This is a genomic window from Rhizobium sp. Leaf341, from assembly GCF_001424325.1.
In the GTDB taxonomy this organism is placed as follows: domain Bacteria; phylum Pseudomonadota; class Alphaproteobacteria; order Rhizobiales; family Rhizobiaceae; genus Ferranicluibacter.
Window position 1 is genome coordinate 115,626 of sequence record NZ_LMPE01000011.1, and the last position, 56,570, is coordinate 172,195.

At 63.2% G+C, this 56,570-nt stretch carries 50 protein-coding genes (2 of these 50 cut by a window edge); 26 read left to right on the plus strand and 24 right to left on the minus strand.

Annotated features, from left to right (window positions below; all coding sequences use genetic code 11):
- Both ASG03_RS11735 and ASG03_RS11740 read right to left on the minus strand, forming a co-directional pair.
- Positions 1 to 615 carry the 5' portion of a fumarylacetoacetate hydrolase family protein gene (locus ASG03_RS11735; RefSeq protein WP_062693853.1) on the minus strand. 540 nt of this gene lie to the left of the window's left edge, so the window shows 615 of its 1,155 coding nt (coding positions 1-615); it begins with the start codon at positions 613 to 615; the stop codon falls past the left edge of the window.
- A 34-nt stretch (positions 616 to 649) separates the two neighbouring features.
- On the minus strand, positions 650 to 1,540 hold the full coding sequence (locus tag ASG03_RS11740) for a GntR family transcriptional regulator (RefSeq protein WP_062478417.1): 891 nt from the start codon (positions 1,538 to 1,540) through the stop codon (positions 650 to 652).
- 239 nt (positions 1,541 to 1,779) lie between these two features.
- On the opposite strand from ASG03_RS11740, the gene ASG03_RS11745 reads away from it, so the two are divergent.
- The 4 genes from ASG03_RS11745 to ASG03_RS11760 all read left to right on the plus strand — a co-directional run bounded on the left by ASG03_RS11745 (position 1,780) and on the right by ASG03_RS11760 (position 6,736).
- Entirely contained in the window at positions 1,780 to 2,799 is a 1,020-nt protein-coding gene (locus ASG03_RS11745; RefSeq protein ID WP_062693694.1) for an aldo/keto reductase, read from the plus strand.
- Positions 2,800 to 2,968: 169 nt separating this feature from the next.
- The gene (locus tag ASG03_RS11750; protein WP_062693854.1) at positions 2,969 to 3,973 is read left to right on the plus strand and encodes an ABC transporter substrate-binding protein; all 1,005 of its coding nucleotides are present in this window, start codon (positions 2,969 to 2,971) and stop codon (positions 3,971 to 3,973) included.
- A gap of 119 nt (positions 3,974 to 4,092) precedes the next feature.
- Positions 4,093 to 5,646, plus strand: a complete 1,554-nt coding sequence (locus ASG03_RS11755; RefSeq protein ID WP_062693695.1) for a sugar ABC transporter ATP-binding protein — start codon at positions 4,093 to 4,095, stop codon at positions 5,644 to 5,646.
- Positions 5,647 to 5,761: 115 nt separating this feature from the next.
- On the plus strand, positions 5,762 to 6,736 hold the full coding sequence (locus ASG03_RS11760) for an ABC transporter permease (protein WP_062478423.1): 975 nt from the start codon (positions 5,762 to 5,764) through the stop codon (positions 6,734 to 6,736).
- Positions 6,737 to 7,274: 538 nt separating this feature from the next.
- On the opposite strand, the gene ASG03_RS11765 is transcribed toward ASG03_RS11760, so the two are convergent.
- The 11 genes from ASG03_RS11765 to ASG03_RS11815 form a co-directional block, all read right to left on the minus strand.
- Positions 7,275 to 9,182 carry a hypothetical protein gene (locus ASG03_RS11765; protein WP_062693696.1) on the minus strand — a complete coding sequence of 636 codons (1,908 nt, stop codon included), beginning with the start codon at positions 9,180 to 9,182 and terminating at the stop codon, positions 7,275 to 7,277.
- Positions 9,161 to 10,285, minus strand: coding sequence for a glycosyl hydrolase family 8 (locus ASG03_RS11770; protein WP_162241384.1), 1,125 nt, complete (start codon positions 10,283 to 10,285; stop codon positions 9,161 to 9,163). The genes ASG03_RS11765 and ASG03_RS11770 overlap by 22 nt, the downstream gene beginning before the upstream one ends.
- Positions 10,278 to 12,710, minus strand: a complete 2,433-nt coding sequence (locus tag ASG03_RS11775) for a cellulose biosynthesis cyclic di-GMP-binding regulatory protein BcsB (RefSeq protein ID WP_062693698.1) — start codon at positions 12,708 to 12,710, stop codon at positions 10,278 to 10,280. Before ASG03_RS11775 ends, ASG03_RS11770 begins: the two co-directional genes overlap by 8 nt.
- A 23-nt stretch (positions 12,711 to 12,733) precedes the next feature.
- Positions 12,734 to 14,944, minus strand: coding sequence for a UDP-forming cellulose synthase catalytic subunit (bcsA, locus tag ASG03_RS11780; protein ID WP_082475713.1), 2,211 nt, complete (start codon positions 14,942 to 14,944; stop codon positions 12,734 to 12,736).
- Between the two features lie 733 nt (positions 14,945 to 15,677).
- Positions 15,678 to 17,105, minus strand: a complete 1,428-nt coding sequence (locus ASG03_RS11785) for a gamma-aminobutyraldehyde dehydrogenase (protein ID WP_062693699.1) — start codon at positions 17,103 to 17,105, stop codon at positions 15,678 to 15,680.
- Between the two features lie 25 nt (positions 17,106 to 17,130).
- Positions 17,131 to 17,946, minus strand: a complete 816-nt coding sequence (locus ASG03_RS11790; RefSeq protein ID WP_062693700.1) for an ABC transporter permease — start codon at positions 17,944 to 17,946, stop codon at positions 17,131 to 17,133.
- The gene (locus tag ASG03_RS11795; protein WP_156379880.1) at positions 17,936 to 18,862 is read right to left on the minus strand and encodes an ABC transporter permease; all 927 of its coding nucleotides are present in this window, start codon (positions 18,860 to 18,862) and stop codon (positions 17,936 to 17,938) included. The genes ASG03_RS11790 and ASG03_RS11795 overlap by 11 nt, the downstream gene beginning before the upstream one ends.
- A gap of 32 nt (positions 18,863 to 18,894) precedes the next feature.
- Entirely contained in the window at positions 18,895 to 19,893 is a 999-nt protein-coding gene (locus tag ASG03_RS11800; RefSeq protein ID WP_062693701.1) for an ABC transporter ATP-binding protein, read from the minus strand.
- Positions 19,894 to 20,058: 165 nt separating this feature from the next.
- The gene (locus tag ASG03_RS11805) at positions 20,059 to 21,219 is read right to left on the minus strand and encodes an ABC transporter substrate-binding protein (RefSeq protein WP_062693702.1); all 1,161 of its coding nucleotides are present in this window, start codon (positions 21,217 to 21,219) and stop codon (positions 20,059 to 20,061) included.
- Between the two features lie 118 nt (positions 21,220 to 21,337).
- A complete protein-coding gene (locus ASG03_RS11810; protein ID WP_062478451.1) occupies positions 21,338 to 22,249 on the minus strand; it encodes a LysR substrate-binding domain-containing protein in 912 nt (303 codons plus the stop codon).
- Between the two features lie 79 nt (positions 22,250 to 22,328).
- A complete protein-coding gene (locus ASG03_RS11815; RefSeq protein ID WP_062478454.1) occupies positions 22,329 to 22,826 on the minus strand; it encodes a metallophosphoesterase family protein in 498 nt (165 codons plus the stop codon).
- A 123-nt stretch (positions 22,827 to 22,949) separates the two neighbouring features.
- Between ASG03_RS11815 and ASG03_RS21035 the strand changes: the two genes are divergently transcribed.
- From ASG03_RS21035 to ASG03_RS11825, 3 genes are all read left to right on the plus strand, one after another.
- Positions 22,950 to 23,126, plus strand: coding sequence for a DUF2256 domain-containing protein (locus ASG03_RS21035; protein WP_082475715.1), 177 nt, complete (start codon positions 22,950 to 22,952; stop codon positions 23,124 to 23,126).
- Between the two features lie 203 nt (positions 23,127 to 23,329).
- Positions 23,330 to 24,955: a GGDEF domain-containing protein gene (locus ASG03_RS11820; protein WP_244475234.1), complete on the plus strand. Its 1,626-nt coding sequence runs from the start codon at positions 23,330 to 23,332 to the stop codon at positions 24,953 to 24,955.
- 148 nt (positions 24,956 to 25,103) lie between these two features.
- Complete coding sequence (locus ASG03_RS11825) at positions 25,104 to 26,411, plus strand: MFS transporter (RefSeq protein ID WP_062693855.1); 1,308 nt, start codon at positions 25,104 to 25,106, stop codon at positions 26,409 to 26,411.
- Between the two features lie 63 nt (positions 26,412 to 26,474).
- Here the strand turns inward: ASG03_RS11825 and gnd are convergent, their stop codons facing one another.
- From gnd to ASG03_RS11850, 5 genes are all read right to left on the minus strand, one after another.
- A complete protein-coding gene (gnd, locus tag ASG03_RS11830) occupies positions 26,475 to 27,485 on the minus strand; it encodes a phosphogluconate dehydrogenase (NAD(+)-dependent, decarboxylating) (protein WP_062693704.1) in 1,011 nt (336 codons plus the stop codon).
- 129 nt (positions 27,486 to 27,614) lie between these two features.
- Complete coding sequence (locus ASG03_RS11835) at positions 27,615 to 29,438, minus strand: glycoside hydrolase family 15 protein (protein ID WP_062693705.1); 1,824 nt, start codon at positions 29,436 to 29,438, stop codon at positions 27,615 to 27,617.
- Between the two features lie 143 nt (positions 29,439 to 29,581).
- Positions 29,582 to 29,941, minus strand: coding sequence for a hypothetical protein (locus ASG03_RS11840; protein WP_062693706.1), 360 nt, complete (start codon positions 29,939 to 29,941; stop codon positions 29,582 to 29,584).
- A gap of 115 nt (positions 29,942 to 30,056) precedes the next feature.
- Complete coding sequence (locus ASG03_RS11845) at positions 30,057 to 30,380, minus strand: hypothetical protein (RefSeq protein WP_062693707.1); 324 nt, start codon at positions 30,378 to 30,380, stop codon at positions 30,057 to 30,059.
- Positions 30,381 to 30,468: 88 nt separating this feature from the next.
- Positions 30,469 to 31,059, minus strand: a complete 591-nt coding sequence (locus ASG03_RS11850) for a 3'-5' exonuclease (RefSeq protein ID WP_062693708.1) — start codon at positions 31,057 to 31,059, stop codon at positions 30,469 to 30,471.
- A gap of 213 nt (positions 31,060 to 31,272) precedes the next feature.
- On the opposite strand from ASG03_RS11850, the gene ASG03_RS11855 reads away from it, so the two are divergent.
- From ASG03_RS11855 to ASG03_RS11870, 4 genes are all read left to right on the plus strand, one after another.
- Entirely contained in the window at positions 31,273 to 31,983 is a 711-nt protein-coding gene (locus tag ASG03_RS11855; RefSeq protein ID WP_062693709.1) for a dihydrofolate reductase family protein, read from the plus strand.
- 15 nt (positions 31,984 to 31,998) lie between these two features.
- Positions 31,999 to 32,892, plus strand: coding sequence for a hypothetical protein (locus tag ASG03_RS11860; RefSeq protein WP_062693710.1), 894 nt, complete (start codon positions 31,999 to 32,001; stop codon positions 32,890 to 32,892).
- Complete coding sequence (locus ASG03_RS11865; RefSeq protein WP_062693711.1) at positions 32,889 to 33,185, plus strand: hypothetical protein; 297 nt, start codon at positions 32,889 to 32,891, stop codon at positions 33,183 to 33,185. The genes ASG03_RS11860 and ASG03_RS11865 overlap by 4 nt, the downstream gene beginning before the upstream one ends.
- Positions 33,186 to 33,266: 81 nt before the next feature.
- Positions 33,267 to 33,563 (plus strand): PRC-barrel domain-containing protein, encoded by a 297-nt coding sequence (locus tag ASG03_RS11870; protein WP_062478484.1) that lies wholly within the window; start codon positions 33,267 to 33,269, stop codon positions 33,561 to 33,563.
- Positions 33,564 to 33,628: 65 nt separating this feature from the next.
- On the opposite strand, the gene ASG03_RS11875 is transcribed toward ASG03_RS11870, so the two are convergent.
- On the minus strand, positions 33,629 to 34,003 hold the full coding sequence (locus ASG03_RS11875) for a hypothetical protein (RefSeq protein ID WP_062478882.1): 375 nt from the start codon (positions 34,001 to 34,003) through the stop codon (positions 33,629 to 33,631).
- Between the two features lie 265 nt (positions 34,004 to 34,268).
- Between ASG03_RS11875 and ASG03_RS11880 the strand changes: the two genes are divergently transcribed.
- Together ASG03_RS11880 and recX are read left to right on the plus strand one after the other, a co-directional pair.
- Positions 34,269 to 34,454, plus strand: coding sequence for a DUF3008 family protein (locus ASG03_RS11880; protein WP_062478487.1), 186 nt, complete (start codon positions 34,269 to 34,271; stop codon positions 34,452 to 34,454).
- 202 nt (positions 34,455 to 34,656) lie between these two features.
- Entirely contained in the window at positions 34,657 to 35,211 is a 555-nt protein-coding gene (recX, locus tag ASG03_RS11885; protein ID WP_062693856.1) for a recombination regulator RecX, read from the plus strand.
- A 204-nt stretch (positions 35,212 to 35,415) separates the two neighbouring features.
- Here the strand turns inward: recX and ASG03_RS11890 are convergent, their stop codons facing one another.
- On the minus strand, positions 35,416 to 35,637 hold the full coding sequence (locus tag ASG03_RS11890; RefSeq protein ID WP_062693712.1) for a hypothetical protein: 222 nt from the start codon (positions 35,635 to 35,637) through the stop codon (positions 35,416 to 35,418).
- Positions 35,638 to 35,815: 178 nt separating this feature from the next.
- Between ASG03_RS11890 and ASG03_RS11895 the strand changes: the two genes are divergently transcribed.
- From ASG03_RS11895 to ASG03_RS11920, 6 genes are all read left to right on the plus strand, one after another.
- The gene (locus ASG03_RS11895) at positions 35,816 to 36,172 is read left to right on the plus strand and encodes a hypothetical protein (protein ID WP_062693713.1); all 357 of its coding nucleotides are present in this window, start codon (positions 35,816 to 35,818) and stop codon (positions 36,170 to 36,172) included.
- Positions 36,173 to 36,314: 142 nt separating this feature from the next.
- The gene (locus tag ASG03_RS11900; protein ID WP_062693714.1) at positions 36,315 to 37,235 is read left to right on the plus strand and encodes a hypothetical protein; all 921 of its coding nucleotides are present in this window, start codon (positions 36,315 to 36,317) and stop codon (positions 37,233 to 37,235) included.
- A 166-nt stretch (positions 37,236 to 37,401) separates the two neighbouring features.
- Positions 37,402 to 40,875, plus strand: coding sequence for a response regulator (locus tag ASG03_RS11905; RefSeq protein WP_062693715.1), 3,474 nt, complete (start codon positions 37,402 to 37,404; stop codon positions 40,873 to 40,875).
- Complete coding sequence (locus ASG03_RS11910) at positions 40,872 to 41,711, plus strand: CheR family methyltransferase (RefSeq protein WP_200934700.1); 840 nt, start codon at positions 40,872 to 40,874, stop codon at positions 41,709 to 41,711. Before ASG03_RS11905 ends, ASG03_RS11910 begins: the two co-directional genes overlap by 4 nt.
- Complete coding sequence (locus ASG03_RS11915; RefSeq protein ID WP_062693716.1) at positions 41,708 to 42,283, plus strand: chemotaxis protein CheB; 576 nt, start codon at positions 41,708 to 41,710, stop codon at positions 42,281 to 42,283. The genes ASG03_RS11910 and ASG03_RS11915 overlap by 4 nt, the downstream gene beginning before the upstream one ends.
- Entirely contained in the window at positions 42,280 to 43,854 is a 1,575-nt protein-coding gene (locus ASG03_RS11920; RefSeq protein ID WP_062693858.1) for a response regulator, read from the plus strand. The genes ASG03_RS11915 and ASG03_RS11920 overlap by 4 nt, the downstream gene beginning before the upstream one ends.
- 21 nt (positions 43,855 to 43,875) lie before the next feature.
- Here the strand turns inward: ASG03_RS11920 and uvsE are convergent, their stop codons facing one another.
- Together uvsE and ASG03_RS11930 are read right to left on the minus strand one after the other, a co-directional pair.
- Entirely contained in the window at positions 43,876 to 44,925 is a 1,050-nt protein-coding gene (gene uvsE / locus ASG03_RS11925) for a UV DNA damage repair endonuclease UvsE (protein ID WP_062693717.1), read from the minus strand.
- On the minus strand, positions 44,922 to 46,007 hold the full coding sequence (locus ASG03_RS11930; protein ID WP_062693718.1) for a DHH family phosphoesterase: 1,086 nt from the start codon (positions 46,005 to 46,007) through the stop codon (positions 44,922 to 44,924). Before ASG03_RS11930 ends, uvsE begins: the two co-directional genes overlap by 4 nt.
- 204 nt (positions 46,008 to 46,211) lie before the next feature.
- Here ASG03_RS11930 and ASG03_RS11935 point away from each other — a divergent pair, with 204 nt between their 5' ends.
- The 6 genes from ASG03_RS11935 (at position 46,212) to ASG03_RS11960 (ending at position 53,632) form a co-directional block, all read left to right on the plus strand.
- The gene (locus ASG03_RS11935; protein WP_062478509.1) at positions 46,212 to 47,258 is read left to right on the plus strand and encodes a LacI family DNA-binding transcriptional regulator; all 1,047 of its coding nucleotides are present in this window, start codon (positions 46,212 to 46,214) and stop codon (positions 47,256 to 47,258) included.
- A gap of 25 nt (positions 47,259 to 47,283) precedes the next feature.
- Positions 47,284 to 48,522, plus strand: a complete 1,239-nt coding sequence (locus ASG03_RS11940; protein WP_062693859.1) for an ABC transporter substrate-binding protein — start codon at positions 47,284 to 47,286, stop codon at positions 48,520 to 48,522.
- A 119-nt stretch (positions 48,523 to 48,641) separates the two neighbouring features.
- On the plus strand, positions 48,642 to 49,559 hold the full coding sequence (locus tag ASG03_RS11945) for a carbohydrate ABC transporter permease (RefSeq protein WP_062478512.1): 918 nt from the start codon (positions 48,642 to 48,644) through the stop codon (positions 49,557 to 49,559).
- 35 nt (positions 49,560 to 49,594) lie between these two features.
- A complete protein-coding gene (locus ASG03_RS11950) occupies positions 49,595 to 50,488 on the plus strand; it encodes a carbohydrate ABC transporter permease (protein ID WP_062478897.1) in 894 nt (297 codons plus the stop codon).
- 22 nt (positions 50,489 to 50,510) lie between these two features.
- Positions 50,511 to 52,472 carry a glycoside hydrolase family 127 protein gene (locus ASG03_RS11955; protein ID WP_062693719.1) on the plus strand — a complete coding sequence of 654 codons (1,962 nt, stop codon included), beginning with the start codon at positions 50,511 to 50,513 and terminating at the stop codon, positions 52,470 to 52,472.
- Positions 52,469 to 53,632, plus strand: a complete 1,164-nt coding sequence (locus ASG03_RS11960) for an ABC transporter ATP-binding protein (protein WP_082475718.1) — start codon at positions 52,469 to 52,471, stop codon at positions 53,630 to 53,632. Before ASG03_RS11955 ends, ASG03_RS11960 begins: the two co-directional genes overlap by 4 nt.
- 22 nt (positions 53,633 to 53,654) lie before the next feature.
- On the opposite strand, the gene ASG03_RS11965 is transcribed toward ASG03_RS11960, so the two are convergent.
- Both ASG03_RS11965 and ASG03_RS11970 read right to left on the minus strand, forming a co-directional pair.
- A complete protein-coding gene (locus ASG03_RS11965) occupies positions 53,655 to 53,924 on the minus strand; it encodes a hypothetical protein (protein WP_062478518.1) in 270 nt (89 codons plus the stop codon).
- Positions 53,925 to 54,058: 134 nt separating this feature from the next.
- A complete protein-coding gene (locus ASG03_RS11970) occupies positions 54,059 to 55,099 on the minus strand; it encodes a class I SAM-dependent methyltransferase (RefSeq protein WP_062478521.1) in 1,041 nt (346 codons plus the stop codon).
- A gap of 289 nt (positions 55,100 to 55,388) precedes the next feature.
- Between ASG03_RS11970 and ASG03_RS11975 the strand changes: the two genes are divergently transcribed.
- A protein-coding gene (locus tag ASG03_RS11975; RefSeq protein WP_062693720.1) for a putative bifunctional diguanylate cyclase/phosphodiesterase crosses the window boundary here: on the plus strand, positions 55,389 to 56,570 show its 5' portion. The gene runs 807 nt beyond the window's last position; only the first 1,182 of its 1,989 coding nucleotides appear in the window; it begins with the start codon at positions 55,389 to 55,391; its stop codon lies beyond the right edge, outside the window.

Here is a 56,570-nt window from a genome sequence, read left to right on the forward strand (position 1 = left end):
GGGCTCGGGGTTGTTCCATTTGGAAATGGGATGTAGCCCGACGGATGCGCCCCAGCCGACGGAGGAGAGAACCGGCGCCTTCGTGAAGACTTCGGCGTCGGGGCCGATGCCGACTTCCAGATATTGCGACCAGATGCCTTCCTCGACCAGGGCCGCCTTCACGGCGACCGCTGCAGGCGATCCGGCTTTGAGATCGCGCAGACTGTCGCCGATGATGGCCGTCACGCGGTCGCGCACCTTTGCGGCGAGCGACGGATTCCCGGCCGCCTTTTCTTCGATGACACGTTCGATCATCGAGCGTGCAAAGGTGACGCCGCAGGCCTTGATGACCTGCAGGTCGCAGGGTGCCAGAAGATGGAGGCACGCCGTGTCCCGGTCGTGATCGCGGGACGAGGCGGCAATCTCGTCCAGGCTGCCGAGAGGCTCGCCGTCCAACCCGTGGACACGCTCTGCCGGGTCGTCGCTCTCCAGCAGGTCCCGGACAGTCGGCACCTCGCGGCAGGTGATGTCGTAGAGCGCGCCATCGCGCACCGTGACGACCGCCGGGCCGATGCCCGGTCGCCAGACCCGGCCGATGAAGGTGCCCGAACGGGGGAGGGAGAGGGCTGCTGGCATGGTCGCGTCCTTGTCTGTCATGGCGTCTTGTGTTTCAGGCTTCAGGCTGCTGGATCGATTGCAGAAGCGTTTCGCGGGCCGAGCGCAGATGCCGTCGGCAGGCGCGGTCGACCTTGGCAAGGTCGCGGGTTTTCAGGGCCGCGATGTAATCCAGGTGTTCTTCCACGGCGCGCGCATTGCGCTCGCGGTCGTTCGCCTTGTTCCACTGGTAGTGATAGTGGAAGACGATGGTGATGATGTCGTAGAAGTCGATGATGAAGCGATTGCTCGAGGAGCGGTGCACCAGAAGGTGAAAGCGTTCGTCCAGCTCGGAGAAATCGCGATAGCGCGTGTCGATGTTTGCCAGCATGTCCCGATGCAGCGCGTCCATGTCGTCGAGATCCCGCCACGCCGGGTGATCTTCCGGAAGCGCGGCAAAGCCGGCGGCGGAGCGAAGCTCGAACATCTCGCGAATCTCCGTCAGCTCCAGTGCGAATTCGCGGGTGAAGCCTTTCAGAACCCAATGGCTGTTCGGCCGCTTTTCGATCAGGCCGAATCGGCTGAAGCGGATGAGGAACTCGCGGACGCTGGTCGTCCCCGTGCCGATATCGCGCGCCAGTTCCAGTTCGTTGATCTGCATGCCGGGTTCCGCGCCGCCGGCAAGGATCCGGCGCATGAAACTCCGTTCGATGATATCCGAGAGCGAGCTCGTCTCCTCGACGGGAAAGAAATCGTCCGGCTGCGGCGTCCGCAGCATTGCCTTGGAACGCTTGTCCCAGGCAATGATCTCCAGCGCTTTCAACCGCTCGAGAATGGCGCGCACCGTCGTGCGGCTGACGCCGAGCGTCGTTCCCAGCTCGAGCTCGGACGGAAGCTCCCCCTTCTCCGCGACGAGGGTCAGACACCGGTTGAAGGCGTCCTTGAAGACCGTATTCTGTTTCGCCATCCCTGTTCCCGATGCGACCGGACAGACATCCATCCTGCCCGGCTCGCCCCGCACCCTTCTTCTTTTGCATGTTGTGCGTCCCGTCCTGTCGTCTCGATCGACATGGTTTCACACGGGCATGGACGCGTCCTCCGGGCTGCATAATACAAGTTGACGGAAAACTGTCTATTGTAGATAAAATAACAACGAGCAATTCGGTGCGCCATTTCTCACCAGACGATGCAGACGGAATTTTTGCAATGAAAACACGCAAGATCGGCACCACGGACCTGTCCGTCACCGAATACAGCTTCGGCACCGCGCCGCTTGGCGGCATGTACCGAACCTGCCCGCGCGACACGGCGATGGAAACGCTGCAGGCGGCCTGGGATTCGGGCATGCGGTTTTTCGATACGGCCCCGTGGTACGGCTTTGGTCTCGCCGAGCGGCGTGTCGGCGATTTCCTGCGCGACAAGCCATCGGGGGACTATGTGGTGTCCACGAAGGTCGGGCGTCTCCTGCGTCCGGTCGCCGACGACCAGGTCCCCGACTTCGGCTTTGTCGACCCCCTGCCGTTCCAGACGGACTACGACTATTCCTATGACGGTATTATGCGATCGGTCGAATTCAGCTATGCCCGGACGGGGCTCAATCGGCTTGATATCCTGTTCGTGCACGACATCGGCGTCTACACGCACGGTGCCGAACGCAATGCCGTCTATCTCAGGCAGTTGTTCGACGGCGGCCTGAAGGCGCTCGCCGAACTGAAATCGAGCGGGGCGATTTCCGCCTACGGTCTGGGGGTCAACGAGGTTCCCGTCTGTCTCGACGTGTTGCGCGAAGCCGATCTCGACTGCATCCTGCTGGCCGGCCGCTACACGCTGCTCGACCGCACGGCCGTCGACGAACTCCTGCCGCTGTGCGCCGCGAAGAAGACCTCGCTCGTCGTCGGCGGCGTGTTCAACTCCGGCATTCTCGCCACGGGTGCCGTCGAGGGCGCGCATTTCGATTACGGGCCAGCCGCGCCGGACGTACTCGCCAAGGTCGACGCCATGGAGAAGATTGCGGCCTCGCAGGGCGTGCCTCTCGCCGCGCCCGCGATGCAGTATCCGCTGCAGAACCCGCTGGTCGCGTCTGTTCTTCTCGGCACGGCCAAGCCTTCGAGCCTGACACGCAACATGGCTCTGGAATCCCATCGGCTTCAGCCGCAGGACTTCGCACCCTATGACGCGCATACGCTCGTCGCGCCCCCGCTCGGCACGGAAGCCGTGCGGGTCTGAACGTCCTGCAAAGAAGGGTGTGCGACGACGGGAAAGCCAGTTGCAAGTTGGTAGCTCTTGCGCTAGCGTCCGATCATAAAATGTTTTTTATAGATAAAGACCGTATCGCCGCGTCTTCGGTACGGTTGGAGGAAAACGAAACAAGACGCTGTTGGAGGAGAACAACACCATGACACTGCTGAACCACATTCTGTCGCGTCGCGCCTTTGCGCGTCGTTCGCTTGCAAGCGTTGCCGGCGCTGCCGTCATCGCCGCCATGATGCCCATGGGTGCCTTTGCCCAGAACGTCACCATTCCGATCATCGTCAAGGACACGACGTCGTTCTACTGGCAGATCGTTCTTGCCGGCGCGCGCGCAGCCGGAAAGGATCTCGGCGTCAACGTTCCGGAACTCGGCGCACAGGCTGAAACCGACGTGAACGGCCAGATCAGCATCCTGGAGAACGCCGTCGCCGGCAGCCCCGCTGCGATCGTGATCTCGCCCACGGAGTTCAAGGCGCTCGGCAAGCCGGTCGATGAAGCTGCCAAGTCCGTTCCGATCATCGGTATCGACTCCGGCGCCGACTCCAAGGCCTTCAGCTCGTTCCTGACCACGGACAACGTCCAGGGTGGACGCATCGCGGCCGACGGCCTCGCGGCAGCCATCAAGGCGGCGACCGGCAAGGAAGAAGGCGAGATCGCCATCATCACCAACACGCCCGGCGCAGGCTCGCTCGAGCAGCGCAAGGAAGGCTTCCTCGACCAGATCAAGAGCAAGTATCCGGGCCTCAAGGTCGTGGCCGACAAGTATGCCGATGGTCAGGCCTCGACGGGCCTCAACATCATGACCGACCTCATCACCGCCAACCCGAACCTCGTCGGCGTCTTCGCGTCCAACCTGATCATGGCGCAGGGCGTCGGGCAGGCGATTGCCGAAAACAAACTGGGCGACAAGGTCAAGGTCATCGGTTTCGACAGCGATGAGAAGACGGTCGGCTTCCTGAAGGAAGGCGTTCTGGCCGGTCTCGTGGTGCAGGATCCGTACCGCATGGGCTATGACGGCATCAAGACCGCGCTTGCCGTCTCCAAGAAGGAGAAGGTCGAGGCGAACGTCGACACCGGCGCCAACCTCGTCACCAAGGCCAACATGTCCGATCCGAAGATCGACGCTCTTCTCAATCCGAAGATCAACTAAAACCGTCACGGCGGGGTGCTGCAGATGCGGAGCCCCGCCGTCCGTCGATTTTCTCGGTCGCGGCGCGCCTCTTTCGGGCGGCCTGCCGCGACCGTGCGCGACCTCGGAAGGAGTGCCGAATGACCGGATTGAACGATGTGAGCCACCGGCACGACGCGGAGGTGAAAGCCCATTCCGGCGGACCGGTGGCCAAGGGTGCGCCGATTCTCGAACTGCGCGGCCTGCAGAAACGCTACGGGACCGTCGAGGCGCTGCGGCCTGCCTCCATCACGTTCCTCTCGGGCGAAATTCACGCGATCGTCGGCGAAAACGGCGCGGGCAAATCCACGCTCATCAAGCTTCTGACAGGCGTCATCCGTCGCACCTCCGGCGAGATCGTCTGGTGCGGCCAATCGGTGCCGCTGGCGGATCCGACCGAAGCCATTTCCCGCGGCATCAATGCCGTTCACCAGGAAGTGGTTCTCTGCCCGCATCTGACCGTTGCGGCCAACATGTTTCTCGGCGACGAGATGGACCGGCGTGGCCTCATGCGCAAACGCGCCATGACGGAAGCCGCCCAGGCCGTGCTGAACGATCTCGGCTTCAACCTGCCGGCTGACGCGCTGCTCTCCGATCTGACGATCGGCCAGCAGCAGCTGGTCGCCACCGCCCGCGCGGCCATGCGCGGGACACAGTTCCTCATTTTCGACGAGCCGACGGCCTATCTGACGCGGCAGGAATCGGCACAGCTCTTCCGGCTGATCCGTCGCCTGCAGGCGCAGGGCGTCACCATCGTCTACATCAGCCATCGCATGGAAGAGGTGTTCGAACTGGCAGACCGCGTTTCGGTGCTGCGCGACGGCACCCATGTGGGAACGCGGCTGATCGGCGAAACCAACGACGCCGAGCTGATTTCCATGATGATCAACCGGTCGATCGAGCAGGTCTATCACAAGGAGACGCACCCGATCGGCAAGCCGATCATCGAAACGCGGGGCCTGTCCGGTCCGGGCTTCGACGATATCTCGCTCACCGTGCGCGCGGGCGAGATCGTCGGTCTCTACGGCTTGATCGGCGCGGGTCGCAGCGAGTTCGCATTGGGGCTCTATGGGCGCGAGAAGGTCACATCCGGCGAAATTCTGTTCGAGGGCCAGAAGGTCGATATCCGCAACGAACGCGTCGCCATGGATCTCGGCATCGCTCTGGCGCCGGAGAGCCGTCGCGACCAGGGCCTCTGCCTCAACCTGCCCATCGGCCTCAACATCAATCTGCCGGTGTTCGACCGGCTGTCGAACGGTCTGACGATCAACCGCAAGCGGGAGATCGCAAATGCCGACCGCCAGATCAGCGACCTGAAGATCAAGACGCCGACCCGGCGCGTTCTGGCATCCGCCATGTCGGGCGGAAACCAGCAGAAAATCGTGATCGGGAAATGGCTGAGCCACGGCGCCAAGCTGTTCATCTTCGACGAGCCGACCGTCGGCGTCGACGTCGGCACGAAGGCCGAGATCTACCGGCTGTTTTCCAAGCTCCTGGAGCAGGGCGCGGGCATCATCCTGATTTCCTCCTACCTGCCGGAAGTCTACGAACTGGCCGATACGCTGCACGTGTTCCGCCAGAGGCGGCTCGTGGCGAGCCACGGCTATCGCACGGCCTCGCACGAAGACGTGCTGACGCAGGCGATCGGCGTCTAGCTGCGCGCCCGACGCGGGATGGAAGAAACAGAGACCGGGACGATTGGCGAACGGGGTTCAGCCAACGTCTCCCGATACCGAAAAGACCGGACATGACGATGGGTGGAGGACAATCATGAGCGTAGAGACCACGACCGAGGCGGCACCGGTGCCGAAGAAGGGCATGAACATTCTGTTCGGGCTTACGCTTCTCGGGCTCCTCCTGTTCCTCTGGCTTCTGCTGGGCCTTTCGACCAACAGCTTCTGGACCTCCAACAACATCAGCAACCTGCTCCGGCAGGGTGCGATGACGGCGATCCTCGCTGTCGGGCAGACCTTCGTCATCATCACCGCCGGCATCGACCTCTCGGTCGGCGCCGTGGTCGGATTTTCGAGCGTGACGATCGCCTGGCTGCTCTCGCACGGCATTCCGCTCTGGCCGGCGATCGGCATCACGCTGCTCATCGGCGTGCTGATCGGGGCGTTCCACGCCTTCGGCATCGTGCGCATGGGCCTCCCCGCCTTCATCATCACGCTTGCGACCCTGACATCGCTGCGCGGCATCGGCCTGCTCATCACCAACGGCTCGACCATTTCGATCACCGATGAGAGCTTCGCCAACTTCTCCCGCGCGGATTTTCTCGGCGTACCCAGCCTGTTCTGGATGGTCGTGGTGGTTGCGATACCGGCGTACATCTTCCTGCATCTCAGCCGATGGGGCCGCTATCTCTTCGCCGTCGGGTCCAATCGCGAGGCCGCGCGTCTTTCGGGCGTCAATGTCGAGCGCACCATCTATCTCGCCTATATCCTGTCCTCAACCTGTGCTGCCTTCGTCGGCATCCTGCTTGCCTCGCGTATCGGCATCGGCAACGCCACGCAGGCGGAAGGCTGGGAACTCCAGGCGATCGCATCGTCCGTCATCGGCGGCACAAGCCTTTTCGGTGCGGTTGGCTCCGTCCACGGGCCGCTCCTCGGCGCCTTCATCCTGGCGACGATCAACAATGGTGCAAACCTGCTGAACCTCAATTCCTTCTGGCAGCGGATCATCACCGGCGCCCTGATCATCGTCATCGTCTATTTCGACCAGCTCCGCCGCCGAGGCTCCCGCTAAGTCGCCTGTCTGTCCACACCGGCGAGCCTCGGCTCCCCGGTGTGCCGGCCGCATCTGCTTTCCCTGCGAAGCTGGCGCGTAAGGGGAAGACGCAGGCTGCCACGTCCTTAATTTGCCGTAGCCTAACCAGCTCAAACGGAAACGCCGCGACAGACGATCCATCCGTCTGTCGCGGCGTCTTCGTTTGAGCTGACGTCAGCCCATGCCGGGAGCGTTCGCTCCAGATGCGTGCTGTCAATGCCGATCCGCTTGTTCCCCTGACGGCGACCCCTCTCGCAACGACGTCATCTGCGGCAGCCTCGGTCGCCGCTTCGCAGAACGACGAGTTCCCAGATCGACGACACGCGCAATGTCGGGCGTTCGGCATCTGCCGGGTAACCTTTGCCAAGGGGGCGAACGACGTTTCCGCCGGACCGTGCGCAATGTCGTCGCCGGACCGTTATGCGTTCATTTGAGAGGTCTTCTCCCAAAGAAAAACCCCGCCGCGGGGCGACGGGGTTTTTCTGTTCGGGCGGCCGGGCGTACCGGGCGTTTGGTCTCAGGAGTCGGACCGCAGATAGTCCATCAGCGTCTTCGGCTTGTTCGATGCGGCCTTGAGGCGCGCCTTTGTCGGCTTCTTTGCGACGTAGCGGGGGGTGTAGACCTTGAAGTCCTGCAGGGCCGTGAAGGTCTTGCCGTAGTTGACCTTGAGGGCCTTCAGCGCAGGACCATTTTTCGAGCGGGCTGCGAGAACGGCGAGACCGACCACGCCGCCTTCGGTCGGCTTCCATTCCACCGAGTTGGCAAACCAGGTCTTCGCGGTGGCCTTGTCGTTGCTTGCAAGGTACTTCCAGCCGATCGCCTGTGCACCGAGCGCGGATTTCTGCGCCGTGACGGTTTCCTGGAACAGGGCGTTCTCGGTGTCGTCCATGGCGATCGTCGGCTTGTTTGCCGTGAGATCGCTGGCGACGATCTCGATGTACTGGCGAGCAATGTCCGGCGACATCTTCATGTAGTGGCGGGCGAGCTTCAAGGCATCGTCCGTCTTGTCCATCTGCCGCAGCGTCAGGATCAGGCCCTCGATGCTCTTCGGATCACGCTTGAACCGGCTGGCCTGCAGGAACCAGCCATTCGCATTCGCCCAGTCCTTCTGCGAGTAGAAGTACCAGCCGACGAGGTTGGCATCCTCGACAGACGCATTGCGCTGGATGAAATCGACGAAGCGGGTGATCTCCTCGTTGGACGGCATTTCAGAGAAATCGCCGTGCTCGATGAACGAGCCGATCTGACGGCGGATGCCGTCGAAGCCGAGATTCTCGAACTCGGGATGGCCGTCCTGCGTCGTCCGGCCAAGGGCGAGGAGCGACGTGAAGCCAACCGGCGGAATGAGGAGCGAGGCCTTTTGAACGGTCGACAGGCGCATGGCCGGATCGTCACAGGTCGTCAGGATATAGCGGTAGACGTCGAATGCGTCAGCATAGCTGCGCAGGCGGGCGAAAGCTTCAGCAACGTTCCACTGAACCTGCATTTCACCACAGACCATCAGCGACGGCATGGCCTGGGCCGTGGAGATCACGTCCTTCCAGCGGCTCTGGGCCATGGCGCCGTCGATCAGGCTGCGCGCTTCGCCGAGCTGCAGCTTGGTCATGAGGTCATCGGACGGCTGCCATTTCGGATTGACGCTCTGTGCGCGTGCGATCCCGGCGCGAACGGCGGCGTAGTTGCCGGTCGCATAGATGTTCCAGAGCGGCTGCTCGTCGAACTGCGAGGCGGGCGTAAACAGGTCCTTCGGGGGTTGCCAGTCGGGATAGAGATCCTTGAGGCGGCGCAGTTCGGCACCGACGCGCTTCAGGTCGCGCGTCGAGGCGTAGTAGCGAAGCGCTGAGATGTCCACGGACCCGGCGGTGGCCGTCGGTGTCGTGCCGGCTGCAGGCGCCGAAGCGGCCGCCGGAGCGAAGGGATTGACGACCGCAGACGCGGATGCCGGAACTGTGGCCGGGGAGGCGCCAGGCCGTCCGGCGTCGGCGGGGGCGGCAGACAGGGCGGCAGGAACCACGATGGCGGAGGGCTGTGCTGCGGCCGGGCGTCCCTGGCTGGCGGGCGCCGATGCCGCGTTGCGCAGGAACGGGTTGTCGCCCGGTGCTGCCTGCGGATTGACGGCAACGCGGTCTGCAGCCGGGGCTGTGCTTGCGGCCGGAGCGGCAAAGGCGCTGTTAACGCCGGACACGGCCGGAGAGGAGGCGGCGCCTGCAGGCGACAGCAGCGGATCGAGGGCGTCCAGCTTCGTTGCCGAACCCGGGGTTACACCCTGGGCCGAACCTTGGGGAAGCGGCAGGGCCCACGACATCTCCTGAGCGCGCAGGTCCGAATCGTCATTCCCGAGCGACTTCAGGACCAGTCCCGGATTGATGAGGAGCACGGCGGTTGCGGCAAGCAGCGAGAACTTCAGTTTTGACTTGGCAGACATGATGCATACCTCTCGGAGATGGCGATGATGCTCAGGAGATGGAGCGTGGATGGGTAATAGTCGGTGGGCTCGAAGGGGGGCAGGGTCGAATCCTGTCCCGCCCGTCCAAGACCGCAAGAAAGAAGCGCGCTGACGGCGCGATAACCGGGGTCGGACATGGCCGTCATCGGGGCGGCGGTTGCCAGATCCATGACATGCATGACGTTGGCACCGGTCTCGTTCCAGCGCATCTGCACACCCGTCAGAAGCGACAGCGGTGCAGCGCCGGACCAGGCGGTGTAGAGCGGCACCCGCACCGCCTCATAGCCGAAGGTGGCCGCGAAGGCAGGTGCTGGCTGCGGATGCGCGCCTTTCAGCGAAAGCCAGTCGGCCGGCAGGTTGCTGCTGCCGAAACGGCCTTTCTCGAGGAGCGACTTGCCGCTTGCGATCAGGTCGGCGGCCGGGAAGGACGGATCGATCAGCCCCAGTTCCTCGATGGCCGGGAAGATCCAGTACGACAGGTTCACGACGATGCCGGGATGCTCGGCGCTGCCGCCAAATCCCTGTGCCGCGGGAAGAAGCAACGTTCCGTAGGTCGCATCCCTGACCGTTGCCTTCGCCGTCAGGTCCTTGAGGATCCGGCGGGCTTCAGCGGTGTAGGCCGGCTCCTTCCACCGCGTCGCGGCTCGCGACAGGGCCCAGGCGATCAGCAGGTCGCCGTCCGAGGCATTGTTCGTATCGGCGACCGGTGTTGCCGTATCGGGGCTCCACCGCCAGGCCGAAAGAGCGTCCTCGCGAACCTGGAGGTGTTCCTGCGTCCAGGTCCAGAGGGCGTCGAAGGTCTCGCGATCGTCCGATGCGACCGCGATCAGCATGCCGTATCCCTGACCTTCGCTGTGCGACACGTTGCCATTCGACCGGTCGACGACGCGACCATTTTCCACGAAGATGGACTTGTACAGCCACCAGGCGCCGGCAATGTAGTCCACCGGCAGGAAGGTCTCCGCGTTCTTCACGCGGCTGGTCTTGTTCGCCGCCAGGCCGCTTGTCGGCAGCACGGCGGAGAGCAGGACGGTCATGGCTGCCGTAAGGCTCCATGTGACCAGGGCGAGCGGCTTAGCCATGATTGCGGCGTCCGGTCGCGAGAACCAGGTAGGTGCCGATCCCAAGCAGGATGGCGGCCGTAAGCAGGGCGAAGATATAGACGGCCGCATTGTTGGCCAGCCAGCTTGCCGTCACCAGGCGTATGTTGGACAGGCTCAGCGGCTGCGTCCGATAAAGCGTCTGGTTGGTCGCCAGCTGCTGATCGAGCTTGATGCCGGTCTCGGAGAAGGCCTGCACCGAGCCACCGAGCGTGTTCCACACGTTGAGATCCGTCAGTACATCCGTACCGGCGACGATGCCGTTGGCGCTCTTGGAGGCAACCACTGTCCAGAGTCCGCCGTTTCTGCCGGAGTTCTGGGCGATGACGAGGGTGGCTTCCGCCGTTGGAGAAAAGGCTTCCGGCTTGATCTCGTCGCCAAGGATCGCGCGAAGAGGGGCGATGTTGAGCTTGGAGAGCTCGGAGACCGTCTTCTGCCGGATCGCCTTCAGCAAGACGGCCGACTGCTCGATGGGGGCGGCGAGGAAGTTGCTGGCCGTCTGCGAGAGATCCACCGCCGTGCCGACGACGCTTGTCGTCATCTGGCGCTGGACGTCGCTCTGGGGACCGAAGTTTTCGAGAGCGGCAAACTCGTAGGGCGACGCACCCGAACCCGCCATGTTGCGGATATTGACGAAGTCGAGGTTCATGCGGCTGACCAGTTCGGACGGCAACGTATCGTAGCCGCCGAACGCGATGAGGTTGGCCGTGTCCAGGGTCGGCAGCAGCGAGGTGTACTGCATCGGCTTCACCTGGCCCGACGAATAGGCCATCTTGGCGACAAAGGTTGCCGCGGCGTCCATGCTTTGTGCGTTGTAGTTCGGGACCAGAAGCGTGGTCGTAGCCCCCTTGTCGCCTTCGAGCGGGGCCGGGAGACCCGAGGTGAGGGCGGCAATGTCGGGATAGCGGCCGACCCGCGCATAATTCGGGATATCCAGGTACGAATTGCCGTCGATCGAAAGGCGGACCGTCGAGGTTGCCTTGTCGACGGACTCGCAAGCCGCATCGAGCTTGGAGGGCAGCCGTGCTTCGACCTCGAGCGTGTTCTGGCCGGGGCGCAACGCGGTGAAGGGAATTGGCAGGCGCTGGTCGCGGATCGCGCCACCCAGCGGAGAGCTGAGCGGGATGTTCGCCACGACCTTGTCATTCGCCTTGACCGTCAGGACGGCATCCGGAGACAGCCCGCCGACATAGAGCGCATTGAGGTGGAAGCTCATGCTCGAATAGGCGCCAGGGTAGAAATCCGACGGCATGGTGAAGTTGACCTTCGACTGGACGAACCGGCCGTCGAAGGGCTTTGCCGTGTAGCCGAGATCCGCCAGGGTCACCTTCTGTCCGGGAACGAGGAGGCGGCCTTTCATGTTCGTCAGAGCGGCCAGTCCTTCCGGCGTGCCGACCGGGCGATCACGGGTCGCCTGCTGCACGAACAGCTGGGTCTTGGCATCGAGATCGGCGGCATCGAGACCGGCAATGATGAGGCGCTTGCGATCCGGCGTCGCACCGGCGGCAACGATGGCCGTCTCGCCGGAGGAAAGTGCCGGGGTGTCGTTGCCGAGCAGGGCCGCGACGTCCTTCACGGCGCCGACATAGATGTCGATACCGGCACCCGTGCCCGGGGTCGAGCCGAACTCGACCTGGGGATGGTTCAGATTGCCCGCGATCGTCAGCGCCTGCACGACGTTGAGGGCGCGGTCGTAATCCGGCATCTGCGCGCCCTTGGGCAGAATGACGCGCAGGTTGGTGCGGCCTTCCCGCGTTCCGGCGAGCGGCATCAGGTCGATCATCGTGAGGTTGCCGGCCTCGGCCGACGGGAAGACGAAGCCGCTCTGGGCCGGGTCGATCTTGGTCCAGAGTTCGTAGGTCGCCTCGACGCTGCAGTCGACGCGGTGGCGATGGCTGGCGGAAAGGGCAACCGCGTTGTAGCCCGGCTGGATGACGCCGGCCGGGATGTCGAACGTGACGCGGCGGGGATCGCCGGCGACGAGGTTGGTGGAGCCGATTTCGTGTCCGTTGATCTGGATGGCGAGGTTCGACCGCTCCGGTGCGGCCGAAATGGCGGTCTGCAGCGTGAGCACCAGTTGCGATGCGCTCGACGCCTCGTCGGGACGGGCGAAGAAGGAGAGCCGGCGGCTCGCAAATTCACCGTCGAAGAAGAGATCATAGGAGCTGGCCGCAATCTTGCGCAGGGTGCCGCCGACGTCGGAGAGCTGCGTCGGCGCGGTTTGCGCCGATGCGGTGTTGAAGCGGAACGGGCTTGGAGCTGCCGGCTGTGCCGGCGACGGTGCCAGCGCCGGAACCAGTGCTGCTGCCGGCGAGGGCGTCAGCGACTGGGCGAGCGCCGTGCTCGAGAGACCGGCCAGGAGAAGGGACGGCAGAAGCGCGAGGGCAAAGGTGGACGACTTGATCATGGTGATATCCTCTGGCTTTCCGGTCACGCGGCTTCGACGACGGGTTGCGGCTTTTCGACGAGCTGACGGCGGCGGCGACTTGTTCTCTCGGCGGTCGACTTGGACGAAAGACCGGCCGTGATGGCGAGGAACGGGCTGAAGATGGCCCAGCGAATGAGCGTCAGCAGGGCGACCGGATAGGACCGGCGGTTCTGACGACCGTCACGCAGAGCGCGGGGAAGGTCGAGATCGGCAAGCATCAGGCTGGCGATCGCCGGGAAATGGCAGGCCTCGGCGTCGAGTTCGACCACAAAGCTGCGGTGATCGCTGCCGGAGGGCTTGCCGATGAAGACGGGAACCGAAGGCAGGATGACGTTGGCAGGGGGATCGATGAGCAGCAGACGGCCGTACTCCCCGGCGCGCAGCGGTGTCGTCGCGTTCTTCTTCAGTTCGACGATCGCCTTTTCCGAGGAGATCTGACGAATGGTGACAGGCACCGTCTGATGACCCACTTCCAGTTCGGCTGCCCGTGCCGAGGGAAGGCTGATGCCGTCGGCGTCGTTCGGCTGTTCGGTGACGATGCCGAGGGCTGCGCCGGCGATGATCAGGTTGAGCAGGTTCCACGCGCCGGTGATGACGATGAGGTCACCGAGGGCCGGCTCCGTCTGATAGCGGTAGATGGCATAGGACAGAACCATTCCGAGGCCGGCGAAGATGGCGAAGAAGGGCCAGGCGAGGTTGGAAAGCTGGCGCTGTGTCAGCGAGACGCCTTTGTCGGTGACGTTGAACGTCGGCTTGCGCGGGTTGAGGAAGACGCTGACGATAGCCCGGACCAGGAAGACCGACTGGACGTATTCGTAGAGTTCGGAAATCCAGGGCCAGCGCATCTTGCCATAGAGATAGTTGCGCAGGATCTCGGACGCGATGAGGTAGGTGACGGTATAGGCCAGGAAGTCTTCGGCCGATGCGTTGAAGATCTTCAGGTTGAAGAGAATGAACAGGATGGGCGCGACGAGGAACGTCGTGCGCACGAAGGGGAACAGCCAGAAGAAGCAGCTGGACATGTAGCTGAGGCGCTGGGGAAGTGTCAGGCCCTGCTTGAAGAGAGGGTTCTTCAGGAGAAGGATCTGGATCATGCCGCGGCACCAGCGCGAACGCTGTCCGATGAAGCTGGCGAAGGTTTCGGGCTGGAGACCGGTGATGAGGGGCTTGTCGACGTAGACGCTGTTCCAGCCGCGGGAATGCAGCTCGAGCGCGGTTTCGCAGTCCTCGGTGATCGTGATGCCGGAGAAGCCGCCAACCTCGTCCAGGGCTTCGCGACGGAGAACCGCTGCCGAGCCGCAGAAGAAGGAGGCATTCCAGCGATCCAGGCCCTTCTGGATCATGGTGTAGAACATCTCGTTCTCGGCGGGCATGTGCTTGTAGGTGCCGAGATTGCGCTCGACCGGATCCGGGTTGGCGAAGAAGTGCGGTGTCTGGACCAGGAAGAGATCCGGATCGTCGCTGAAATGACCGACGGTTTCGCGCAGGAAGGCGCGCTCGGGGGCATGGTCGGCGTCGAAGACCGCAATGAGGTCACCGGAGGTGCGTTCCATCCCGGCATTGAGGTTGCCGGCCTTGGCATGCACGTTCTGGGCGCGTGTCAGGTAGTGGACACCGAGATCGAGGCAGAGCGTACGCAGCGCGTTACCGCGGTCGATGGCTGCCTGGGCGATATCCGGATCGGGGCTGTTGCGCTTCTGGTCGGTGCCGCCATCGTCGAGCAGGTACACCGTGAACTTGTCGGACGGGTAGTCCATGCCGGCAGCCGCAGCAAGCGTCAACGAAAGGATTTCGGCGCTCTCGTTGTAAGACGGTACGAACACATCGACAGTCGGCAGTTCGTCATCGGAAAGCTGACGAGCACGGGGGCGTTCGACCGGATCGGCGACAACGAACACGCTGATGAAGAACATGAAAATGCAGAACATCTCGGCGACGTAAAGCAGAATTCCCGGAATGAACGACAGGAGATCGTCGATTGGCGGAAGCGTGCTCGTGGTGCGCCAGTAAGCGTAGCGCAAGACGATGATGCTCGCGGTTGCCAGCGCAATGTAACGCAGCGGACCTGATCTGTTGAAGCGTGTAATAACGAAGAGAAACGCGATCGTAAGAGCAGAAACGAGCAATTGTACATCGGGGCCAACCGGCTGCAATACAAATGCAAATATTGCCGCCGCGGACGTGATCCAAATGAAGAGAGATAATATACGCATGACAATAACATCCTCTGGTTTACAATTTGGTAATTAATTTAAGACCAAAATCGGGTCAATATTTAAAATTTGACTCGAATACGAGGTGCGGTGTTATTTGGTAGGCGCTGCGCTTATTAATTATGCATTTACCATAATTATCGACCGGAACTGGCTCTAAGCGTGTCCCTCAGATTGATTATTTATGATGAGTACGCGTTATGCGGGAACTTGAATGTTAGAGTGCGGTAAACAAGATTGGTTAAAATCCGCGCTTTTGGCGGTCGGAACCGAGGGTTCCGCGCGGTCCGCCAGGAGCTCGCACGAGCCCGCACGGACCGCTCGCAAACGGGCCGGCCTTGCCGGCTGTTCGGGGAAGATCGATGGGGTGACCTGAACGGGTCTTGGGGAGAAACAACCGCTGATCGTGCGAAGGGCCGGCAAAAGCAGGGGCCAGTGGTTCTCGGCCGTGCGGCCCCGGCGACGGGTCCGATCGGCGGATTGGCAGCACCACGTCCTTGCATGTTAAATGCTTGATCGCACGCCATGCGCGACCATCCCGGCGCGCAACCGGGAGACCTGCGGGCGGGCAACGCCCGCCGGCGGTGGGGTACAGCAGTGCGCAGCCTCCGTCACGAGGCCAGGCAAACAGGACTGGCGGCGCGTTCAGAGGCGCAGCGGAGCACAGCCGGTCGGCGCTCCGCCCGGTCGCGCATTCCGTTCAGCCCCACCGGGAGGCTGCGTCTTACGGTTGTCAGCCGTGGGCGATCATGATGTGGCGCACGGCGGTGTAGTCTTCCAGCGCATACACGGAAAGATCCTTGCCGTAACCGGACTGCTTCAAGCCACCATGCGGCATCTCGTTGACGAGCGCGAAATGTGTGTTGATCCAGGTGCAACCATATTGCAGGCGACCCGCTGCCTGCATCGCACGCGAGATATCCTTCGACCAGACGGACGAGGCGAGGCCGTAATCGCTGTCGTTGGCCCAGCGCACGGCTTCCTCAGAGTCCGTAAACCGGGTGATCGAGACGACCGGGCCGAAGACCTCCCGACGGACGATCTCGTCGTCCTGACGGGCACCGGCAATGACCGTCGGCTGGAAGAAGAACCCATCGCCCGGCCCGCGCGCGCCGCCTGTCGTCACCTCCATGTGGCGCGCCTCGTTGGTACGCTCGACGAAGCTCGAGACGCGGTCGCGCTGGCGGGCGGAGATCAGCGGGCCGATCTCGTTCTCCGCATCGTTCTCAGAACCGAAGACGATGCTGGAAACGGCAGAGGTGAGATCGGCGACCAGCTTCTCGTAGATCCCGTCCTGCGCGTAGATGCGGCAGGCGGCGGTGCAGTCCTGCCCGGCATTGTAGAAGCCGAAGGTCCGGATGCCGGCGACGACGGCGTCGAGATCCGCGTCGTCGTAGACGATCACGGGCGCCTTGCCGCCAAGTTCCAGATGCGTTCTCTTGACCGTCTTTGCAGCTGCGGTCAGCACCTTCTTGCCGGTCGCAATATCGCCAGTAATCGACACCATCGCGATCTTCGGGTGATTGATCAGCGCATTGCCGACAGTGTCTCCGCGGCCGAGAATGATGTTGACGACGCCCCCCGGCAGGATGTCGGCGAGAAGCCGCGCCATCTTCAGCGCCGTCAGCGGCGTCTGTTCGGACGGCTTGAAGACGACGGTGTTGCCGCCCGCAAGTGCCGGGGCAAGCTTCCAGGCCATCATCATCAGAGGGTAGTTCCAGGGCGCGATGGAGCCGACGATGCCGATGGCATCACGCCGGATCATCGAGGTGTGGCCCGGCAGATACTCTCCGGCGACAGGGCCATTCAGCATCCGGATGGCGCCCGCAAAGAACCGCCAGCAATCGACGATCGCGGGGATTTCATCGTTGCGCACGGCATGGAGCGGCTTGCCGCAGTTCAAAGCCTCAAGGCTCGCAAAGCCGTCGGCATCCCGTTCGATCGCATCCGCGATGCGCAGCAGGTAGGCCGATCGCTCGGCGGGTGTCGTGCGCGACCATGTGACGAACGCGCGCTCGGCGGCGTCGACGGCAGCGTCGATCTGCGCGTGTGACGCCTCCGCGAGCGACAGGATCCGGCTACCGGTCTTCGGGTTCAGAATCTGCTCTTCCACCTCGGTGCCGGGCTCGAAGCGTGCGCCGATCAAAAGGTCCGTATCCATGGTCGATCTCCTGTTCAGGTTCCGGTCATTTGCCCGCGCCGGCGATCTGGTCGCCATCGCGGGTGAGAAAATAGGCAGCGAGGATCGGCAGGAGCGTCACAAGCACCACGACCATGGCGACCACGTTGGTCACGGGTCGCTGCCGCGGACGGATCAGCTCTTCCAGCATCCAGATCGGCAACGTCGATTGCTGACCGGCTGTGAACGTGGTGACGATCACCTCGTCGAAAGACAGTGCGAAGGCCAGCATGCCGCCGGCGAGGAGCGCCGTCGCAATGTTCGGCAGAACGACGTAGCGAAACGTCTGGAAGCCATCCGCGCCGAGGTCCATCGACGCTTCCACGAGGGAGCCCGACAGGCGGCGGAAGCGCGCTACCGCATTGTTGTAGACGACGACAATGCAGAAGGTGGCGTGGCCGAGCACGATGGTTAAGAAGGAAAACGGTATATCCGCCATCGAGAACGCCGACCGCAACGCGATGCCGGTGATGATGCCGGGCAGGGCGATCGGCAGGATGACGAGCAGCGACACGGCTTCGCGGCCGAAAAAGGCCGCGCGGGAGACCGCGGCCGCGCACAGCGTGCCGAGGACCAGCGCGATGGCGGTGGCGAGGCTCGCCACTTTCACCGACAGCGTCAGCGCCGCCCACACATCCGGCCGGTTCCAGGTGACGGCAAACCATTCGAGCGTCAGCCCCGGCGGCGGAAAGCGATAGCTCTTTTCTTCCGTGGTGAAGGCGTAGAGAAAGATGAGCAGGATCGGCAGGTGCAGGAAAAGGAGGCCGAGGCAGGCGGAGATCTTCAGGGGCAGCGGGGCCCGATCGAGACGGTCAGAGCGCATCGAAAGCTCCCATGCGGCGGGCCGCCCAGAGGTAGACGCCCATGATGACGATCGGCACGACCGTGAAGGCCGCCGCAAGCGGCAGATTGCCTGCCGTGCCCTGCTGCGCATAGACCGCCTGGCCGATGAAGAGCCGGGAGGAGCCGATGATCTGAGGAATGATGTAGTCTCCGAGTGTCAGCGAGAAGGTGAAGATCGAGCCTGCAACGATGCCTGGCAGGGCGAGCGGCAGCAGCACGTGGCGAAAGGTCTGGCCGGGGCGGGCGCCGAGATCGGCCGAGGCTTCCACGAGGCTGCCCGACACGCGCTCGAGGGACGCCTGTATCGGCAGGATCATGAAGGGCAGCCAGACATAGACGAAGACGAGGAAGGTGCCGGTGTAGCTCACCGACAGCGAGTTTCCGCCGATGATGGGGATCGAGAGCCAGGCTTCGAGGAGCCAGAGCAGGTGCAGCTTGGCAAACAGCCAGGTAAGGATGCCCTCTTTCGCAAGGATCAGCTTCCACGCGTAGATCTTCACGAGATAGCTCGACCAGAGGGGCAGCATGACCCCGAGGTAGAACACCGCCTTCCAAACGCCCTTGGCATACCGTGCGGCATAGAAGGCGACGGGAAAGGCGATCACGATCGACGCCACCGTCACGCTGGCTGCCATCGTCACGGTGCGCAGGATGATGTCGAAATTGGCGTCCGAGAAGAGCTGCCGGTAGGTGGCAAGCGTGGGCTCATAGGTGACGAGCCCAGAGAAATCGTCGATCGCGAAAAAGCTCTGGGCGAGAAAGACCGCGAGCGAACCGAGATAGACCACGCCCAGCCAGAGGAGCGGAAGGCAGAGAAGCAGGGCGAGAAAGAGTTTCGGGTTCCGCCAGAGCATATCCGACAGGCTGCCGCGATCGCGTGGACCCGGCGTCGCCATCAAGCGTGTCCTCTGGCCCTCTGACGCCATGATCATCCGGCGTCCTCCATCACATGCAGATCGTGTCTGCCGAAGGCGAGGGTCACGGTCTCGCCCATGGCCGGGATCGGCGCGCCGCCTGCGAGCAAAGCCACGATGCGCTCACCACCGCAATCGAGCGTCACGCGGTTGACCGGGCCGAGAAAGCTGGTGGCGATCGGAATGCCCGTCAGGCCGAGCTGTCCGTCGGTCGGTCGCCCGATCACGATCGACTCCGGTCGCAAACTGGCGGCCGGGGCGTCGACGCCCAGCCGCTGGCACTGAACGCGCGACAGCACATTGGAAGAACCGACGAAATCGGCGACAAAACGCGTCTTCGGTCGACGATAGATGTCTTCCGGGGTTCCTACTTGACGCACCTTGCCTTCGTGGAACACGGCCACCCGGTCGGCCATCGCCAGCGCTTCGCCTTGGTCATGGGTCACGAAGATGAAGGTGAGGCCGAGCGCCTTCTGGAGGCTTTTCAATTCCTCCTGCATCTGTTCGCGCAGCTTGAGATCGAGCGCGCCCAGGGGTTCGTCGAGCAGGAGCACGCGCGGTCGGTTGACCAGCGCACGCGCGAGCGCCACGCGCTGGCGCTGGCCGCCCGACAGCTGGCCCGGCTTGCGCGCGCCGTAGCCGGGCAGGGCGACCATCGCCAAAGCCTCTTCCGCCGCCCGGCGTCGCTCGATCCTGCCGACGCCTTTGACCATCAGTCCGTAGGCGACGTTGTCGAGGATCGAGAGATGCGGGAAGAGCGCGTAGTCCTGGAACACCGTGTTGACGTTGCGCCGGTAGGGCGGCAGGCCTTCCGCTGTCTCGCCAAAGATCTCGATGTGCCCCGCGGTGGGTTGCTCGAAACCGGCAACAAGCCGCAGGCACGTCGTCTTTCCGGATCCGGATGGGCCGAGCATCGCGAAGAACTCGCCTTCCGCCACGGCCAGATCGACGCCATCGACGGCGCGGACATTGCCGAAATGGCGTGAGACGTTTTCAAAGAGGATGGCGTTCATGGGAAATCCTGTTGAAGCCAAGAGAAGACAAGACAAGACAAGACAATCATGCGGAGGATCACCGGCCGTCGCGTCGCATCACGCTGCCGCCGCGCGTCTCACCTCCCCCGGCGGGAGGTGAGGTGGGCCAGAGAGTTGCCGCGGGTGAGGCGGCGCGCGCGCGACCTATCGGCCGCCGATAACGCCGATATAGTCGGAAACCCAGCGATGATAGGGCACGCACTCGCTCTGGCTGGCGCATTTGGCGACCGGCGTCTTCCAGAACTTCACCTTGTCGAAGTTGTCGTAGCCATTCGTCTTGCAGCCTTCGTCCGTCAGCAGGGCATTGCCCTTGCAGGCGGCTCCGACCGAGGGGTTCGCACCGAACCAAGCGGAAACATCGCCCTGGACCTTTGGCGAGAGCGAGTGCTCCATCCACATATAGGCGCAGTTCGGATGGGCGCTTTCGGACGAAAGCATGGTCGTGTCGGCCCAGCCGGTCGTGCCCTCTTCGGGGAATACGGCGGCGATCGGCTGCTTCTCGGCCGTCAGCAGGTTGACCTGGAACGGCCACGAGCCGGAGGCGACGACGCCTTCATTCTTGAAATCGTCGATCTGGATCATTGCATCGTGCCAGTATCGACCGACCAGCGTGCGCTGGACGCGCAGGATATCGAGAGCCGCCTTGTACTGCTCCTCGTTCAGTTCGTAGGGATCCTTGATGCCGAGTTCCGGCTTGTGCGCCATCAGGTAATTGGCGGCATCCGCCACATGGATCGGCCCGTCATAGGCCTGTACGCGGCCCTTGTTGGACTTGCCGTCCGGCAAGGTCATTTCCTCGAAGACCACCTTCCAGCTCTTCGGCGCCTCACCCTTGAAAGCATCCGTGTTGTACATGAGCACGTTCGGCCCCCAGACATAGGGCGTGCCGTAGTGAACGCCCTTGACGGTGAACCAGGGGGCATCCTGCATGCGCGCGTCCAGCGTCTTCCAGCTCGGGATCAGATCCGTGTTGATCGGCTGTACGCGCTTGCCGGCGACAAGCCGCAGCGACGCGTCGCCCGATGCCGTGACAAGGTCGAAGCCGCCTTCATTCATGAGCGCGACCATCTCGTCGGACGTCGCGGCGGTCTTCACGGACACCTTGCAGCCGCTCGATTTCTCGAAATCCGTCACCCAGTCGTAAGCCTTGTCCGTCTCGCCACGCTCAATGTACCCGGCCCAGGCGACAATCGACAATTCGCCTTCCCCGGCGCCGAGCGCTTTCAAGGGTTCTTGTGCAAGGGCGGATGTGGCGAAGGCGAGGGTGACGGCGAGGGTGGTGCAGGACTTCAGGATGTTGATCATCTGTGGTCTCCCGGTTCGGCCGATCTTCGGCGCATGTGTTCCCGGAGCGAAAGGTGCCGCGCTTCTGCCGCATTCGCAAATTTATTAAACAGATAATCGGTATCGGTTTTTCCGAAACCTAGCCGCGTCCGCGAGCACTGCGCAGTGTTTCGACAATCCCGATGAAATCGCGTGCCGACTGCGGGAGGCTGGAGCCTTTTCGCCAGACCATGCCGACCTGCACGACAGGCAGGGCGCCGGAAACGTCCCGGCTTTCGATCCGGTCTCCTTCGAGCGACCAGGGGCGGTAGACGAGGTCGGGCAGAAGGGCAATGCCCGCGCCGGTGGCGACGAGACTGCGCACGGCTTCGACCGAGCGTGTGCGGAATGCGACGTGCGGCCGCGCACCGAGGGCGGTGAGCAGCTTGCCCGTGTTTTCCTCAATTTCGTCGACGGTGAGCATAATCAGCGGTTCCTGCGCGACATCGGAGATGGAGATGATATCGGCGGAAACGAGCCGATGGCCGAGCGGCAGCCAAAGCCTGTAGGGTGAGGTCTCGATGATCTCGGCCTGAAGCGCCATGCGGTCGCGCAGGTTGGAGATGACCATGACGGCAACGTCGAGTTCGCCGCCGACCAGAAGATGTTCGAGATAGGATCCATTGTCCTCGATGGCACTGACGTCGACCGCCGGAAAGGCCCGTCGATAGCGCGCCAGAAGGTCCGACAGCACGTAGCCCGCCACCAGCGACGTCACGCCCAGATTGAGCTTTCCGCTCGCGATCTCGGGAACCTGACTGAAGCTGCGGCGAGCATCCTGGACCCCGGCGAGAATCTTCGTGGCGTGGCGCAGAAACTGGTGGCCGTTATGGGTCACGTGCAGGCCGCGCGGATGCCGGTCGAAGAGGGCAACGCCAAGGTCGCTCTCCAGCTCCTTGATGGCCTCCGTGATGGAGGATTGCGAGATCGACAGGTTTTGGGCCGCCCGGGTGACGGAACCCTGTTCGGCAACGGCGACGAAGAACTGAAGCTGTCGGAGCGTGAAGGCCATCTCGTGTTTATCGGGATGTCATCGCGGAATGGCAAGCCCGGTAAGATCGGAGCAGGTATATCGGCGTGGACGGCCGACCTCAGGGCACGGGCGCTTGTTTCGCCAGGAGGTCTGTCAGCGTGACGGGTCGGAGCGCGCGCGCGTCCACGCCGACGTCGAATTGCCGGGGCATGGGCTTCAGGCGCCCGTGCGAATGGCCGTGGAGATCGATCGACTTCTTGCCCATCTTGTTCCAGGTGCGAAACGCATAGTGGCAGAGCACGAGATGATGACCATCGAGGATCATTTCAGCGTAGCTCTGGACGCTCGACCAGCCCTTGGCGGATATCGTGGTATCCGGATCATTGTTGCCGATGACCAGATGCTTGCGGCCGTTCAGCGCGGCGAGCAGCTGCTCGCAGTCGCCTCCTTTCGCGATGACGTCGCCCAGGTGCCAGACCTCGTCGTCGTCTCCCACGACAGAATTCCAGGTCGCGATCAGCGCGGCATCGTGGTCCGCCATGGTCGAGAAAGGCCGGCGGTCGATGCGCAGCACGCGCGGGTCGCCAAAATGCGTGTCGCTGGTAAAGTAGATCATCGGGGGAATCTGGCGCCGACCCGGCCGAGATCAAGCCTCGCACGCCGGGCGTTCCCGACAGCATAAAGGTCCACGACGGAAGGGCCGCTTGACGTTCGCTCTTCATGCCACAGCTTTCGACCCATGAAGGAACCACGCTACACGAAAGCCCATCTGCCGCAGAAGATCTGCGCTGCTTGCGGACGGCCGTTCGCCTGGCGGAAAAAGTGGGCGCGCGATTGGGACAACGTCAAGACGTGCTCGGAACGCTGCAAAGGCGCGTTGCGGCGCAAGGCTGCGACGGCCGCTCCCGACCGCTGACGGCTCAGATCGAGAATACTTACGTTCGCCGACGCCGACCCTTTGCAATCCTGCGTTCGTATTAGCGGCATCTTTAGGTTTTGTCGCCAAGCTGACGATCCCTGCAGCCAATGTCGAGACAGGACCGGATCCACAGCGTGATGTCTGCCGAGAGCAAGCGATCTGACGTCGCTCCGGATGCGAAGGCTCCGACGAGGGAGACCTTGGACGAGGCGTGGCAGATGGGATGCTCGGGACGGTCGACCCTGGCGCTCGAGGTGGCATTGGCTGTCCATCAGGCATCGGGGCACCCCGACGATTCACATGTGCGGGCTCGCAGCGCACAGGATATCGCCTGGTACTGCTTCCAGCTTGGCAAATCCGAGATGGGGTTGGACTACGCCAACGAGGCTGTCGTCATCTGGCGTCACCTCGCCGAGCCTGCCTGTGAAGCTCAGGCCCTCAGCATTCAGGCGTGGCTGCACATGGAGCTCGGCCAACTGGAAGAGGCCGTCGCGCTGGCGGCGGAGGCGCTGGATCTTGCCGACCAGTGCGGAGATCTGCGATCGCGGTCGCTCGCGATCAACGTCACGGGCGTGATTTTCTGGATGTCCCGTCAGCCGCCTTTGGCCATCGATTATTGCGGCCGGGCGGTGGCGCTGGCACGCGCAGCCGCCGACCGGAATTTCGAGTGCTGGTGGCTCATCAATCTTGGGGGATCGCAGGCGGAAGCCGCCTACATGGCGCAGGAAAGCGGAGACCGAGCGGGGTTCGAAACGGCCATCGCATCGGCGATCGAGGTGACCCGGCGGGCGGTTGGCCTTGCCCGTGCGCTCGACGATGCATGGGCGGAGCGTCTCTGCCTTGCCAATCTTGCCGAGTATTACAATGCGGCCGAAGACTTCGTCAGCGCCGAACAGTTTCTGGCCCACTATCGCGGCATTGCGAACGAAGACGATATGCGCGGCGAGGGGCAGTACCTCGATATTCTCGGCCGGACGCTGATCTCGCTGCGGCGGCCCGAGGAGGCGCTGGTGCCCCTTCAGCGCGCGCATCTGCTTGCCACGCGGAGCGGCAATGTCGAAACGCTGATGTTCGCCTGCCTCTACCTGTCCAGGGCGCACGAGCATCTCGGCGCCTTCGAGCCGGCGCTCGATTTCCACAAACGCTATCACAGTCTCCATCAGCAGTTTACGGCCGAACGGACCCAGCGCAACGCGCGGCTCGCCGATATCCGCTACGAGACGAAGAAGTTGCGCATGCTGCTCGACACGGAGGCAGGTCGGGCCGCCGAGATCGCCCGATCATTCGCAGTGCTGCAACAGCAAACGACCATGCTGACCGAGGCGGCAAACACGGATCCTCTGACCGGCCTCGGCAACCGCCGGCGGCTAGAGGCCGCGATGGACGCGATTGACGCGTCCGGCGAGGGCTACATGCTGGCCGTGCTCGACGTCGATCACTTCAAGGCGATCAACGACCAGTTTTCCCACCTCGTCGGCGATCGGGTACTGATTGCGCTCGGCGCCTTGATCAAGGGCACGTTGCGGTCGCCCGATCTTGCCGTTCGCTTCGGCGGCGAGGAATTCGTCGTGCTGATGGCCGGCGTGACGCTCGCGCAGGCCAGGAAGGCGTGCGAACGCATCCGCCTGACGATCGCCCGCCATGACTGGTCGTCGGTTGCAGCCGGACTTTCGGTCACCGTCAGCATCGGGGTCGCCCTATCGTCGGAGGGCGGCGTCTCGCACGAGATTCTCGAGATCGCCGACCGTAACCTCTACCGTGCCAAGCAGGCCGGCCGGAACAGGGTCATGGCCACCGCGCGGACCGGTGGATCGTCCGACCACTGACGTTCGAACGTGGGCGGGCACCCGATGTGGACACGCCATGCAGCCGGACTATCTCGGCCGCCCCCGCGTCTATACAGTCTCCTTCAACGATTTGGTGCCGCCGGGGGCCTTGGCCCGGGTTCAGGCACGACACAGCAGGAATGACGATATGGTGACGATGGACGAAGCCTTGGATCGAGCTGGAACAGGACGGTTTCAGCGCAGGCTGCTCGGCGTGTTCGGCCTCGTCTGGACTGCCGACGCCATGCAGGTGCTGGCGGTCGGCTTCACCGCAGCGTCGATCGCCGCCACCTTTCAACTGACCGTGCCGCAGGCGTTGCAGACGGGAACCCTGTTCTTCCTCGGCATGCTGATCGGCGCCGTCGTTTTCGGCCGTCTCGCGGACCGCTGGGGCCGTCGGCGCGTGCTTCTGCTGACCGTTGCCTGCGACGCCGTCTTCGGGACGCTTTCCATCTTCGCGCCGGATTTCACGAGCCTGCTCGTCTTGCGCTTCCTGACGGGCGTTGCTGTCGGTGGAACCCTTCCCGTCGACTACGCCATGATGGCGGAATTCCTGCCGGCGAAAAACCGGGGTCGCTGGCTCGTCATGCTGGAGGGATTCTGGGCCTTGGGCACGCTGCTGATCGCCCTTGCCGCCTGGGCTGCGAGCCTTGCCGGCGTGGCCGAGGCGTGGCGCTACATCTTCGCGGTAACGGCGCTCCCGGCCATCATCGGCGTGGGCCTGCGGCTTTTCGTTCCGGAGTCGCCGTTCTATCTTCTGCGCGCGGGACATGGCGAGGAAGCCAAGGCCATCGTCAACCGCATGCTGGCCCTGCATGGAAAGCCGATCCTGTCCGCAGACGAGCGTCTGGTGGCCGCGCCCACGACGGTGTCCGGAGGCGTGTTTTCGCCCGAACTGCGCCGTCGCAGCCTGCTCATTCTCGCCGTCTGGTTCCTCGTCTCCGTCTCCTATTACGGCATCTTCACCTGGATGCCGGCGCGGCTTGCCAGCGAAGGCTTCGGCTTCGTGCGCGGCTACGGTTTCCTGGTGTTTGTCGCCTTGGCGCAGATCCCCGGCTATGCGCTCGCCGCCTTCGGCGTGGAGCGCTGGGGCAGACGCCCGACGCTGATCGGCTTCTGCCTTCTGTCGGCCCTCGGATGCCTGCTCTTCGTTCTGTCTCCCGACGATCTGCTGATCGGTGCCTCACTGCTTGTCATGAGCTTTGCGCTGCTGGGAACATGGGGCGCCCTGTATGCCTTCACGCCGGAACTGTATCCCACGGCATCGCGCGCGACCGGCATGGGGGCGGCAGGCGCCGTGGCGCGGCTCGGCGGTCTGGTTGCTCCGACCCTGATGACGGTGGTGGTGACGTTCGGGGTCGGGGTCGCCGTCGGCCTGTTTGCCGCGCTTCTCGTCTGCGCAGCGTTTGCCGCCCGTCTGATCGACGCGGAGACCCGGCAGGCGTCGCTCGGCTGACGGTGTATGAAGGCCGGGGCGGGCCGGTCATGATCTGCCCGCCCCGGCATGGTGCCGTAACAATCAGCTTTTCGGCTTCTCGTGGTGGCCGCCGAAGGCAAAGCGCATGGCGGAGAGCAGCTTGTCGCCGAATTCGGCTTCGCCCTGCGAGGTGAACCGCTGGTAGAGCGCAGACGAGAGCACCGGCACCGGAACACCCGTGTCGATCGCCGCCTTGACCGTCCAGCGCCCCTCGCCGGAATCCGACACCCGGCCGCTGAAGCCGGCGAGATCGGGATCCGCCTTCAACGCGCCGGCCGTCAGGTCGAGCAGCCAGGAGCTGACGACGCTTCCGTGACGCCAGACTTCGGCAATCGCCGCGAGGTCGAGGTCGAACTGGTAATATTTCGGCTGCTGCAAAGGGCTTGTTTCCGCATCTGCCGCGCGGTCGGCCTTGCCGGCATTGGCGGATTTTAGAAGGTTCATCCCTTCCGCATAGGCTGCCATCATGCCGTACTCGATGCCGTTATGGACCATCTTGACGAAATGGCCGGAACCGCTCGGGCCGCAATGAAGGTAGCCGCGATCCGCGGTCTTCATGTTTTCGCTGACCTCGCTCGCATCGACATCGCCGCCGGGCGAGAGTGTCGAAAAGATCGGATCGAGATGCCGGACGGCGTCGTCCGGTCCACCGATCATCAGGCAGTAGCCGCGATCGAGGCCCCAGACGCCCCCGCTCGTCCCGACATCGACATAGTTGAGCGAACGGACCGACAGGCGCTCCGCGCGATCGACGTCGTCATGATAGAACGAGTTGCCGCCGTCGATGATGATGTCGCCGGGCACCATATGGGTGGCGACGCGCTCGAGGTTCTCGTCCGTGATTGCCGCCGGCAGCATCAGCCACACCGCGGCCGGCTTGGCGAGCTTTGACACCAGCTCTTCGACCGAGGCGGCCCCGATGGCGCCTTCGGCAACGAGCGCTGCGACGCTTGCCGGGTTGATGTCATAGACGACGCATTCATGGCCCCCGCGCAGCAGGCGGCGCACCATGTTGGCGCCCATCCTGCCCAGTCCCATCATTCCGATCTGCATTGGTTTGAAACCTTCTTGCTTCTGTCGCCGGTTGCTGGCGGCAAGCCCTATGTAGGCCGTTTCCCGCGCAAGTGAACACCCCTCCCGGTCCGGCCCGCTCTCGCATCCGGCCAGGGATACTCCATGCTGTCAGGCACCCCGGTCGCGCGTGGCAGCCGGGGACGCGTCGGACCGCTCGTCGGCCGGTCCCTTGTGTCGCGTGAGGTTGAGGGCGGTGTTGATGATGCCGATATGGCTGAAAGCCTGCGGAAAGTTGCCGAGCATCCGCTTCTCCACCGGGTCGTATTCCTCGGAGAGAAGGCCGACATCGTTGGTGAGCGCCAGCAGACGCTCGAACAAGGTGCGCGCATCGTCCCGCCGGCCGATGAGGTTGAGCGCATCGGCGAGCCAGAACGAGCAGGCGAGAAAGACGCCTTCGTCGGACGGCAGTCCGTCGTCGGTATCGCTGGTGCGGTATCGAAGGACGAAACCGTCGTGGGTGAGGTGCCGCTCGATGGCCTCGACGGTCCCGACATAGCGCGGATCATCGGGAGGCAGGAAACCGACCATGCCGATCTGCAGGACGCTCGCATCGAGTGCCGTCGACCCGTAGGCCTGCACGAAGCTGTTGAGAGTGGGGTCGAAGGCTTTCGCGCAGACCTCGGCATGGATCTCGTCCGCCACCTTCCGCCATCTGCGGGCGGTTTCCTGATCGCCCATCTCGTCGGCCATGAGCGCCACGCGATCGAAGGCGACCCAGGCCATGACTTTCGAATAGGTGAAATGTTGCCGCGCGCCGCGCACTTCCCAGATGCCCTCGTCCGGATCTCGCCAGACGCGCTCGAGAAAGGGCATGAGGACACCGCCGATCTCCTGGCCACGCGGGTGCGGCGGAAGGCCGCCCTTCGCAGCCTGCATCAGCGCATCCGCAACCTCCCCGTAGACATCCAGCTGGAACTGCTCGGAGGCCGCATTGCCGATCCGCACCGGCTTGGACCCCTCATATCCGGGAAGCCAGTCGGCGTCCCATTCCCGCAGATTGCGCTCTCCTGCGACGCCGTACATGATCTGCATCTGCTGGGGCGCGCCGGCGACGGCCCGAAGGAGCCAACTCCGCCAGGCGCTGGCTTCCTCGTAGTAACCGAGCTTCATCAGTGCGAGGAGCGTCAGCGTGGCGTCCCGCAGCCAGCAATACCGGTAGTCCCAATTGCGCGTTCCGCCCAGTTTTTCCGGCAGCGACGTGGTGACGGCGGCGACGATTCCGCCGGTCGGCATGTAGGTGAGGGCTTTGAGCGTGATCAGCGATCGCTTGACAGGTTGCGTCCAGCCATCGACATCGGGGCACCGTTCCGTGAATTCGCGCCAGAAGCGCTCCGTTTCCTGAAGAGCGGTTTCCGGATCGACCCGTTTCGGACGTGGCAAGTAGGACGCGCAGGACGTGAGGACAAAGGTCAGCCGCTCCCCCTTCCGGACAGTGAAGCTGGAGGTCACACGACGGTCATCGCCTGTCAGTGGAACGTCCGAATGAAGGATCAGCATGTCCGGGCCGGCGATCGCCGTGACCACACCGTCCTCTTCGAACGTCATCCACGGCACGGTCTGCCCATAATCGAAGCGGGCCATGAACTCGAAATCGAAGGCGAGCGTGCCCTCGAGCCCTTCGACGATACGGATGATATTGCTCGCGCCATCGCGAAGCGGCATGAAATCGCGAAGGACGGCGACGCCGGATGCCGCTCTAAAGGTCGTTTCGAGAATCAGCGTATCGTCGCGGTAGGCGCGCTGCGAACCGATGACCGCACCGCTAGGCGCAATCTTCCATCGGCCATTTGTCTCGTCTCCGAGAAGAGCTGCCAGGCAGGCCTGCGAATCGAATCGGGGAAGGCAAAGCCAGTCGATCGAGCCGTCTCGCCCCACGAGCGCGGCGGTCTCGCAATCGCCGATAAGGGCGTAGTCCTCGATCCGTGTCGACATTCGGGTGTCCTTGGCCATTCCACGCGCGTCCGGCCAAGCTTTCCGCCGGGCTGGGCCGTGACAGCGCTAAACCATCGGCACGGAATGGTCGAGTGCAGGCTCTGCGGCTTTCGGTCCGGCGTGCCCGAACCGCGTCCGGGGGCTTACGCCTCAGACCTCCCGACCGGTCGCCCCTCCGTCTGCCACAGCCGGTGCACCGCATCCCAATCAGGCAGCGTCTCCGACGTGAAGCCGAGGGTCTTGCCGGTCGCAATCGAATCGAATGCCTTCATGGCCTGAAGATGCGCCCCGGCCACCAGATAGCGGCGCATCGCAGCTTCGTCGGTCCAGACCGTTCGCGTGTGATGCACGCCCTTGATGATGCGGGCGTCCGCCGCAAGATTGCCGGGCGCCTTGCGCGCCTGCATCATCGACCGGATGGCATGCCACCAGAACCGCGGCTGATGCCGCCAGCCTTTCAGCTGGAGGCCGGTGATCGAGACGTAGACAGGCTGCGCGGTCATGGTCTTCCCTTACGCCTCGATTGTTGCAGGACGATAACCGCAGAGAACATGGGGCGAGCCCCGGACGGGCTTCTCGGCTTGCACCTGGCGCACCTGGCGCACCTGCGGTGACGTGTCAGTAGTTACCACCGTCGCCACCATCCGGCTGGTGGGCCGGAAGGACCGGTTCGGGCTCGACCGTCGGCTGAAGATGCCGCAGCATGTCGGCCGCATGGCGAAGCTCGCGCTGCAATTGGTCCGGGGCCAGACGCTCTGCGTCGACGGCGGTGCGCTCCAACGCCGTGGCTGCGTCGTTGTCGCCGATACCTTGCTGCAGCTGGAGATCCTTGATGTGCCGGACAGCCGTGTCGATCAATCGACGCGCTTCCTGAGGCTCCAGACTTTCGGCATCGTTCGACGCCGTCACCAGCGCCACGATCAATGCATTTACGCTCTCCATCCTGATCCTTTCCGGGTCCCTGAACCCGCTTCCCGCGTTGCGATTGACCTTTCCGGACGACGTTGCCGAATAGAATGGGCGATGTTGCTCAGTTCTTGCGGCAACGACAGGCGTCATAACCTCCGGCGAAAAGCCGTCCGGCCTGCATGCCGATCCGCAGCGGCACGTCCCGGATATGGGCAACCTCAAGCGCGCTGGCCATGGCGATCGATGCTTCCGCGCAAATCGCCGCGTCCTCGGCGGCGTTGTGATGCCGGAAGGCCAGGCCCAGATGGCTTGCCAGGATGTTCAGGCGGTGGGAGCCGAGATGCGGCCAGACCTTCTGCGCCATCTTGACCGAGCAGAGATAGGAGAGGTCGGGATAGCTCGTCCGATAGAGATCCAGACAAGCGCGCCAGACGCTGAAGTCGAAGGCGGCATTGTGCGCGATCATCGTCGCGCCCCGGATATCGTCGGCAAACTCGTCCATCACCTCGGGAAATGCGCCGGCGTCCTCCACATGCTCCGGCCGGATGCCGTGGATGGCCACGTTGAAGGCGGAAAAGCGCATATCCAGCGGGCGGATCAGTCGTTCCTCGACCCGAACGACCCGACCATCCTCGATCCAGGCAAGTCCGACCGAGCAGGCGCTGCCGCGCTGCTCGTTGGCGGTTTCGAAATCGATGGCGATCGTCTTCACGTCCGGTACCCGTCTGCCGTTTCGCGCCACGCATAGGGGTTGGTGCGCGATTTGCAAAGGGGGAGGGGTAGGGCGAGCGCCTTCGACGTGCTCCGAGCTCTCATCACATGTCGCAGCGAGCCGACCGGGACAGCAGGCGACGGGCCGCTCTTCCGCGCGCTCGATCAAGCCCTATCTATGCGCTTCAAATCCAGCGAAAGGAACCGGAGCGCGATGAAGCCCTATGTCATTTGCCTGATGATCACCTCACCGGACGGCAGCCTCCACCCCAGTCGCTGGACGAGAAGCCCGGACGGAGAGCGGTCCGACTGGTCGGCGCTTTACGACAAGATCCACGCCCAGCATGCCGCAACGGCCTGGATGGTCGGACGGGTAACCATGGCGGAGATGTCGAAGGCGAAGGCGCATCCGCCGACCGGCGCTGTCGCTGCAAAACGTCCGCACCATTTCGCCCGACCCGGCGCCTCCTCCTTTGCCATTGCGCTCGATCCGGGGGGCAAGCTGCATTTTGCCGGCGACGAACTCTTTGGCGATCATGTCGTGGTGCTTCTTGGTCCTGACGTTCCGGAGTCGCATCTCGCCGAGCTCGCGGCCGACGGTGTCTCCTACGTCGTCTCGGAGACGCGGGAGATGGATCTCGGTGCAATGCTCGCTCTGCTGGAAAAGGAACTCGGAATCACCCGGATCCTGCTGGAAGGCGGGGCAAGCGTGAACGGTTCGATGCTGGCAGCAGGTCTGGTAAACGAGATCAGCCTCGTCATTGCGCCGGCGCTGGAAGCTCGCGTCGACAGCGACAGGGTCATCGTGTTCGGCAAGGACGGACTTGCCGGCAAGGTCGAGCTGTCCCTGATGTCCTGCGACGTCCTCGATCATGGCGCTCTCCATGTCCGCTACGCCGTGAAGGCGCCGCGCGCTGAAGGATAGGACGAGTAATCCCCGATGATCGACGAGCCGCAGCAAACCGCGCCAGAAGAGAGCGAAACATCACCGGCACCTGTCGATGACGACCTGCCCGGCGGCGTGGTTTCCTTTCCCTATGACCGCATGACGGTGGACCAGTTCCGACATCGCTTTCCACGAGCCCGCTGGCGCGATGATATCAAGGCGTGGTGGGTCCCGGGGAAGACGGCGTCCCGTCGGATAGGCCGATGGCTGGCGGAACTGGAGGCGGAAGCGGATGCGCATGCCGACGCGCGCGGGCGCGATGCGTTCGACTTCGACCCGATTGTCAGCCCCTATCTCGACATCGGACGCGCCGGCTTCCAGATCCGCACGCCTTACTCGAGGACCGTGGTCGAGGAGCTGCGCGACATCCGCTTTTCCAGATGGGACGGTGATCTGCGTCTTTGGCATGTCCCGTTTCGCTCGTTTGAGGAGCTTCGCAGCCGCTGGCCGGCCATCGAGGCGGCCGCGCGCCGGAGTGAGCCGGCGGAGCGCGCTCGGCGGGCCGAGGAACGCAAGGGCACGGAGGACGAGCTGAAGTCGAAGATGCGCTCGGCCGAGCGTCGCAAGCGCCGATATCCCCTGCCGGCCGACGACTTGCCACCGCTTGGCATGCCCGTCGCCATTTCCTACGGGATCGTCGTTTTCACGGACATCACTGGCGAAGTCGTCGATCCGGATCTCGTGACGGATTTCTATCCCGGCGCGTCCCAGGACGATGTTTGGGGTCTCTGGCGCGCGCCGATGCTCGATGAGCTCCTCTCGACGTGGCCGGCGAAGGCCGCTCCGGAGACCCGGCGCTGTTGGTGGCTGCCGACAATCGAGGAACTGCGGCCGGCACGCCGCGCCGCACGCGCTCGCGAGAGTACCGATACGGTGCGCAAGCGATGAAAGAGGACGATGCCGCCTGCGATTTTGCAGCCGCGTTCGAAAAGGCTCTGGCATGCTTGCCGAGCGGCTATCTCGATGGCTGCTATGACGGAGAGCCTTGGAACGCAACCCTTCGCCGGTCGGCCGATGGTCGGCGTGTGTGGCTGTTCGCAAGGGCGCTGAAACAGACGGATATCGTCAGCTTCAACCTCTATCGGACCCGCCGTGGCGGCACGCTCCTCAAGCCCTGCGAAATGTCATCGGCCAAGGTGGTCGCGTTCGTGATCGGCTTCAAGCCGTCGGTAAAATGCTGATTGTCTAACGGAACAAGATTGTTAGCAAAGGGTTATGCTTTCACAACAAACGCTTTAACAGAAACACAGGAGGACTGCCCCATGGACCATACCAATCACGTTCGCCTCTCCCCGACGGAACTGACCCCGGCCATTCTCGAAGGCGCGACCATCTATGGCGCCGACGATCATAAGGTCGGCAAGCTCGACCATATGCACGGCAGCGGAATGACCGGCAAGGCCATCATCGACGTCGGTGGCTTTCTCGGGATCGGGGCAAAGCCGGTCGCCGTTCCGTTGAGCGATTTGGAGTTCATGCGCGATGAAGATGGCGACGTCCATGCGGTCACCACCTGGACGAAGGATCAGCTCAAGGACATGCCCGAGCACCGCGATTGATCCGTCGTACCTAGAAGGGCAAAAGCCTGGCCATCGCGCCAGGCTTTTCTGCGTTTGAGGTTCCGTCAGACGTCGAGAACATCGACGAAAGCCTCGGGAAAATTCTTGCGGGCCAGCGGCTCGTTCAGCTTGAGAAGTGCCTGGTAGGACGCCGGGTTGAAGTCCCGTTCGGCCGGCAGGATCTCGCGGCCGAAGAGGCGGGATAACCGCTCGCCATCCAGGTTTCCACGCTCAAACGGTTCCGTGCCGAAATAGTGCCAGAGCGAGTGCACGAAGGCGGTATCGGCAAGCCCGACACTCTTGTCGAGGGTGGGGTGCCGCCGCCATTGCCCGAGAACGGTTACCTTCGAATTCGCCCGGCGCAACGTGAATTGCCATTGCGTGCCCGACAGCCCCGCCGGAAAGCCGCGATGCTTCGTCATTTCCGGTATCTTTGCCATTCGTCTTTTGTCCAGCGCGAAGCCGGCCCTTCCGTTTTCATTCGCTCGCACGTCACGATCACCGGCGCGCGCAAGGCTTGGGATCGCCAACATTCGCCGCTCCATAACACAGGGAGGACTGCGGGAAAATCCGTTCCTCGCACGCTCGACCAGTCGGCGGCTGCCGGTGGAGCGCTTGAGAGACGTGTTCCCATTTGCGTTGCGACATGCCGGGAACAAGCCATTGGCGCTCGCGTTTCGGGTTTTTTAGCCCAGGGAGCACGCAATGCCTGCCAAATCTCAATCCCAGCAGAAGGCCGCCGGCGCGGCACTTTCCGCCAAGCGCGGCGAGACGAAGAAGAGCGACCTCAAAGGCGCTTCGAAGAGCATGGAGTCGTCCATGAGCGAAAAGGAACTCGAGGAGATGGCGTCGACCAAGCGCAAGGGAAAACCGAGCCACGCGTCCTCCTGAAACGTAAATAGAGGCGAAGCCCGTTGGCGAGACCTCTGTGTCCTTTGACAAGAAGGACGGCTTTCCGGTTTATGGACGTGCAACGCTGCTGGATGTCTGAGCGGCGCACTCGACAAGGGTTGCGCAGTGGAGACGTTCGGCAGGATGTCCGTTGGCAAGGAGAGACGATCACGTGCGCAAAGGCGAAGACGAACGCGACGACATGGATGAAGATCCTCCGTCTTCTCCCGTTCCGACCCCGCGCATGCTGTCCTGGGCGCGCAACTCCGCAGCCTACCGGCTGGGAAAGCGCATGCACACGAAAAAGCAGTTGTCCCAGGCCATCGCCCGAAAAGCGCGAGAGAAGTTCGAAGGGATCAGCGACGAGCAGGTCGTGGCCCTGTCGGCGTTCGCCGTGGCTTTCGGATACGACAACAAGGCTCTCGATGACGTCGCCTATGCCGAGGTCGCCACCCGATCCGGCCAGCAGAGCGGTCGCTCAAGGCGAGCCATTTCACAAAGACTCGTTCTCAAGGGCATCGACCGCGAGACGGCGACCTCCGCCGTTGCGGAGGTGGACGACCTCAAGGCTGCGATCGTTCTGGCGCGAAAGCGCGCTTTCGGCCCGTTCCGGAAAGAACCTCCGGACGAACGACGCAAGATGAAGGAGCTGTCCGCTTTTGCCCGTGGCGGGTTCAGTCTCGACCTTGGCCGAAGGGTCTATCACATGGACCGAGACGAGGCCGAGGCCATTCTCTTTGGCGAAGCTTCGTTCTAACCGGATCGGCGAAGCGGAAACGGTCGGAGATCACCGGGGGAGCAAACCAAGCGTGGCGCTGACCAATCGCTATCCGGTCATCTGCCGGGGAAGTCCATGTCAGCGCCACGTCTATGGTCTGTCAGCTTAATGCGTTGGGGCGTGCTCTGTTCCCATGTCGATCGGGAAGATTCGCTCTGGACGACATGCCCCAGCGACCGCCCTTCAGGTATCCGACATGGAAGGCAGGTGGAGTTCAACCTCGCGGCGCTCGTCGTCGTTCAGGGGCTCGACCTTTTCCTTCCAGAACGCCGCCGCCTCCGGGGCATCGTCTTCCCAGGCCCGGGTGCTGACGATGTTATCATCGACCTTTGCCTTGCGGCGTCCTCCCAGAGCGAGATATTCGTCGGCAATCTTCTTGGAAGGTGTTGTGGTCTCGTCGTCCATGATGCGATCCTTTCAACATGCAATGCCTGTCGTTCCGGTTTGCGTCCGCCTGGCCAACGATCCATGAGATCGTGCGCCGAACGCCCGGACCGGGTGGCTACTGCAGTAACCGGCGGCCTGTCGATTCGTTCCGGTCAGGACATAAGGGGCGAATGGAACACATCGGAAGGATATCGGTATGTTGATGCGCATCAGCGGCGAGGTGGACGGTCGCTATGCCCGGGTCGATGGCACATTGATCCCGATGGTCTCGACGGTCTGGCTTCGCGGCAGCATCTACGCCGATCCGTTCATGCCGCCGTGGCATGACGTGGCCAACCCGAAGGACCGGGAATTTCTGGTCGTCCTTCTGCAGAAGCGGCAAGTGGTCTTGACCGACGACGAGCCGCATCGCGATGACGACGGCGTGCTCTGCAAGCTCACCCGAAAGAGCGTGCTCGGCCTTTACGCAATCAACGATCCGGTTTTCGCCCCGGATCGCGGCTTGTCGTTCACGCTCGGCCCCCGGATCGCCCATCTTTCCGCCGCGTCCTGACGCTCAGACGCAAACGATCGCCTCTTCTTTCTCGGCGTTCCCGGCCTATGTGGGGATCGTGAGGGCACAGAGCGACGAATGCCGGCGCAATGCGTTGCGATGGGACTTCTCTGCCGCCTTTGCCCTTTCGATGGAGACCGTGATGCCGAACGCCTCAGACCTTATGGATTATTCGGCACGCGACAAAAGCATAGCGATCAACAGCTATACGACCGTTCTGCGTCATCCGCAGGTGCCGCACGACCTGTTCGCCACCTATTGGCGCGATGTGCATGGGCCACTGTGTGCGCGTATCCCCGGGCTTGGATTCTATGTCCAGCAGCATTTCAGCCGCACCCAGGACGCGCATCTCTGGCCGGCGATGAAGGACATTGCACGGTTTCCGGACTACGACCTGGATGGAGGCGTCGAGATCGGCTTCCGCAATGCTGCTGCCCAGACGCGTTTCAACGAGGCCTGCCCGATCCTGTTTACGGACGAACAGAACATGTTTGCGGCGACGGTCGCGTATGCATTGCCGAACGGGTCGCGCACGCTGGTCGATCGCCTGCCCGAGGCGTCGCCGAATGCGGAGGACGATGCCGATCGAATCCACGTCCATTTCGGAGCCCGCCACGCGGACGCCGCACGCTTTTCGGATCGCATGACGGCCTTTGCCGAGGCCCTTGCCGCGTGCGGGCCGGTCCTCAAGGTGCGCCTGCATCAGCCCGATATGTACGACAACCAGAAGCCGGCGCCGCCTGCACCCAATGTCGGCCATACGGTGCCGCCCGAGCGGCGTCTGATGGCCATGCTCGAACTTGCGTTTGCCTCACCGCTCGCGCGCCGCGCGGTCTATCATTCCGACGCCTTCCGGGCGGCCTGCGAGAGCCTCGGCGGTGACGTTGCCCATGCAAGCCCGTTTGCCGTCAGCGGAGTCTATACCTATGTCCGCGATGACGAGCTGACGCTTGCGGGGCTGCGCGGCAGCCGGCCGGCACAGCTGATCAAGCGCTTGGGCGCGGTCAATCAGACGCGAGAAGACGTGCGCCATCTTCTGATGGCAGGCAGGCTCGCGGACTGATGCTGCGAACACGGCCTGTCTTCCGAAAACACCTGTGAAACGGGCGCAGAGTTGATGACGCAGCGCGTTGTGCTGCCATGGTCTGGAATGGTACAGCGCGTTGCGCGAAGACCTCGTCACAACCCGTCGCCTGCCGCCGCCGCTCCCACCTCATGCCGAGAACCCGATGACCGATACCCAGCAGCCCAGAACATCGAGCGTCAAGCTCGGTCTTGATCCTGTCGTCGCGTTCAGCCTGGCGGGCGCATTGGTCTTCTTCATGATCAGCGGTGCCATCGCCTATCTCAACCTGCATACGCTGCGCGTCAACAACAACAGGATCGTCCACACCCACGAGGTGATCGTGGCTCTGGGCAAGCTTCTGTCCAGCACGCAGGATGCGGAAACGGGGCAGCGTGGCTTCCTTCTGACGGACAATGCCCGCTATCTCGACCCCTACAACGTCGCGGTTCTCGCGGTTCCGCGCCATCTGAACGATATCGCCCGCTTGGTGCAGGACAATCCGGCCCAGGAGCGGCGTATCGAAGCGGTTCGGCTCAGTGTCGAGGCCAAGTTTTCCGAACTGAAGGACACCATCGAGCTTCGCCGCACACAGGGGATGCCGGCCGCGCTGGCCGTTGTCAATTCGGATCGCGGCAAGGCGGCCATGGACGCCATCCGTGCGCAGCTCGCCGAAATGGGCCAGGAGGAAACCCGCCAGCGCCAGCAGTGGCTGAGCGAGATGGACGACGCCTATGGCACCGCACTCCTCAGCAGCGTTTTGTCCGGTATCCTCGGGATCCTGCTGACAATTGCCATCGGCGCCCTCATTCGCCGTGCGACCCTCGCGCGGCGGCGGGAAGAATGGCTCCAGGCCGGCCAGGTCGGGCTGAGCACGGCCGTCATGGGCGACCAGCGCACCGAACAGCTCGGCGACAGCATCCTGACCTATCTCGCCGATTATGCCGGCGCGGTCGCGGGCGCAATATTTGTCGGCGACAGGGGCACGTTTCAGCGGTCATCGACCTACGGCGTTCCCGAAGGCGCAGACATTCCGCAGCAGTTCAAGCGGCGTGAAGGCCTTCTCGGTCAGGCGGCGGCCGGAGAAAAGGCCTTGCTGGTGTCCGATGTTCCCGATGGCTATCTCTCCTTCGGCTCCGCGCTGGGACGCGAGAAGCCGCGGCATCTCGTGATCTCGCCCGCCATCATCGACGGCGAGGTCAATGCCGTGATCGAGCTCGGCTTCCTGCACCCGATCGACGAGAAGGTGCTTGCGCTTCTGGAACAGGCCGCCGCCACCGTTGCTACCGCGGTGCGGTCGGCGCACTACCGCACCAACCTGCAAAACCTGCTGGGCGAAACACAACGTCAATCCGAGGAGCTGCAGGTCCAGAGCGAGGAATTGCGGGTCTCCAACGAAGAGCTGGAAGAGCAGGGCCGGGCGCTGAAGGAATCCCAGGCGCGGCTCGAGCAGCAGCAGGTGGAACTGGAGCAGACGAATTCGCAGCTCGAGGAGCAGACGAGACAGCTGGAGACACAGCGCGACGATCTGGAGCGTGTCAACGCCGCCGTCCAGTTGAAGGCGCGTGAACTGGAGCAGGCGAGCCGCTACAAGTCGGACTTCCTCGCCAACATGTCGCATGAGCTGCGCACGCCGCTAAATTCGCTGCTGATTCTCGCCAAGCTGCTGGCCGACAATTCCGAGGACAACCTGACGGGCGAGCAGGTGAAGTATGCGCAGACGATCGAATCGTCCGGCAACGATCTCCTGACCCTGATCAACGACATCCTCGACCTCTCGAAGATCGAGGCGGGGCATATCGATATCCGCCCGGAAGCCGTATCGGTCGAACGGCTGGCCAACAATCTCCGACAGGTCTTCGATCCCGTTGCCAGGAACAAGCAGCTGGAGTTTGCCGTCGAGATCGCGCCGGATTGCCCGGCAGTGATCGAAACCGATCTCCAGAGACTGGAGCAGGTGGTGAAGAACCTCCTGTCCAACGCCTTCAAGTTCACCTCGGCAGGCAGGGTGTCGGTCGCTATTCGGCGCGCTCAGCGCAGCGGCGGCGAGGGACATATCGCGCTGTCCGTGACGGACAGCGGGATCGGCATCGCCGAGGATCAGCAGCGCAATATCTTCGAGGCGTTTCACCAGGCCGATGGCACGATCAGCCGTCGCTACGGGGGAACGGGCCTTGGCCTTTCGATCTCGCGCGAGCTCGTCCGCCTGCTGGGTGGAGCGATCCAGCTGGAAAGCCAGCCCGGAAAGGGCAGCACCTTCACGATCATCGTTCCGGAGACCTACGATCCCGCGCGCGTCGCCACGCGGCAGCCGCCTGCAGCCGTCTCGTCTGCGCCGTCTCCGGTCAGCATGCCCCTTCCGGTTCCCGCTCCTGTGTCCGAAGCCCGCGACGCGCCGACGGTTGCCCGGGCGCGTCTCGTGGAGGACGATCGGGCCGTACCCTCGGACAACAAGCGCGTTCTGCTGATCATCGAGGACGATGTCACCTTCGCCGCCATTTTGCGGGATCTGTCGCGCGAGATGGGGTTCCGCACCCTTGTCGCCGGTACGGCGCAGGAGGCGCTGGAGCTTGCCCGCCAGTTCATGCCGAGCGCCATCGTGCTCGATGTCGGCTTGCCGGATCAGTCCGGGCTTTCGGTTCTCGACCGGCTGAAGCGCGATGTCCAGACGCGTCACATTCCCATTCACATGGTGTCCGGCGACGACCATGCGGAGACGGCCCTGTCGCTCGGCGCCGTCGGCTATATGATCAAGCCGGTCAAGCGGGAACAGCTGGTCGAGGTGCTGCAGAAACTCGAAGCCAGACTTTCGCAGCGGGTGCACCGTGTTCTGATCGTTGAGGACAACGACGTGCAGCGCGAAGCCGTCGCACGGCTGCTGACCTCTCACGATGTCGAGACGGTCACGGCGGGAACGGCGGCAGAGTGCCTGCGGCTCCTGCAGGCCCAGACCTTCGATTGCGTCGTGCTCGACCTGTCGTTGCCGGATGCATCCGGCTACTCCCTGCTCGAAACGCTCAGCCAGGACAGCGAAAGGGCATTTCCGCCCGTCATCGTTTACACCGGTCGCGTGCTCTCGGCCGATGACGAGCTTCAGCTCCGGCGCTATTCCAAGTCCATCATTATCAAGGGCGCGAAGTCGCCGGAACGCCTCCTCGACGAGGTCAGTCTCTTCCTCCATCAGGTTGTCTCCGACCTGCCCGCGGAGCAGCAGAAGATGATCCGCAAGGCCCGAAGCCGCGACGCACTGCTGGAGGGGCGTCGCATTCTCGTCGTCGAGGACGACGTCCGCAACGTCTATGCGCTGACCAACATTCTCGAACCGCGCGGCGCGGTCATCGAGATTGCACGAAACGGGCAGGAAGCGCTGGACGCGCTGGCGAAATCGGCGATCCAGCCGGGTGCCGCGATCGATCTCGTCCTGATGGACGTGATGATGCCCGTCATGGATGGCCTGACCGCGACGCGCGAGATCCGCAGGAACGCCCAGTGGAAGAAGCTGCCGATCATCACCTTGACGGCGAAGGCCATGCCCGACGACCAGCAGCGCTGCATTGAGGCCGGCGCCAACGACTACATGGCAAAGCCGCTGGACGTCGAAAAATTGCTGTCACTCGTTCGTGTCTGGATGCCGCGATGAGCGAGCCTTCGATGGTGGAGAAAGTCGAGGACATCGAGATCCGCTTGCTGCTGGAAGCGCTCTACGCCCGCTATCACTATGATTTCCGCGGCTATGCCATGGCGTCGGTCAAGCGACGGCTGCGCCAGGCCCTGGAGCAGCTCGGCGTCCCCACGATTTCCAGCCTGCAGGAACGCCTGCTGCACGACCGCGACATGCTGCCCCGAATCTTGGGCTATCTGACCGTTCAGGTCAGCGAGATGTTTCGCGATCCCGACTATTTCCGCGCGATCCGCGAACAGGTCATCCCGCATCTCCGGACCTATCCGTCACTGAAGGTCTGGGTGGCGGGCTGCAGCCATGGCGAGGAGCTCTATTCCCTCGTCATCCTGTTCCGCGAGGAAGGACTGGAAGACCGGACGCTGTTCTACGCCACGGATATCAGCCAGGAGGCTCTTGAGATCGCGGAAGCCGGCGTCTACCCGCTCGACCGCATGCAACTGTTTACGGAAAACCATCGCAGATCCGGCGGAAAGTCGTCCCTGTCGGACTATTACCAGGCCGCCTATGGGCGTGTGTCCTTCGACCGGACCCTGCGGCGCAACGTCGTTTTCTCGGATCACAGCCTCGTCACGGACGCCGTTTTTGGCGAAATGAACCTGATTTCCTGCCGCAACGTGTTGATCTACTTCGATCGTACCCTTCAGGATCGTGCGCTCGGCCTGTTCAAGGACTCCCTGCCGCGGAACGGCTTTCTCGGCCTCGGCGCCAAGGAAAGCATCCGCTTTTCCGATCATGCCGGTTCGTTTCGCGACTTCGTGCGGACGGAAAAGATCTACCAGAGGGTCGGCAAATGAGCGACGTCAGCCCGCAGGCCGTCGTTATCGGCGCTTCGGCCGGCGCCCTGGAGGCGTTGACGATCATCCTGCCGGCCGTGCCGGCCGACTTCCCGGTGCCCCTCATCCTCGTCGTCCATATTCCAGGCGACAAGCGCAGCGTCCTGGCAGAGCTTTTCCGGGCGAAATGCCAAATCCGCGTGCTGGAAGTGGAGGACAAGGAACCCTTGGTTGCCGGAACAGCCTATTTTGCGCCGCCCAACTATCATCTCCTCGTCGAAACCCCTAAGACGCTCTCACTGTCCAGCGACGAACCCGTCATGTTCTCTCGACCCTCCATCGATGTCCTGTTCGAAACCGCTGCCGATGCCTTCGGCTCAGCGCTTGTCGGTATCGTGCTGACCGGTGCAAACCATGACGGGGCGCGGGGCCTGCGCGCCATCTCGGACGCAGGGGGGCAAGCCATCGTTCAGGATCCTGCAACGGCCTTTGCGGCGGCGATGCCCGAAGGCGCCATTGCACGGTGTCCGGGCGCGCAAGTGATGCCGCTTGACGCCATCGCGGCGTATCTTCAGAAGGTCGTATGCGCATGAGCCCCGTTACGTTTCTGTTGGTGGACGACCTCGAGGAGAACCTTCTCTCGCTGGAAGCGCTGCTGCGTCGCGACGGGCTACTGCTCCTCAAGGCGCGATCAGGCGATCAGGCGCTGGAACTGCTGCTGCAGCACGATGTGGCACTGGCTCTGATCGACGTGCAGATGCCCGGCCTCAACGGGTTCGAGCTTGCCGAGCTGATGCGCGGCAACGAGCGGACGCGCCGCGTTCCGATCATCTTCGTGACAGCCGGCAGCACGGACGGCCAGCGTCGTTTCCGGGGTTACGAAGCCGGCGCCGTCGATTTTATCCAGAAGCCGATCGAGACCGATATTCTGCGCAGCAAGGCCGAGGTCTTCTTCGAACTCTATCGCCAGCGCCAGCAGATCGCCGAGCAGCGAGATGCGCTCGAAGCCCAGGCAACGGCACTCCGCGAGGCCGACCGCCGCAAGGACGAATTCCTGGCGACCCTGGCGCACGAACTGCGCAATCCGCTGGCGCCCCTGCGCCATGGACTCGACGTCCTGCGCCGCAACCCGACCGGCGCGGCGGCGGAAAGCATCCGGGAGATGATGGACCGGCAGATGGTGCATCTGGTCCGGCTGATCGACGACCTTCTGGATGTTTCGCGCGTAAGCCAGGGAAAGATCGGTCTGCGCAAGGAACGCATCACGATCGACACGATCATCCAATCCGCCATCGAAGCAAGCCGACCGTTGATCGACGCTTCGCAACACCGGCTGACGGTCCGTGCGCCCGATGAGCCGCTCTGGCTGGAAGCCGATCCGACACGCATGGCGCAGGTGGTGGCCAACCTTCTCAACAATGCCGCAAAATACACACCGACGGGCGGCGAGATCGAGATTGCGGTGCGGGCTGCCGATGGCGCCGTGATCGTCGACGTCTCCGACAACGGAATCGGCATACCCGAAACGTTGCAATCGGACGTGTTCCAGCTCTTTGCCCAGGTGGACGGCCATCTCGAGCATGCCCAGGGTGGGCTTGGCATCGGCCTTGCCCTGGTGCGCCAGCTCGTCGTCCTCCATGGCGGCACCGTCGAGGTGACGAGTGCGGGGACGGGGCAAGGGAGCCGCTTCACCGTTCGTATTCCGCTTGCGGCCGTCCCCGCTGTCGTTTCGGAACCGGAGACGGTCCTCGCGGTCGTTCCTGCACGACCTCAACCCCAGGACGAGCGGGACCGTCGTTCGCTGAAAGTCCTGATCGTGGACGACAATGTCATCGTGGCAGACGCGCTCGGATGGATGCTGGAGGACATCGGACATCAGTGCGAGTCCATCCATGACGGCCGCGAGGCACTCGATGCCGCGCGGCGCTTTCGCCCCGACGCCATTCTCCTCGATATCGGTTTGCCGGGCATGGATGGATACGAGGTGTGCCGCGCCCTTCGCCGCGACGATGCGTTCAAGACGACGACCATCATCGCGCAGACCGGTTGGGGACAGGACAAGGACAAGGCAAAGGCCCTCGAAGCCGGCTTTTCGCATCATCTGACCAAGCCGGTGCTGATGGAAGAGCTGGAACAGTTGCTGGACGGCGTCGTCGTCGCCTGACGTGCGCGTCGTCGCGGGGGCTCAGGCACCGCTACCGGCATCCACCTCCTCGAGCACGGCCTTCTCTTCCGCCGCAAAGGCCTGATGATCCGACGCTGTCAGCCCGAAACGGGCGGCAACGTCCGGCGCGTAACGCAGGAGATCGGGACGGAGCCGAAGCAGTGCCAGATCCTTGGCCTTGGCTTCCAGCATCACGTCGAAGTCGAGCCCTTCGGCAATGCGCATGAACGTGGCAAACTCGAACGGATTGCAAAAATCCGCGTGACCGGTGAAGACAGGTGCAACGTGACGGACGGTCTTCTTCCGCGTCGTCTTGTCGACGACAACCTGTTCGCGCAGCTCCGTCCGGGGTGACGAAAAATGCAACTTGGGCTGCTGCCCCTCCGGCCATGTCCGCAAAATGGCTTCGAGCGTTGCGCGCATGTCTGCACGCTCCGGGTTCAGGCACCAGAAATGCTGGTGATCGAAGATCAGCCTGACCCCGGTATGCTCGTGGATCCAGAGAACGTCGGCAGCTGAGAAACGCAGGTCATCGTGCTCCAGTACGAGGCGGCGTCGAACCGGCTCCGGCAGCGTCTTCCACGTTTCCACCCACCGCGCCCGGCTCGTCTCTACATCCCCATAGGTGCCGCCGACATGGATGACCATGACGGCCTCCGGGCCGAGCTCCATCAAATCGAGCATGTCGGCCTGCGACGCGAGGTCGAGCACGCTTTTCGCCACGAGTTCGGGATCCGGACTGTTGAGGACGACATATTGCGACGGATGGAACGACAGGCGGATGTCGAGTTCGCGTGCCTTAGCACCGATGGCCTGAAGCTCGCTTCGACTCTCCCGCACCATTCCATGGAAAGCCGGAAGGTCAGGATGGGTCGCGTAAGGCGCAAGATCCGAAGACATGCGGTACATGCGGATGTCATGACGATCGAGGTGATCGAGGATCGCGTCGACATAGCTGAGCGATATCTTCAGATGCGGCGCGTTGGCGTGGCGGCGCGCATCATTGCTCTTCAGGTCGTCCCGCGCCATCACCTTGACCGGGAAACCCAGCCTGGAAATTCGTCTGCTCATGCAAGGGCTCTCTTCTCTGTTTTATTTTCCGGACCGGTCGTCGCCACCTTCATCTCGGCGTTGAAGCCGAGCGTTTCCACGAAGAGGTTCCAGTCCTCGGTCCGAAGAGCGCCGCCGGAGGCCGCCCGATGCCCCTTTCCGTACTGCTCGTCGGCGCCCGGTGGCCGCACGGTCGCCAGAAACGCGGGCAGGTCGGTGTCGCCGGACGACCGGGCGGCAAAGTGCACCCAGCCGGGCCGGTAGCCGGTGTTTGCAGCGATCACGACCGGCACCTTCAGGCGGCCGCTCCAGGTCTGCGCGATCACCGGATGGACCTGGCAGGGCGAGGAGATGGGGATGATCGCGACATCCCCGGCAAATCGCGGTGCCGCCTTGCGCGCCTCGTCGAGTTCACGCCGCACCTCGGCCTGCGCCGCCTGAAGGCGTGCCGTTTCTGGAAAGACACCGCTCAGCACGTCCTTCGGGCCGCTGGCCTTTGCCAGCAGTTCGAAGGCCGGCGTCGCGTCCCCGCTTGCGGAACGTCGTGGGGCATTGACCAGGGACACGGCTTTCCGCAGCGCCGTGATGCCGAAACGGCGTGCCTCCTCCATTTCCGGAAAACCGCTGCCGTCTGCCATGTCTCCGATGATGCCGATTGCGGCCAGCCAGAGGTCCGGCTCGGCATCACCGATGGATCGGCCACACCGGTAGGCGAGAAGACTGGAGGTCGGGACGGGGTCGTCCTCGATGCCGCTGATGATTGTCGCATGCGCGGGTAGGCCCGTGGGAACATGATGATCGATGAGGATTGCCGGCCATGTCGGCGGCAACTGGTCCGAGACCCCAAGATCCGCAAGGATGATCCCGGTGATCGCGCCTGAATCAAAGCGGGCGTCGATCTCTTCGGCGAAGGCCGGTGCGTAGGCATTCTCGCCTTTCCCGACCAGGCGCAGGCTGCAATCGACACCGTGACGCTCCAGCGCCTTTTTCAGAAGAACCCCGGCGGACAGGCCGTCGGCATCGTTGTGGCACGCGATGAGCGGGCGGTCGCCGAGACGTGCGAGGGCATCCGGGAAGAGGTCTGGCGACTGGATGCGGGTCATTCCCGGCCTTTCGATGAGGGCATTTTTCTTGACCGATCAACTCGCCTGCCACCGTTTTGATCCATCCGTAGCGGCATGCCCCATTCGGCGCTTGCCCGTATCCTGGAAACGCAATTACAAAAAAAGTTTGTGAGAAAACGTTTTCTCATTTGACGCAGTGCCTGGGAAAAGCTTTTCTCTCGTTACGAACGGGAGGTCGGCAGGATGCGGGGAAAGGGAGGACGTCAGACAATCCGCGATCTCGCGGCCATTGCCGGGGTAAGCATTTCCACGGCCTCCAAGGCGCTGAACGACACAGGACGGATGGGCGAGGAAACGCGCCAGCGTGTGAAGCGGGTTGCGCGTGAGATTGGTTTTCGGCCGAACGCCCTGGCGCAGGGTTTGCTGTCGAAGCGCAGCTTCACGATCGGTCTGCTGACGAACGATACGTATGGTCGCTTTACCCTGCCGGTCATGGCCGGGGTCTCGGAAGCTCTGGTCGATCGCGGTGTCTCCGTTTTCCTGTGCGCGATCGAGGACGATCCGGCGCTCGGTCAGGTGCATGTGGACGCTATGCTCGACAAGCAGGTGGACGGCATCATCGCGACGGGAAAGCGCGTGGACCGCAGTCTGCCGATTGATCTGACGGATGTGCCGGTTCCCGTGGTTTACGCCTTTACCGAGGGCGGACCGGAGAGTGTCTCGTTCCGCTCGGACGACGCGCACGGCGCAACGCTCGCCGTCGAATGGTTGAAGACAAACGGCCGGCAGCGGATCGTGCACGTGACCGGTCCCGAGGATTTCTTCTCGGTGCGCGAACGCAGCGGCGCGTTTCGGGCGACGGCCGGCGAGGGGGCGTCCGTTTTCTTCGGCGAGTGGTCGGAAACCTGGGGGCGAGATGCTGTCGAACGGATCTGGGCCGCTGCAGGCGAGAAGCCGGACGCGCTCTTCTGCGGCAACGACCAGATTGCCCGCGGCGCCGTCGACGCGCTTCGCGAGCGGGGCATTCGCGTGCCCGAGGATGTCGCGATCGTCGGTTTCGACAATTGGGAGATCGTTGCGGCGCAGATGCGTCCGCCACTGACATCGGTGGATATGGACCTGAAGGAACTCGGGCGCCAGGCGGGCCTGACCATTCTCGCTCTGGCGGAAGGCCTGACGGTGGAGCCGGGCGTGAGGACATTGCCGTGCCGACTGGTGGTTCGGCAATCATGCGGGGCCGGTGGCTCCGGCGAGGCGGGGAGCCTCGGAAACGACGAACAACGGCGCTGAGGAGCGCCATAAGGGAGGAATGACCATGATGAAACAGCTTCTTGCTGCGACGAGCCTGCTCGCGCTGTCCCTAACCCCGAGCTTGGCCGCGGCCGAGACCATCAACATGTGGGTGCGCACCGGCGTCGGCGACGCCTTCAAGAACGTCGTTGCCGCCTACAATGCCGGCCATGAAGACAAGGTCGAATTGACCGAAGTGCCGTTCTCGGAGCTGGTCCAGAAATATGCGACCTCGATCGCCGGCGGGCAAGCTCCCGACGCGTTGTCGATGGACCTGATCTACACACCAGCCTTTGCCGCCGCAGGGCAGCTCGAGGATCTGACCGACTGGGCGAAAAGTCTGCCCTATTTCAACGCGCTCTCGCCCTCGCATGTGCGTCTGGGCACCTATGACGAGAAGATCTACGGGCTGCCTCTGTCGGTCGAGACGTCCGTCTTCGCCTGGAACAAGGACCTTTACCGCAAGGCTGGTCTTGACCCCGAAAAGGCCCCGGCGAACTGGGACGAGATTACCGCGAATGCCGAGAAGATCCGGGCGCTGGGCGATGACACCTACGGCTTCTATTTCTCGGGCGGCGGGTGCGGCGGCTGCATGATCTTCACGTTTACGCCGCTCGTCTGGGGCGCCGGCGCCGATATCCTGTCCGCCGACGGCAAGACGGCGACGCTCGATACGCCGGAGATGCGCAAGGCGGTGGATATCTACCGGAACATGGTCAAGAAGGACCTCGTGCCGGCGGGTGCAGCGAGCGACAACGGCACGAACTTCCTGTCGTTCACCAATGGCAAGATCGGCCAGCAGAGCCTCGGCGCCTTCGCCATCGGGACGCTCGTGACCGAACATCCCACGATCGACTTCGGTGTCACGCTCATTCCCGGCGTCAACGGCTCGCCGTCGTCCTTTGCCGGCGGTGACAATGTGGTGGTGAGCAAGGGGACGACCAAGCTCGAGCCGGTCAAGGCCTTCATCCAGTACATCTATTCCGAAGAAGGCCAGAAGATCATGGCCAAGTATGGCAGCCTTCCGACCCGCGGCGACATCGCCGATCAGGTGCTGAAGGGCCTCGATCCGCGCATGGAAGTGGGCATGAAGGCGATCGCTGTCGCCAAGACACCCTATACCCTGCAGTTCAACGACCTGATCAACAGCGCGAACGGACCCTGGGCGACTTTCCTGAACGCTGCGATCTTCAGCGACGACGTCGACGGTGCGTTCTCTACGGCACAGTCCGAAATGCAGTCGATCATCGACAGCGGCCAGTGATCCTCCCCCTGGACGCCTGCGGGCGGAGGGGGAGATGCGCTCCCTCCGCCCGTTCTCTTCCATGACTGCGCCCGTCAACGATCCGTTGTCGGCCGGTCCGCGAATTGCGAGGTCTGCACATGACTGTTGTCGCCACCCTGTCCCGCCAGCCCGGGCGCCCGAGGTCACGATCGTCGGCCTGGCGTGGCCTGCTCTATATCGCGCCGGCAATGGCGCTGGTCATCCTGTTCTTCGTCGTCCCGGTCATTGTCACCGCCTGGATGAGCCTGCATGCCTGGCCCCTGATGGGTGCCCAGCGCTGGATCGGCATCAGCAATTACGTCCGCATGATCCATGATGCGCGGTTTCTGTCCGCGCTTCGCTTCACCGGGCTCTATACCGTCGTTGCGACCATCGCGATCTTCGCCGTCGCCTTTCCCCTGGCGCTCTTTGTCGAAAAGCAACGGCGTTTCGTCGGCGCCTATCGCACCGTCATCTTCCTGCCCGTTGTCGTCGGACTTGCCACCGCGTCGCTCCTCTGGGTGTGGCTTGCCAATGTGGACAGCGGCTTCATCGGACCGCTCCTGAAAGAACTCGGGCTTGTCGAGCGCAGCCCCAACCTGCTTGCGAGTTTCGACGCCGCCTTTCTGACCATTATCGTCATGGTTGTCTGGAAAATCGCCGGCTTCACCATGATCATCCTCCTGACCGGACTGCAGGCGATCCCGTCCGACATCGTTGAGGCGGCGCGCATCGATGGCGCGAAGCGGTGGCAGCGATTTCGCTATCTCACGCTGCCCCTGATGCGTCGGACGATCGCCTTGGCGCTGATCATCTCGGTGACGGGTTCGATCCTCGCCTTCGACCAGTTCTACATCATGACGGCGGGCGGGCCGCAGAACCGGATGATCTCGGTCGTCTACTACATCTTCAACCAGTCCTTCGTGTCCTTCAACCTCGGCTACGGCGCGTCGCTGTCGATCGTGCTGCTCGCCATTCTCGTTGCCATCAGCATCGTGCAGCTCTGGCTGCTGAAGGTCGGAGACGACAAGGCATGACCATGACGCAAAGTGCTTTCACCCTGGACCCGACCATGACGGACACCCGGCCAACCGATGCCGCGAATGAAGCCGCGAAGGCGGCCCGCGCGCGCCGAAGACGCAACGGCGCGGTCGCCTACCACGTGGCAGGTGCTGCCATCGCGCTCTTCTTTCTTGCGCCCTTCGCGATCGCGTTCCTCGCCTCGTTCCGCAGCGGTCCGGAAAGCATGACTCCGCCGCTGCCGCCTTGGCCGACAACGGCGTTCAGCCTGGACTCCTACCGCTCGCTCGATACGTTCGGTGCGGGCGTCTGGCAGCACACGCTCAATTCGCTGGTCGTATCGCTTGCGACCGTGATCCTGACCGTCGCCATCAGCCTGCTCGCCGGCTACGGCTTCTCGCGCTACCGCTTTCCCTTCAAGAACACGCTGTTCGTGCTGATCATCGCAACGCTGATGATCCCGTTCCAGTCGATCCTGACCCCGCTGTTCATCATCCTTGCCAAGCTCGGGCTCAACAATTCGCTCTTCGGACTGGTGCTGGTCTACGTCACGCTCCAGCTGCCCTTCTCGGTGTTCATGATGCGCAACGCGTTCGACGCCGTGCCGAAGGAAATCGAGGAAGCCGCGCGGATCGATGGGGCACGAGATCTGAAACTGCTCGTGCGGGTGCTGTTGCCGCTCGTCCTGCCGGGGGCCGCAACCGTCGCCATCTTCGCCTTCCTCAATGCCTGGAACGAGTTCCTCGCCGCGTTGGTGCTTCTCTCCAGCAATGACAACTACACGATGCCCGTCCTCATGATGGCGGTGCGTGCGGGCCGGCTCGGCGCCATCAACTGGGGCGCGGTCCAGGCCGGCGTTGTGGTCATGACCATCCCGTGCCTGATCATCTTCCTTCTCCTCCAACGCTACTACATGCGCGGCCTCATGGCCGGCGCCGTGAAATGAGCCTCTTACGAAAGCAAAAGTTATGGACAGCAACATTCACACTGACACTCAGGCCGGCAACGCACGTCGCAGGGATCGCAAGTTCCGGCCGTTGCCCGTCCCGAGCGTGACCCTCGGCGGCCTGTTCGGAGAGCGCCAGGATGCCATCTGCGCGACGACGGCCAAGACGCTGCTCGACCGCTGCGTGGAAGCGGGCATGCTGAAAGCCATCGATGTCAGCCTCCCGAGCCCCGGCGTCGTTCTTCCGATCCAGCCATGGGATGGTTCGACCCAGATGTTCTGGGACAGCGACCTCGGCAAGTCGATCGAGACGGTTGCCTATTCCCTGTTTCGCTCGCCCAACCCGGAACTTGAGGCCCGCGTCGATGCGATCGCCGACCTCTACGAGAAGCTTCAGGATGACGACGGATATGTGAACGCCTGGTTCCAGCGCGTGCAGCCCGGTCGTCGCTGGACGAACCTGCGGGATTTCCACGAACTCTATTGCGCCGGCCATCTGATCGAAGGCGCCGTCGCCTATTACCAGGCGACCGGAAAGCGCAAGCTGCTCGACGTCATGGCGCGTTTTGCGGACTACATGATCACCGTCTTCGGTCATGGCGAGGACCAGATCCCCGGCTATGACGGTCATGAGGAAATCGAACTGGCGCTCGTCCGTCTGGCGCGCGTGACAGGCGAGCAGAAATATCTCGACCTTTCCAAATACTTCATCGACGAGCGGGGCACGGAACCGCACTTCTTCATCGAAGAAGCCAAACGCGACGGCCGCGAGGCCAAGAAGTTCGTCTTCCACAGCTTCGAGTACAACCAGTCGCACCAGCCGGTGCGCGAGCAGACCCGCGTGGTCGGACATGCCGTGCGTGCCATGTACCTCTATTCCGGCATGGCGGACATCGCGACGGAGTATAGCGACGACAGCCTGACCCAGGCGCTGGAAACGCTGTGGAGCGACCTTGTCACCCGACAGATGTATGTGACCGGCGGCATCGGCCCGTCTGCAGCGAACGAAGGGTTCACCGACCCCTACGACATGCCGAACGAGAGCGCCTACAACGAAACCTGCGCTTCCGTCGGCATCGTGTTCTGGGCCGCGCGGATGCTGGGCCGGGGACCTGACCGCCGGTATGCCGACATCATGGAACAGGCGCTGTACAACGGCGCGATGGTGGGGTTGTCCCTGGATGGAACGCGCTTCTTCTACGACAATCCGCTCGAGAGTGCCGGCAAGCATCATCGCTGGACATGGCATCCCTGCCCGTGCTGCCCGCCCAACATCGCGCGGCTGCTCGCGTCGATCGGCTCCTATATGTATGGCGTCTCGGATGACGAGATCGCCGTGCACCTCTATGGCGAGGGCAAGGCGCAGTTCGAGATCGGCGGCGCCGGGGTCACGCTTTCGCAGGAAACCCGCTATCCCTGGAACGGCGCCATCCGGTTCGAAGTGGGTGTTGCCGCCCCATCCCGCTTCGCGCTCTCGCTGCGTATTCCGGCCTGGTGCAAGGGCGCCATGCTTTCGGTCAACGGCACGCCCGTCGATCTCGATCAGGCGATGGTTGACGGCTATGCCCGGATCGAGCGGGAATGGTCCGACAAGGACGAGATTGCGCTCGACCTGCCGCTCGCGCCGCGGCTGTTGCGGGCCAACCCGCTGATCCGCCAGGATGCCGGTCGCGTTGCACTCGTTCGCGGGCCGCTTGTCTATTGCACCGAGGAGACGGACAATGGAAACGGCTTGCAACGGTTGAAGATCACCGGCGAGCCGGCATCGGCCAGCGAACGGACCATGCCCGGCCTGGAACATGCCATAGCCCTCGAGCTTGCCGCCGAACGCGACGAGGTCGACTGGGGCGAAACGCTCTATCGCGAGGCGCCGCCGGAAGCACGAAAGGTGACGGCGCGGTTCGTGCCCTACCATCTCTGGGACAATCGGGAGCCCGGCGAAATGCTGGTGTGGATGCGCGACGGCGCGGGAGAGGCGAAATGAGCGTTGCTCAGGACACCCGCTCGCCGGTTGTTTCGGCGCGACCGACGGGCGGCCCGGAGGGCAGGGAGGGCGCCGCGACAGGCGGCGTCCGTCTGTCGGGGGTGAGAAAGTCCTTCGGCAGTCTCGACATCATCCACGGGATCGACCTGACGATTCCGGAGGGTGCGTTCACCGTCTTCGTCGGTCCGTCCGGCTGCGGCAAATCCACGCTGTTGCGCATGATTGCCGGGCTCGAGGAGGTCACGGATGGAATCATCGCGATCAAGGACCGCGACGTGACGGATCTCGATCCATCGGACCGGGGTATCGCGATGGTTTTCCAGTCCTACGCGCTCTATCCGCATATGAGCGTTCGCGACAACCTCGCCTTCGGCCTGAAGATGGCGAGCACGCCGAAGGAGGAGATCGATCGCCGCGTCGCAGCGGCGTCGGCCATCCTGAAGACCGACCATCTTCTCGACCGCCGCCCCGGACAGCTTTCGGGCGGCCAGCGTCAGCGCGTTGCCATTGGCCGGGCGATCGTTCGCAAACCGGATGTCTTCCTGTTCGATGAGCCGCTCTCCAACCTCGACGCGGAGCTTCGCGTCTCCATGCGCATCGAGATCGCAAGGCTCCACCGCGAGCTTGGCAACACGATGATCTATGTGACGCACGATCAGACGGAAGCGATGACGCTGGCCGACGTGATCGTGGTGCTGCGCGAAGGCCGGATCGAGCAGGTCGGGAGCCCGCGCGAGATCTATGAGAACCCCTCCAACAGCTTTGTCGCCGGCTTCATCGGCTCGCCGCGAATGAACCTTCTGAAGGCCAGGCAGGAGGGACGGAACCTGGGGCTTGCTGACGCAACGCTCGTCGCGCCCTTTGCCGCGGCGGCGCGGGCTTCCGGGGCCGAGGTGACATTCGGCATCCGCCCCGAGCATCTCAGTGTCGGCCATGAAAAGATCGAGGGCCGCTCTCTGGAGGTGGTCGTCGATTTCTCCGAGTATCTGGGCGGAACGCAGTACCTCTACTGCCAGCTCTCGGATGGCCAGGCTATCACGGTCGAATATCGGTCGCCCGTGCCGGTCAAGCCCGGCGACCGCATCATCCTCTCGTGGGCGCCGGACTCGATCCGTCTGTTCGACCCGGGCGGAATGCGGTTACGCGCGGACGAAGCGTGATCGCAAGGATGGATCGGTACGCTTACCGGCGCGGCGGCTGAAAACGTTCCAACCGTTTGACGACCTGGGTTTCGAGGTGGGAGAACTCACCTGCAATGGCTTGGGCCTCCTCGTTCGCCGTTACCGGCAGATGTACGATGCCCTCGAGCTTGTGCAGCAGTCGGCCGGCAAGGTGCCGTTCCTTGGCGCTGAAGACGTCGCCGCCATGGACCAGCAGGCACAGACTGTAGATGCGCCGGAGGGAATGTGGCTCCGACGCGAGGTTGAGCCACTGCGCTCTCGTAATATGCATTGAACCTCCAGGGCGAAGGGAGGGTGACGTATGCAGATCGCAAAGAGTTTCAGTCAGGCGTGCTGTTCCAGGTTCCGAGAGCCGAAAGTTTCGGCCGCAGATGCGGCCGAATGACCAGGCTGTGTCGAAGACGCCTAGTGCGGCATATGGATCGTGCCGTAGATGATGTTGCGGTTCGCACCGAAAAACACGCGCTTCTCGGCACGCTTCCCATCAAGGGACGCGTCGATGATCGACCACATCTCCGACTGCGAGCGCAGCAGCAGCGTCCAGTTCATCATTGTTTCCATGTAGCCGTCGTCGGGGACTTCCGTCGAGAAGTTGGCAAACAGGAACGTGCCGCCCGGTTTCAGCATCGAAAGGCACGTCTGCGTCAGCTTCACCGCCACCTTGTCGGCGAGGTAGTCGTAGAGACCCGCTGCATAGATCAGGTCGAACTGGCCAAGGCTGTAGTCGTTCTTCAGCAGCCCGCGAACGGAGCCGTCCATCGCATCGACCGGCGTTCCCTGAAAATTGCGCATGGTGCGTCCGACACTCAAGGGGTCCTGGTCGAGCGCGACCCAGCGCTTGAGGCGGCGCTCCCGCATGGCGACGGACGCTTCCGCTTCGCGCAAATGCCCAGCCGCCACCGCCAGCACCTCCGTCTCCGGTCCGCGGCTTGCCGCCGTTTCATCGACGGTGCGGGTTAGGAGGTCGCGACGCTCCCGCACCGCGACAGCCGACGGCGCATTGCGCGTGTAGTCATACAGCGTGCGCCCCAGCGGCGAGGCGGCTTCGACATCGGTCGCGATATCCGGATGGCCGTAGATGAAATCGATCAAGCTCGCATCGCCGGAATAGCCACGCGGCTTCTCGAAGGACCAGCGCGTGAACGGATCATTGTGGAAATAGGCCGCCACCGGGTGGTCCTGGACCATGGCGATGAGCTGCGGCCAGACGGCAAGATACTTTTCGCGGCTCTCGTGAAGCGAGCGGATCAGGCGTGCGATGATCTGGGCAGGGCTGCGATCCATCTGGATCTGCTGGGCGGCGACCTGAAGGATAAGGGTCATCTCGTCCCGGGCGATGCGAAGCAGGCGGTCGCTGACGGCGGCTCCCGATGGAAAAACCTGCCTGTTGGCAGCAAGAGGCGTGATCAGGCTCTGTCCGTCAAACGCGTCGATGGGTTTTTTCACACTACGTCCTTTGGTTAGTAGAAAGTTAACAAAACGCGTAAGAGATGACTCAAATTGTCTGGAAATGCATCGATCTTCGACAAAGATGGTTAACGGCCGAAGCGTATCCTTACCGGACGGGGACCGGTGCGGCGGAAATGAAGCGTTAAGCTAATTTTACGAATGTTTTCTGGAGTGTCGGTAAGTCTGATAAAACGCTGGAACGACATGCCCGGAGTCGTCTTAAAGGGTCAGCCTTCGGGATGACCGATGACGACATCGGGCAAGGCAAGGAAACGGTGGAGGGTGCATGATGCACAGGTCGACCGACACCATCGAGTTCGGCATGTCGAAAGATCCGTTGAGACAGCCGAAGGTTGTTCTCCGCGATCTATACCGCCGGCATGCCGAAAGCGCGCACAAGCAGTCGACCCGTCGGGGCCTCTGGGCCGCCGTCTTCGTCTATCTCGTCTTTTCCATCAGCGACATTCTGCTGATCGGCGACGTTGCGTTCTATTCGGTCACCGCCCGCTTCACGATCTCGTTCATCATGCTGTGTGCGCTGGAATTCCAGGTGCGCAGGCCATCCTCGGCGGATGCGATCGACAGCACGGCGGCCATCGCCCTGATCTTTGCCTATGTCGGTTGGCTCGTCCCGAGCATGATGAGCGAGCATTCGGTCGTCATGTCCTATTACATGGTGTTCGGCGCCATCTTCATGATGAGCGTGAACCTGTTCTTCAACTTCCCGTTCCGCATCTCCGTGGTCGCCTCGGGGATCATCGTGATGATCTTCCTGTCCGGTCTCGTCTGGTTCCCGCATGTCGGCTACAGCTACAAGTTCACCTTCGGCCTGTTTTGCATCTCCTGTTTCATCTTCACATCGTATGTGAACTGGAAGCTGAACCAGGAGCGCTACAACGTTTTTCTGAACGCGCTGGAAGCCAAGGCGCAACATCGTCAGGCCGCCGAGCGCGGGGAAGCGCTGCTTCGGCTGTCGCACACCGACCCGCTGACCGGACTGGCCAACCGCCGTGCGATCGACAATCGGTTGCGGGACATCTGGCGCGAATGGCAGCACGTTGGCCGGACCTTTGCCATCATCCTGGTCGATGTCGATTTCTTTAAGCGATACAACGACTATTACGGTCATCTCGAGGGCGACAAATGTCTCGTGATGGTGGCGGAGGCGCTACGCGGACTGGCCGAGCAACATAAGGCGTCGGTCGGCCGGTTCGGGGGCGAAGAGTTCATTCTGCTTGCACATGTCGCGTCCGAGCAGGAGACGGCCGACCTCTGCGAAGCCCTGCGCCGCGCGGTAGAGGATCTCGGGCTCCTGCACGAGCAGCGACGTGACGGGACGTCGAAGGTGACCGTCAGTGTCGGCGCTGCGTTCACTGCGGATCGGACATTGTCGAAAGTCGAAAAGGTCATCCACCAGGCGGACCGCGCGCTCTACAGCGCCAAGGCGTCCGGGCGCAATTGCGTCAAG

What these genes read in the sequence shown, in the direction of transcription:
- ASG03_RS11800 (WP_062693701.1), bottom strand. Translation starts at nt 19,893, where the DNA reads ATGAACGCCATCCTCTTTGAAAACGTCTCACGCCATTTCGGCAATGTC.
- ASG03_RS11905 (WP_062693715.1), top strand. Translation starts at nt 37,402, where the DNA reads ATGACCGATACCCAGCAGCCCAGAACATCGAGCGTCAAGCTCGGTCTT.
- ASG03_RS11940 (WP_062693859.1), top strand. Translation starts at nt 47,284, where the DNA reads ATGATGAAACAGCTTCTTGCTGCGACGAGCCTGCTCGCGCTGTCCCTA.
- ASG03_RS11950 (WP_062478897.1), top strand. Translation starts at nt 49,595, where the DNA reads ATGACGGACACCCGGCCAACCGATGCCGCGAATGAAGCCGCGAAGGCG.
- ASG03_RS11825 (WP_062693855.1), top strand. Translation starts at nt 25,104, where the DNA reads ATGGTGACGATGGACGAAGCCTTGGATCGAGCTGGAACAGGACGGTTT.
- ASG03_RS11795 (WP_156379880.1), bottom strand. Translation starts at nt 18,862, where the DNA reads ATGGCGACGCCGGGTCCACGCGATCGCGGCAGCCTGTCGGATATGCTC.
- ASG03_RS11960 (WP_082475718.1), top strand. Translation starts at nt 52,469, where the DNA reads ATGAGCGTTGCTCAGGACACCCGCTCGCCGGTTGTTTCGGCGCGACCG.
- ASG03_RS11785 (WP_062693699.1), bottom strand. Translation starts at nt 17,105, where the DNA reads ATGGATACGGACCTTTTGATCGGCGCACGCTTCGAGCCCGGCACCGAG.
- ASG03_RS11760 (WP_062478423.1), top strand. Translation starts at nt 5,762, where the DNA reads ATGAGCGTAGAGACCACGACCGAGGCGGCACCGGTGCCGAAGAAGGGC.
- ASG03_RS11815 (WP_062478454.1), bottom strand. Translation starts at nt 22,826, where the DNA reads ATGATCTACTTTACCAGCGACACGCATTTTGGCGACCCGCGCGTGCTG.
- ASG03_RS11870 (WP_062478484.1), top strand. Translation starts at nt 33,267, where the DNA reads ATGGACCATACCAATCACGTTCGCCTCTCCCCGACGGAACTGACCCCG.
- ASG03_RS11910 (WP_200934700.1), top strand. Translation starts at nt 40,872, where the DNA reads ATGAGCGAGCCTTCGATGGTGGAGAAAGTCGAGGACATCGAGATCCGC.
- uvsE (WP_062693717.1), bottom strand. Translation starts at nt 44,925, where the DNA reads ATGAGCAGACGAATTTCCAGGCTGGGTTTCCCGGTCAAGGTGATGGCG.
- ASG03_RS11900 (WP_062693714.1), top strand. Translation starts at nt 36,315, where the DNA reads ATGCCGAACGCCTCAGACCTTATGGATTATTCGGCACGCGACAAAAGC.
- ASG03_RS21035 (WP_082475715.1), top strand. Translation starts at nt 22,950, where the DNA reads ATGAAGGAACCACGCTACACGAAAGCCCATCTGCCGCAGAAGATCTGC.
- ASG03_RS11915 (WP_062693716.1), top strand. Translation starts at nt 41,708, where the DNA reads ATGAGCGACGTCAGCCCGCAGGCCGTCGTTATCGGCGCTTCGGCCGGC.
- ASG03_RS11930 (WP_062693718.1), bottom strand. Translation starts at nt 46,007, where the DNA reads ATGACCCGCATCCAGTCGCCAGACCTCTTCCCGGATGCCCTCGCACGT.
- ASG03_RS11755 (WP_062693695.1), top strand. Translation starts at nt 4,093, where the DNA reads ATGACCGGATTGAACGATGTGAGCCACCGGCACGACGCGGAGGTGAAA.
- recX (WP_062693856.1), top strand. Translation starts at nt 34,657, where the DNA reads ATGGATGAAGATCCTCCGTCTTCTCCCGTTCCGACCCCGCGCATGCTG.
- ASG03_RS11790 (WP_062693700.1), bottom strand. Translation starts at nt 17,946, where the DNA reads ATGCGCTCTGACCGTCTCGATCGGGCCCCGCTGCCCCTGAAGATCTCC.
- ASG03_RS11765 (WP_062693696.1), bottom strand. Translation starts at nt 9,182, where the DNA reads ATGTCTGCCAAGTCAAAACTGAAGTTCTCGCTGCTTGCCGCAACCGCC.
- ASG03_RS11890 (WP_062693712.1), bottom strand. Translation starts at nt 35,637, where the DNA reads ATGGACGACGAGACCACAACACCTTCCAAGAAGATTGCCGACGAATAT.
- ASG03_RS11750 (WP_062693854.1), top strand. Translation starts at nt 2,969, where the DNA reads ATGACACTGCTGAACCACATTCTGTCGCGTCGCGCCTTTGCGCGTCGT.
- ASG03_RS11880 (WP_062478487.1), top strand. Translation starts at nt 34,269, where the DNA reads ATGCCTGCCAAATCTCAATCCCAGCAGAAGGCCGCCGGCGCGGCACTT.
- ASG03_RS11955 (WP_062693719.1), top strand. Translation starts at nt 50,511, where the DNA reads ATGGACAGCAACATTCACACTGACACTCAGGCCGGCAACGCACGTCGC.
- gnd (WP_062693704.1), bottom strand. Translation starts at nt 27,485, where the DNA reads ATGCAGATCGGAATGATGGGACTGGGCAGGATGGGCGCCAACATGGTG.
- ASG03_RS11920 (WP_062693858.1), top strand. Translation starts at nt 42,280, where the DNA reads ATGAGCCCCGTTACGTTTCTGTTGGTGGACGACCTCGAGGAGAACCTT.
- ASG03_RS11740 (WP_062478417.1), bottom strand. Translation starts at nt 1,540, where the DNA reads ATGGCGAAACAGAATACGGTCTTCAAGGACGCCTTCAACCGGTGTCTG.
- ASG03_RS11840 (WP_062693706.1), bottom strand. Translation starts at nt 29,941, where the DNA reads ATGACCGCGCAGCCTGTCTACGTCTCGATCACCGGCCTCCAGCTGAAA.
- ASG03_RS11965 (WP_062478518.1), bottom strand. Translation starts at nt 53,924, where the DNA reads ATGCATATTACGAGAGCGCAGTGGCTCAACCTCGCGTCGGAGCCACAT.
- ASG03_RS11770 (WP_162241384.1), bottom strand. Translation starts at nt 10,285, where the DNA reads ATGGCTAAGCCGCTCGCCCTGGTCACATGGAGCCTTACGGCAGCCATG.
- ASG03_RS11895 (WP_062693713.1), top strand. Translation starts at nt 35,816, where the DNA reads ATGTTGATGCGCATCAGCGGCGAGGTGGACGGTCGCTATGCCCGGGTC.
- ASG03_RS11845 (WP_062693707.1), bottom strand. Translation starts at nt 30,380, where the DNA reads ATGGAGAGCGTAAATGCATTGATCGTGGCGCTGGTGACGGCGTCGAAC.
- ASG03_RS11810 (WP_062478451.1), bottom strand. Translation starts at nt 22,249, where the DNA reads ATGGCCTTCACGCTCCGACAGCTTCAGTTCTTCGTCGCCGTTGCCGAA.
- bcsA (WP_082475713.1), bottom strand. Translation starts at nt 14,944, where the DNA reads ATGCGTATATTATCTCTCTTCATTTGGATCACGTCCGCGGCGGCAATA.
- ASG03_RS11775 (WP_062693698.1), bottom strand. Translation starts at nt 12,710, where the DNA reads ATGATCAAGTCGTCCACCTTTGCCCTCGCGCTTCTGCCGTCCCTTCTC.
- ASG03_RS11875 (WP_062478882.1), bottom strand. Translation starts at nt 34,003, where the DNA reads ATGGCAAAGATACCGGAAATGACGAAGCATCGCGGCTTTCCGGCGGGG.
- ASG03_RS11860 (WP_062693710.1), top strand. Translation starts at nt 31,999, where the DNA reads ATGATCGACGAGCCGCAGCAAACCGCGCCAGAAGAGAGCGAAACATCA.
- ASG03_RS11935 (WP_062478509.1), top strand. Translation starts at nt 46,212, where the DNA reads ATGCGGGGAAAGGGAGGACGTCAGACAATCCGCGATCTCGCGGCCATT.
- ASG03_RS11945 (WP_062478512.1), top strand. Translation starts at nt 48,642, where the DNA reads ATGACTGTTGTCGCCACCCTGTCCCGCCAGCCCGGGCGCCCGAGGTCA.
- ASG03_RS11855 (WP_062693709.1), top strand. Translation starts at nt 31,273, where the DNA reads ATGAAGCCCTATGTCATTTGCCTGATGATCACCTCACCGGACGGCAGC.
- ASG03_RS11745 (WP_062693694.1), top strand. Translation starts at nt 1,780, where the DNA reads ATGAAAACACGCAAGATCGGCACCACGGACCTGTCCGTCACCGAATAC.
- ASG03_RS11835 (WP_062693705.1), bottom strand. Translation starts at nt 29,438, where the DNA reads ATGTCGACACGGATCGAGGACTACGCCCTTATCGGCGATTGCGAGACC.
- ASG03_RS11805 (WP_062693702.1), bottom strand. Translation starts at nt 21,219, where the DNA reads ATGATCAACATCCTGAAGTCCTGCACCACCCTCGCCGTCACCCTCGCC.
- ASG03_RS11865 (WP_062693711.1), top strand. Translation starts at nt 32,889, where the DNA reads ATGAAAGAGGACGATGCCGCCTGCGATTTTGCAGCCGCGTTCGAAAAG.